General features: G+C 70.7%; 35 protein-coding genes. 23 read left to right on the forward strand and 12 right to left on the reverse strand.

The features are described 5' to 3' along the window. Nucleotides 1-156: 156 nt before the first annotated feature. Complete coding sequence (gene bldD / locus ACIOHC_RS15790) at nucleotides 157-657, reverse strand: transcriptional regulator BldD (RefSeq protein WP_014044812.1); 501 nt, start codon at nucleotides 655-657, stop codon at nucleotides 157-159. A 220-nt stretch (nucleotides 658-877) separates the two neighbouring features. On the opposite strand from bldD, the gene pyrR reads away from it, so the two are divergent. From pyrR to ACIOHC_RS15860, 14 genes are all read left to right on the forward strand, one after another. Continuing rightward, nucleotides 878-1,462 carry a bifunctional pyr operon transcriptional regulator/uracil phosphoribosyltransferase PyrR gene (gene pyrR, locus ACIOHC_RS15795; protein ID WP_351083582.1) on the forward strand — a complete coding sequence of 195 codons (585 nt, stop codon included), beginning with the start codon at nucleotides 878-880 and terminating at the stop codon, nucleotides 1,460-1,462. A 93-nt stretch (nucleotides 1,463-1,555) separates the two neighbouring features. Continuing rightward, nucleotides 1,556-2,551: an aspartate carbamoyltransferase catalytic subunit gene (locus tag ACIOHC_RS15800; protein WP_351083580.1), complete on the forward strand. Its 996-nt coding sequence runs from the start codon at nucleotides 1,556-1,558 to the stop codon at nucleotides 2,549-2,551. A 2-nt stretch (nucleotides 2,552-2,553) separates the two neighbouring features. Then, a complete protein-coding gene (locus ACIOHC_RS15805) occupies nucleotides 2,554-3,840 on the forward strand; it encodes a dihydroorotase (protein WP_351083578.1) in 1,287 nt (428 codons plus the stop codon). Continuing rightward, the gene (locus ACIOHC_RS15810) at nucleotides 3,837-4,418 is read left to right on the forward strand and encodes a hypothetical protein (RefSeq protein ID WP_351083576.1); all 582 of its coding nucleotides are present in this window, start codon (nucleotides 3,837-3,839) and stop codon (nucleotides 4,416-4,418) included. The genes ACIOHC_RS15805 and ACIOHC_RS15810 overlap by 4 nt, the downstream gene beginning before the upstream one ends. Beyond that, nucleotides 4,415-5,581 carry a glutamine-hydrolyzing carbamoyl-phosphate synthase small subunit gene (gene carA, locus ACIOHC_RS15815; protein WP_351083574.1) on the forward strand — a complete coding sequence of 389 codons (1,167 nt, stop codon included), beginning with the start codon at nucleotides 4,415-4,417 and terminating at the stop codon, nucleotides 5,579-5,581. The genes ACIOHC_RS15810 and carA overlap by 4 nt, the downstream gene beginning before the upstream one ends. Next, complete coding sequence (gene carB / locus ACIOHC_RS15820) at nucleotides 5,574-8,882, forward strand: carbamoyl-phosphate synthase large subunit (RefSeq protein WP_351083572.1); 3,309 nt, start codon at nucleotides 5,574-5,576, stop codon at nucleotides 8,880-8,882. The genes carA and carB overlap by 8 nt, the downstream gene beginning before the upstream one ends. Nucleotides 8,883-8,944: 62 nt before the next feature. Then, nucleotides 8,945-10,054 (forward strand): quinone-dependent dihydroorotate dehydrogenase, encoded by a 1,110-nt coding sequence (locus tag ACIOHC_RS15825; protein ID WP_351083570.1) that lies wholly within the window; start codon nucleotides 8,945-8,947, stop codon nucleotides 10,052-10,054. Next, the gene (gene pyrF / locus ACIOHC_RS15830) at nucleotides 10,051-10,890 is read left to right on the forward strand and encodes an orotidine-5'-phosphate decarboxylase (protein WP_351083568.1); all 840 of its coding nucleotides are present in this window, start codon (nucleotides 10,051-10,053) and stop codon (nucleotides 10,888-10,890) included. Before ACIOHC_RS15825 ends, pyrF begins: the two co-directional genes overlap by 4 nt. A 245-nt stretch (nucleotides 10,891-11,135) precedes the next feature. Next, entirely contained in the window at nucleotides 11,136-11,459 is a 324-nt protein-coding gene (locus ACIOHC_RS15835) for an integration host factor (protein WP_099197641.1), read from the forward strand. A gap of 38 nt (nucleotides 11,460-11,497) precedes the next feature. After that, nucleotides 11,498-12,115 carry a guanylate kinase gene (gene gmk / locus ACIOHC_RS15840; RefSeq protein ID WP_351083567.1) on the forward strand — a complete coding sequence of 206 codons (618 nt, stop codon included), beginning with the start codon at nucleotides 11,498-11,500 and terminating at the stop codon, nucleotides 12,113-12,115. An 80-nt stretch (nucleotides 12,116-12,195) separates the two neighbouring features. Next, nucleotides 12,196-12,468, forward strand: a complete 273-nt coding sequence (gene rpoZ, locus ACIOHC_RS15845) for a DNA-directed RNA polymerase subunit omega (RefSeq protein WP_003970369.1) — start codon at nucleotides 12,196-12,198, stop codon at nucleotides 12,466-12,468. 132 nt (nucleotides 12,469-12,600) lie between these two features. Next, a complete protein-coding gene (coaBC, locus tag ACIOHC_RS15850; protein ID WP_351083564.1) occupies nucleotides 12,601-13,803 on the forward strand; it encodes a bifunctional phosphopantothenoylcysteine decarboxylase/phosphopantothenate--cysteine ligase CoaBC in 1,203 nt (400 codons plus the stop codon). Nucleotides 13,804-14,045: 242 nt separating this feature from the next. Then, nucleotides 14,046-15,269, forward strand: a complete 1,224-nt coding sequence (gene metK / locus ACIOHC_RS15855) for a methionine adenosyltransferase (protein ID WP_351083562.1) — start codon at nucleotides 14,046-14,048, stop codon at nucleotides 15,267-15,269. 126 nt (nucleotides 15,270-15,395) lie between these two features. Further along, nucleotides 15,396-17,540, forward strand: coding sequence for a primosomal protein N' (locus ACIOHC_RS15860; RefSeq protein WP_365693234.1), 2,145 nt, complete (start codon nucleotides 15,396-15,398; stop codon nucleotides 17,538-17,540). Nucleotides 17,541-17,639: 99 nt separating this feature from the next. Here ACIOHC_RS15860 and ACIOHC_RS15865 read toward each other — a convergent pair whose 3' ends face one another. Next, nucleotides 17,640-18,188: a hypothetical protein gene (locus ACIOHC_RS15865; protein ID WP_351083558.1), complete on the reverse strand. Its 549-nt coding sequence runs from the start codon at nucleotides 18,186-18,188 to the stop codon at nucleotides 17,640-17,642. A 230-nt stretch (nucleotides 18,189-18,418) separates the two neighbouring features. Between ACIOHC_RS15865 and fmt the strand changes: the two genes are divergently transcribed. From fmt to ACIOHC_RS15885, 4 genes are all read left to right on the forward strand, one after another. Then, nucleotides 18,419-19,351: a methionyl-tRNA formyltransferase gene (gene fmt / locus ACIOHC_RS15870; RefSeq protein WP_351083557.1), complete on the forward strand. Its 933-nt coding sequence runs from the start codon at nucleotides 18,419-18,421 to the stop codon at nucleotides 19,349-19,351. A 166-nt stretch (nucleotides 19,352-19,517) separates the two neighbouring features. Beyond that, on the forward strand, nucleotides 19,518-20,951 hold the full coding sequence (locus tag ACIOHC_RS15875) for a transcription antitermination factor NusB (RefSeq protein WP_351083555.1): 1,434 nt from the start codon (nucleotides 19,518-19,520) through the stop codon (nucleotides 20,949-20,951). Nucleotides 20,952-21,132: 181 nt separating this feature from the next. Continuing rightward, on the forward strand, nucleotides 21,133-21,816 hold the full coding sequence (rpe, locus tag ACIOHC_RS15880) for a ribulose-phosphate 3-epimerase (protein WP_351083553.1): 684 nt from the start codon (nucleotides 21,133-21,135) through the stop codon (nucleotides 21,814-21,816). A 150-nt stretch (nucleotides 21,817-21,966) separates the two neighbouring features. After that, nucleotides 21,967-22,983, forward strand: coding sequence for a sugar-binding domain-containing protein (locus ACIOHC_RS15885; RefSeq protein ID WP_351083586.1), 1,017 nt, complete (start codon nucleotides 21,967-21,969; stop codon nucleotides 22,981-22,983). A gap of 101 nt (nucleotides 22,984-23,084) precedes the next feature. On the opposite strand, the gene ACIOHC_RS15890 is transcribed toward ACIOHC_RS15885, so the two are convergent. Beyond that, complete coding sequence (locus ACIOHC_RS15890) at nucleotides 23,085-24,107, reverse strand: terpene cyclase (protein ID WP_351083551.1); 1,023 nt, start codon at nucleotides 24,105-24,107, stop codon at nucleotides 23,085-23,087. A 304-nt stretch (nucleotides 24,108-24,411) separates the two neighbouring features. On the opposite strand from ACIOHC_RS15890, the gene ACIOHC_RS15895 reads away from it, so the two are divergent. The 5 genes from ACIOHC_RS15895 (at nucleotide 24,412) to ACIOHC_RS15915 (ending at nucleotide 30,946) form a co-directional block, all read left to right on the forward strand. Beyond that, nucleotides 24,412-25,878 carry a GuaB1 family IMP dehydrogenase-related protein gene (locus ACIOHC_RS15895; RefSeq protein ID WP_351083549.1) on the forward strand — a complete coding sequence of 489 codons (1,467 nt, stop codon included), beginning with the start codon at nucleotides 24,412-24,414 and terminating at the stop codon, nucleotides 25,876-25,878. Between the two features lie 197 nt (nucleotides 25,879-26,075). Then, the gene (locus tag ACIOHC_RS15900; RefSeq protein WP_351083547.1) at nucleotides 26,076-27,533 is read left to right on the forward strand and encodes an aldehyde dehydrogenase family protein; all 1,458 of its coding nucleotides are present in this window, start codon (nucleotides 26,076-26,078) and stop codon (nucleotides 27,531-27,533) included. 111 nt (nucleotides 27,534-27,644) lie between these two features. Continuing rightward, the gene (locus tag ACIOHC_RS15905; RefSeq protein WP_351083545.1) at nucleotides 27,645-28,100 is read left to right on the forward strand and encodes an Lrp/AsnC family transcriptional regulator; all 456 of its coding nucleotides are present in this window, start codon (nucleotides 27,645-27,647) and stop codon (nucleotides 28,098-28,100) included. Nucleotides 28,101-28,391: 291 nt separating this feature from the next. Further along, nucleotides 28,392-29,189 carry a carbon-nitrogen hydrolase family protein gene (locus tag ACIOHC_RS15910; protein ID WP_351083543.1) on the forward strand — a complete coding sequence of 266 codons (798 nt, stop codon included), beginning with the start codon at nucleotides 28,392-28,394 and terminating at the stop codon, nucleotides 29,187-29,189. Between the two features lie 50 nt (nucleotides 29,190-29,239). Then, a complete protein-coding gene (locus ACIOHC_RS15915) occupies nucleotides 29,240-30,946 on the forward strand; it encodes a flavin monoamine oxidase family protein (RefSeq protein ID WP_389636827.1) in 1,707 nt (568 codons plus the stop codon). A gap of 21 nt (nucleotides 30,947-30,967) precedes the next feature. On the opposite strand, the gene ACIOHC_RS15920 is transcribed toward ACIOHC_RS15915, so the two are convergent. From ACIOHC_RS15920 to ACIOHC_RS15960, 9 genes are all read right to left on the reverse strand, one after another. After that, nucleotides 30,968-31,816 (reverse strand): fumarylacetoacetate hydrolase family protein, encoded by an 849-nt coding sequence (locus ACIOHC_RS15920; protein ID WP_351083539.1) that lies wholly within the window; start codon nucleotides 31,814-31,816, stop codon nucleotides 30,968-30,970. A 72-nt stretch (nucleotides 31,817-31,888) separates the two neighbouring features. Then, a complete protein-coding gene (locus ACIOHC_RS15925) occupies nucleotides 31,889-32,911 on the reverse strand; it encodes a hydroxyacid dehydrogenase (protein WP_351083537.1) in 1,023 nt (340 codons plus the stop codon). Then, the gene (locus tag ACIOHC_RS15930) at nucleotides 32,895-33,950 is read right to left on the reverse strand and encodes a dihydrodipicolinate synthase family protein (protein WP_351083535.1); all 1,056 of its coding nucleotides are present in this window, start codon (nucleotides 33,948-33,950) and stop codon (nucleotides 32,895-32,897) included. The genes ACIOHC_RS15925 and ACIOHC_RS15930 overlap by 17 nt, the downstream gene beginning before the upstream one ends. Before the next feature lie 8 nt (nucleotides 33,951-33,958). Beyond that, a complete protein-coding gene (locus ACIOHC_RS15935; protein WP_365693237.1) occupies nucleotides 33,959-34,987 on the reverse strand; it encodes an NAD-dependent epimerase/dehydratase family protein in 1,029 nt (342 codons plus the stop codon). Between the two features lie 6 nt (nucleotides 34,988-34,993). Then, nucleotides 34,994-35,941 (reverse strand): carbohydrate ABC transporter permease, encoded by a 948-nt coding sequence (locus tag ACIOHC_RS15940; RefSeq protein WP_389636828.1) that lies wholly within the window; start codon nucleotides 35,939-35,941, stop codon nucleotides 34,994-34,996. Nucleotides 35,942-35,943: 2 nt separating this feature from the next. Then, nucleotides 35,944-36,849, reverse strand: coding sequence for a carbohydrate ABC transporter permease (locus ACIOHC_RS15945; protein WP_114243467.1), 906 nt, complete (start codon nucleotides 36,847-36,849; stop codon nucleotides 35,944-35,946). A 109-nt stretch (nucleotides 36,850-36,958) separates the two neighbouring features. Then, nucleotides 36,959-38,215 (reverse strand): extracellular solute-binding protein, encoded by a 1,257-nt coding sequence (locus ACIOHC_RS15950; protein ID WP_401842982.1) that lies wholly within the window; start codon nucleotides 38,213-38,215, stop codon nucleotides 36,959-36,961. Nucleotides 38,216-38,426: 211 nt separating this feature from the next. After that, entirely contained in the window at nucleotides 38,427-39,683 is a 1,257-nt protein-coding gene (locus tag ACIOHC_RS15955; protein ID WP_401842984.1) for a Gfo/Idh/MocA family protein, read from the reverse strand. Between the two features lie 95 nt (nucleotides 39,684-39,778). Next, on the reverse strand, nucleotides 39,779-41,397 hold a 1,619-nt coding region (locus ACIOHC_RS15960), incomplete at its 5' end, for a peptidase C14 (RefSeq protein ID WP_401842985.1).

A 41,397-nucleotide genomic window follows, 5' to 3' on the forward strand; every position in this document is an offset into this window, starting at 1 on the left:
GGTCTCGGGCCGCCCCCGGGCGGGCCGGGGCGGCCGGGCCCGGGGGGCGGGACCCGTCGCGTCCGCCCCCCCCCCCGCCCCCCCCCGGGGGGGGGGGGGGGGCCGGGGGGGGGGCCCCCCCCCCCCCCCACGGCGGTACGTTTCTCCAGAGGGCCGTCAGCCCTCTTCGTGGGCGACGGCGCGACGCGCGTCCGCGTCCAGCACGCCCCAGCTGATCAGCTGTTCCGTGAGCACGGACGGCGACTGGTCGTAGATCACGGCCAGCGTGCGCAGATCGTCCTGGCGGATCGAGAGCACCTTGCCGTTGTAGTCACCGCGCTGGCTCTGGATCGTCGCGGCATAGCGCTGCAGCGGTCCGGCCTTCTCCGGCGGGACGTGGGCGAGGCGCTCCAGGTCCAGGACGAGCTTCGGCGGCGGCTCGGCGGCGCCGCCGGGCGTCGTACCGGGCAGGAGCTCCTGCACCGGGACCCCGTAGAAATCCGCGAGCTCCGCGAGGCGCTGCACGGTCACGGCACGGTCGCCGCGCTCGTACGAACCGACCACGACGGCCTTCCAGCGGCCCTGGGACTTCTCCTCCACGCCGTGGAGGGAGAGGCCCTGCTGGGTGCGGATGGCACGGAGTTTGGCCCCGAGCTGCTTTGCGTATTCGCTGGACATAAGGCTCCCCGGACGCTGGAACATTGCGCGGCTCCGCCGCGTGGCTGGTAACTCACTGTGAGGTTACGCAGCGTTACTTGGTGCGTCAAGCCGAATGGTCCGGACCGGCACCTCCCGGGGGTGTGACCTGGGCCCGGCGCAAGCCCTGGTAACGTTGATGACGCAATTTCGACGTCCTTTAAGGTCCGTCCAGTGAGGCGGAGAAGGAGGTCCGTTTCTTATGGACGCACAGCATGAAGCCACCGGCAACGCGGCACGCCCCGTTCTGGAGGCTCCCGACATCGCCCGGGTACTGACCCGGATCGCCCACGAGATCGTCGAACGCGCCAAGGGCGCCGACGACGTGGTGCTCCTCGGCATTCCGACGCGAGGTGTCTTCATCGCCCGCCGGCTGGCCGAAAAACTCCAGGAGATCACCGGCCGGAAGATGCCGGTCGGCTCCCTCGACATCACCATGTACCGCGACGACCTGCGGCTGCGCCCGGCGCGCGCCCTGGCCCGCACCGAGATCCCCGGCGAGGGCATCGAGGGCCGTCTGGTGGTCCTCGTCGACGACGTCCTCTTCTCGGGCCGCACGATCCGCGCCGCGCTCGACGCGCTGGGCGACATCGGCCGTCCCCGCGCGGTGCAGCTCGCGGTCCTCGTCGACCGCGGTCACCGCGAACTTCCGATCCGTGCCGACTACGTCGGCAAGAACCTCCCCACGTCGCTGCGGGAGACGGTCAAGGTCCAGCTCGCCGAGGAGGACGGCCGCGACGCCGTGCTGCTCGGTGTCCAGCAGACCGCCCCGGCGTACGAGCAGTAGCCGCAGCACACCCGTACGGGCGACGTCGAGCCCGTAGGGCGGCTTCCGCACGCCCGCATGCCTGAATCCTCCAGCCCTCCGGAGAACACCCAGATGAAGCGTCACCTCATCTCGGCCGCCGACCTCACCCGCGACGACGCCGTCCTGATCCTCGACACCGCCGAGGAGATGGCACGGGTCGCGGACCGGCCGATCAAGAAGCTCCCGACCCTGCGCGGCCGTACCGTCGTCAACCTCTTCTTCGAGGACTCGACGCGTACCCGCATCTCCTTCGAGGCCGCCGCCAAGCGCCTCTCCGCCGATGTCATCAACTTCTCCGCGAAGGGCTCGTCCGTCTCCAAGGGCGAGTCGCTCAAGGACACCGCGCTGACCCTGGAGGCGATGGGCGCCGACGCCGTCGTCATCCGGCACGGCGCATCCGGCGCCCCGTACCGTCTGGCCACCTCCGGCTGGATCGACGGCGCCGTCGTCAACGCCGGTGACGGCACCCACGAGCACCCCACCCAGGCCCTCCTGGACGCCTTCACCATGCGCCGCCGCCTGGTCGGGGCCGACGCCGGTCTCGGCCGGGACCTCGAAGGCCGCCGGATCACCATCGTCGGCGACATCCTGCACAGCCGGGTGGCCCGCTCCAACGTCCACCTGCTGACCACGCTCGGCGCCCACGTCACTCTGGTGGCCCCGCCGACCCTCGTCCCGGTCGGCGTCGAGCAGTGGCCGTGCGAGGTCAGCTACGGCCTCGACGAGGTGCTGCCGAAGTCCGACGCGGTGATGATGCTCCGTGTGCAGCGCGAACGGATGAACGCCGCGTACTTCCCGACCGAACGCGAGTACTCCCGCCGCTACGGCCTGGACGGCGACCGCATGGCGAAGATGCCCGGGAACGCGATCGTCATGCACCCCGGGCCGATGGTCCGCGGCATGGAGATCACCGCCGAGGTCGCGGACTCCGACCGGTGCACGGCCGTCGAGCAGGTGGCCAACGGCGTCTCGATCCGCATGGCCGTCCTGTACCTGCTGCTGGGCGGCTACGAGTCCGCCGCCCCGGCCCACCCGTCGCCCGCCTCCCGTACCGAGGAGAACAAGTAATCATGAGCAAGATCCTTATCCGCGGCGCGAAGGTCCTCGGCGGCGAGGCCCAGGACGTCCTGATCGACGGCGAGACCATCGCGGCGGTCGGCACCGGACTGGACACCGGCGACGCGACCGTCGTCGAGGCCGCGGGCCAGATCCTGCTGCCCGGCCTCGTCGACCTGCACACCCACCTGCGCGAGCCCGGCCGCGAGGACTCCGAGACCGTCCTCACCGGGACCAAGGCCGCGGCCGTCGGCGGCTTCACCGCCGTGCACGCCATGGCCAACACCTTCCCGGTCGCCGACACCGCCGGTGTCGTCGAGCAGGTCTGGCGGCTCGGCAAGGAGTCCGGCTACTGCGACGTGCAGCCGATCGGGGCCGTCACCGTCGGCCTGGAGGGCAAGAAGCTCGCCGAGCTCGGCGCCATGCACGATTCGGCCGCCGGAGTGAAGGTCTTCTCCGACGACGGCAAGTGCGTCGACGACGCGGTGATCATGCGCCGGGCGCTGGAGTACGTGAAGGCGTTCGACGGCGTGGTCGCCCAGCACGCCCAGGAGCCCCGCCTCACCGAGGGCGCCCAGATGAACGAGGGCGTCGTCTCCGCGGAACTCGGTCTCGGCGGCTGGCCCGCCGTCGCCGAGGAGTCGATCATCGCCCGCGACGTCCTGCTGGCCGCCCACGTCGGGTCCCGGGTGCACATCTGCCACCTGTCGACCGCCGGCTCCGTCGAGATCGTCCGCTGGGCCAAGTCCAAGGGCTGGAACGTCACCGCCGAGGTCACCCCGCACCACCTGCTCCTCACCGACGAGCTCGTACGGTCCTACAACCCGGTCTACAAGGTGAACCCGCCGCTGCGCACCGAGGCCGACGTCATGGCCCTGCGCGAGGCGCTCGCGGACGGCACCATCGACTGCGTCGCCACCGACCACGCCCCGCACCCGCACGAGGACAAGGACTGCGAGTGGGCCGCCGCCGCCATGGGCATGGTGGGGCTGGAGACCGCGCTCTCCGTCGTCCAGCAGACGATGGTCGACACCGGCCTCATCGACTGGGCGGGCGTCGCCGACCGGATGTCGTTCCGCCCGGCCGCGATCGGTCGTCTCGACGGACACGGCCGGCCCGTCTCGGCGGGTGAGCCGGCCAACCTCACCCTGGTCGATCCGGCATACCGTGGTGTCGTGGACCCCGCAGGCTTCGCCTCCCGCAGCCGCAACACTCCGTACGAGGGTCGCGAGCTGCCGGGCCGAGTCACCCACACCTTCCTGCGGGGCCGTGCCACGGTCGTCGACGGGAAGCTCGCGTGACATCACTCACCCCCCTGTACCTCCAGCTGGCCGCCGAGCAGAAGTCGGCCGAAGTGACCGACTGGTCCGCTCGCATCAGCTGGGTCGTCGGACTGCTCGTCCTCATCGCCTTCGTCTACTGGCTGATGCGCCAGGGATGGAAGTGGCGGGGGAGCCTCCAGTCCGATCTGCCGGAACTCGACTCCACCCCCGAGGGGTTCGCGGACGGCGAGCCGCTGCTGACGCTGACCGGCCGGTACCACGCCTCGACGACCGCCGGGCAGTGGCTCGACCGCATCGTCGCCCACGGCCTCGGCACCCGCAGCCGCGTCGAGCTCACCCTGACCGACCAGGGCCTCGACGTCGTACGACCCGGCGCGGCCGACTTCTTCGTACCGGCCGCCGCCCTGCGCGAGGCCCGGCTCGACAAGGGCATCGCCGGCAAGGTCCTGCCCGAGGGCGGCCTGCTGATCATCACCTGGGCGCACGGCGACAAGCTGATCGACTCCGGCTTCCGCTCCGACCGCTCGGCCGAGCACCCGGCCTGGGTCGAGGCCGTCAACCATCTCACCAGCACTACGGAAGGCACCGCACGATGACGATCTCCACCCGGGGAGCCGCCAAAGCTCCCGCCGTACTCGTCCTGGAGGACGGCCGCGCCTTCCGCGGCCGGGCCTACGGGGCCGTGGGGGAGACCTTCGGCGAGGCGGTGTTCTCCACCGGCATGACCGGCTACCAGGAGACGCTGACCGACCCCTCGTACCACCGCCAGGTCGTCGTGATGACCGCCCCGCACGTCGGCAACACCGGTGTGAACGACGAGGACCCCGAGTCCGGACGGATCTGGGTCTCCGGCTACGTCGTCCGCGACCCCGCCCGGGTGCCGTCCAACTGGCGCTCGCGGCGCTCGCTCGACGAGGAGCTGGAGCGTCAGGGAGTCGTCGGCATCAGCGGCATCGACACCCGCGCCCTCACCCGCCACCTGCGCGAGCGCGGCGCCATGCGTGTCGGCATCTTCTCCGGTCCTGCGCTGAACAGCGGCTCCGCCGCGGGCCTGGCCGACGAGGCCACGCTGCTGGCCCGCGTCCAGCAGGCCCCCGAGATGGTGGGCGCCGACCTCTCCGCCGAGGTCGCCACCAAGGAGGCGTACGTCGTCCCCGCGATCGGCACGAAGAAGTTCACCGTCGCCGCGGTCGACCTCGGCATCAAGGGCATGACCCCGCACCGGATGGCCGAACGCGGCATCGAGGTGCACGTGCTGCCCGCCACCGCCACCCTGGAGGACGTGTACGCGGTCCAGCCCGACGGCGTCTTCTTCTCCAACGGCCCCGGCGACCCGGCCACCGCCGACCACCCGGTCGCCGTCATGCAGGGCGTCCTGGAGCGGCGGACGCCGCTCTTCGGCATCTGCTTCGGCAACCAGATCCTGGGCCGTGCCCTCGGCTTCGGCACCTACAAGCTGAAGTACGGCCACCGCGGCATCAACCAGCCGGTGCAGGACCGCACGACCGGCAAGGTCGAGGTCACCGCGCACAACCACGGCTTCGCCGTCGACGCCCCGCTGGACAAGGTGTCGGACACGAAGTTCGGCCGCGCCGAGGTCTCCCACGTCTGTCTGAACGACCAGGTCGTCGAGGGGCTGCAACTCCTCGACCAGCCTGCCTTCAGCGTCCAGTACCACCCCGAAGCAGCCGCGGGCCCGCACGACGCCGCGTACCTCTTCGACCGCTTCGTATCCCTGATGGAGGGCCAGCGTGCCTAAGCGCTCCGATATCCAGTCCGTCCTGGTCATCGGCTCCGGCCCGATCGTCATCGGCCAGGCCGCCGAGTTCGACTACTCCGGCACCCAGGCCTGCCGCGTCCTCAAGGCCGAGGGCCTGCGCGTCATCCTGGTCAACTCCAACCCGGCGACGATCATGACCGACCCGGAGATCGCCGACGCCACGTACGTCGAGCCGATCACCCCCGAGTTCGTCGAGAAGATCATCGCCAAGGAGCGCCCCGACGCGCTGCTCCCCACCCTCGGCGGCCAGACCGCCCTCAACACCGCGATCTCGATGCACGAGAACGGCGTCCTGGACAAGTACGGCGTCGAGCTCATCGGCGCCAACGTCGAGGCCATCAACAAGGGTGAGGACCGCGACCTCTTCAAGGGTGTCGTCGAGGCCGTCAACGCCAAGATCGGCCACGGCGAGTCCGCCCGGTCGGTCATCTGCCACTCCATGGACGACGTCCTGGCGGGCGTCGAGACGCTCGGCGGCTACCCCGTGGTCGTCCGCCCCTCCTTCACCATGGGCGGCGCCGGCTCCGGCTTCGCCCACGACGAGGACGAGCTGCGCCGCATCGCCGGTCAGGGCCTCACGCTCTCCCCGACCACCGAGGTGCTCCTGGAGGAGTCCATCCTCGGCTGGAAGGAGTACGAGTTGGAGCTGATGCGCGACAAGAACGACAACGTCGTGGTCGTCTGCTCCATCGAGAACTTCGACCCGATGGGCGTCCACACGGGTGACTCGATCACCGTCGCCCCGGCGATGACGCTCACCGACCGCGAGTACCAGCGGCTGCGCGACATCGGCATCGCGATCATCCGCGAGGTCGGCGTCGACACCGGCGGCTGCAACATCCAGTTCGCCATCGACCCGACCGACGGCCGGGTCATCGTGATCGAGATGAACCCGCGCGTCTCCCGCTCATCGGCGCTCGCCTCGAAGGCCACCGGCTTCCCGATCGCCAAGATCGCCGCCAAGCTGGCCGTCGGCTACACGCTCGACGAGATCCCGAACGACATCACCGAGAAGACCCCCGCCTCCTTCGAGCCGACCCTCGACTACGTCGTGGTCAAGGCCCCGCGGTTCGCCTTCGAGAAGTTCCCCTCCGCCGACTCCACCCTCACCACCACCATGAAGTCGGTGGGCGAGGCCATGGCGATCGGCCGGAACTTCACCGAGGCCCTCCAGAAGGCGCTTCGCTCCCTGGAGAAGAAGGGCTCGCAGTTCTCCTTCACCGGTGAGCCCGGCGACAAGGCCGAGCTGCTGGCCGAGGCGGTCCGCCCGACCGACGGCCGGATCAACACCGTCATGCGGGCGATCCGGGCCGGTGCCACCCAGGAGGAGGTCTTCGACGCCACGAAGATCGACCCCTGGTTCGTCGACCAACTCTTCCTGATCAAGGAGATCGCCGACGAACTGGCCGCCGCCGACGAACTCGGCGCCGAACTGCTCGCCGAGGCCAAGCGACACGGCTTCTCAGACGCCCAGATCGCCGACATCCGCAGCCTGCGCGAGGACGTCGTACGCGAGGTGCGGCACGCGCTCGGCATCCGCCCGGTCTACAAGACCGTCGACACCTGCGCCGCCGAGTTCGCCGCGAAGACGCCGTACTTCTACTCCAGTTACGACGAGGAGACCGAGGTCGCGGCCCGCACCAAGCCCGCGGTGATCATCCTCGGCTCCGGCCCCAACCGCATCGGCCAGGGCATCGAGTTCGACTACTCCTGCGTCCACGCCTCCTTCGCGCTGAGCGACGCGGGCTACGAGACCGTGATGGTCAACTGCAACCCGGAGACCGTCTCCACCGACTACGACACCTCCGACCGCCTGTACTTCGAGCCGCTGACGCTCGAGGACGTGCTGGAGATCGTGCACGCCGAATCCCTCGCGGGCCCGGTGGCCGGCGTCGTCGTCCAGCTCGGCGGTCAGACCCCGTTGGGTCTGTCGCAGGCGCTCAAGGACAACGGCGTGCCGGTCGTCGGTACGTCCCCGGAGGCGATCCACGCCGCCGAGGACCGCGGCGCCTTCGGCCGCGTCCTGGCCGAGGCCGGACTCCCGGCCCCGAAGCACGGCACCGCCACCACCTTCGACGAGGCCAAGGCCATCGCCGACGAGATCGGCTACCCCGTCCTCGTACGCCCGTCGTACGTGCTCGGCGGCCGGGGCATGGAGATCGTGTACGACGAGACGCGCCTCTCCTCGTACATCGCCGAGTCCACCGAGATCAGCCCCACCCGGCCGGTCCTGGTCGACCGCTTCCTCGACGACGCGATCGAGATCGACGTCGACGCGCTCTACGACGGCACCGAGCTCTACCTCGGCGGCGTCATGGAACACATCGAGGAGGCCGGTATCCACTCCGGCGACTCCGCCTGCGCACTGCCCCCGATCACGCTCGGCGGCTACGACATCAAGCGGCTGCGCGCCTCCACCGAGGGCATCGCCAAGGGCGTCGGTGTACGCGGACTGATCAACATCCAGTTCGCGCTCTCCGGCGACATCCTGTACGTCCTGGAGGCCAACCCGCGCGCCTCCCGGACCGTCCCCTTCACCTCGAAGGCGACCGCGGTCCCGCTCGCCAAGGCCGCCGCCCGGATCTCGCTGGGCGCGACCATCGCCGAGCTGCGCGCGGAGGGCCTGCTCCCGGCGAACGGCGACGGCGGCACCCTGCCGCTCGACGCGCCGATCTCGGTCAAGGAGGCCGTCATGCCGTGGTCGCGCTTCCGCGACATCCACGGCCGCGGCGTCGACACCGTCCTCGGCCCGGAGATGCGTTCCACCGGCGAGGTCATGGGCATCGACTCGGTCTTCGGCACGGCGTACGCCAAGTCGCAGGCCGGTGCCTACGGCCCGCTGCCCACCAAGGGCCGCGCCTTCATCTCGGTCGCCAACCGCGACAAGCGCTCGATGATCTTCCCGGCGCGCGAACTCGTCGCCCACGGCTTCGAGCTGCTCGCCACCTCCGGCACCGCCGAGGTCCTCAAGCGCAACGGCATCAACGCCACCGTCGTGCGCAAGCAGTCGGAGGGCGTGGGCCCGCAGGGCGAGAAGACCATCGTCCAGCTGATCCACGACGGCGAGGTCGACCTGATCGTCAACACGCCGTACGGGACCGGTGGCCGTCTCGACGGCTACGAGATCCGTACCGCTGCCGTGGCACGGTCCGTGCCGTGCCTGACGACGGTCCAGGCGCTCGCCGCCGCCGTGCAGGGCATCGACGCGCTCACCCACGGAGGCGTCGACGTCCGATCGCTCCAGGAACACGCGGAACATCTGACCGCGGCCCGCGACTAGCAGCAGGCAGGGGGACACCGGAAACGGTGTCCCCCTCTTCGTGAGGACACCGAGGACACCCGATGTACAAATTCTTCTTCCGACTGGTCTTCAAGCGGATGGACCCGGAGCGGGCGCACCACCTGGCCTTCCGCTGGATCCGTCTCGCCGCCCGCGTCCCCGTACTGCGCACCTTCGTCGCCGCGGCGCTCGCCCCCCGTCACAAGGAACTGCGCACCGAGGCCCTCGGCCTGCGGATGCACGGCCCCTTCGGCCTCGCCGCCGGCTTCGACAAGAACGCCGTGGCGATCGACGGCATGGCGATGCTCGGCTTCGACCACGTCGAGATCGGCACGGTCACCGGCGAACCGCAGCCCGGCAACCCCAAGAAGCGCCTCTTCCGCCTCCTCGCGGACCGCGCGCTGATCAACCGCATGGGCTTCAACAACGAGGGCTCGGCCGCAGTGGCCGAGCGCCTGGGCGCCCGCAGGCCGGTCTTCAGGACCACGGTCGGCGTCAACATCGGCAAGACGAAGGTCGTGCCGGAGGCCGAAGCGGCCGACGACTACGTGAAGTCCACCGAGCGCCTCGCCGCCCACGCCGACTACCTCGTCGTGAACGTCTCCTCGCCCAACACCCCCGGCCTGCGCAATCTCCAGGCCACCGCGGCGCTCCGGCCACTGCTCGGCGCGGTGCGCGAGGCAGCCGACCGGACCGTCACCGGCCGACGGGTCCCCCTGCTCGTCAAGATCGCCCCGGACCTCGCGGACGAGGACGTCGACGCGGTCGCCGATCTCGCGGTCGAACTGGGGCTGGACGGCATCATCGCCACCAACACCACCATCGCCAGGGACGGACTCGGTCTGAAGTCCTCGCCGTCCCTGCTCGCGGAAGCCGGCGGGCTGTCCGGTGCACCGCTCAAGGCACGGTCCCTGGAGGTCCTGAGCCGTCTGTACACACGGGTGGGTGACCGGATCACCCTGGTGGGTGTCGGGGGCATCGAGAACGCCGAGGACGCCTGGCAGCGCATCCTCGCCGGGGCCACCCTCGTCCAGGGCTACAGCGCCTTCATCTACGAGGGACCGTTCTACGCCAGGGCGATCCACAAGGGCCTGGCCGCGCGCCTGGCCGCCTCCCCGTACGCGACCCTCGCCGAAGCCGTCGGCGCAGAAACCAGGAAGGCCACCGCATGATCCCGGAACCGTTCGGCGCACGCCTGCGCCGCGCCATGGACACCCGCGGGCCGCTCTGCGTCGGCATCGACCCGCACGCCTCGCTCCTCACCGCCTGGGGCCTGAACGACGACGTGACGGGGCTGGAGCGCTTCACGCGCACGGTCGTGGAGGCACTTGCGGACCGGGTCGCCGTGCTCAAGCCGCAGTCCGCGTTCTTCGAGCGGTTCGGCTCGCGCGGCATCGCGGTCCTGGAGAAGGCCGTCGAGGAGGCGCGGGCGGCCGGCGCACTCGTTCTGATGGACGCCAAGCGCGGTGACATCGGCTCCACCATGGGTGCCTACGCGGCGACCTATCTGGACCAGGACTCGCCGCTGTTCTCGGACGCGGTCACCGTCTCGCCGTACCTGGGCTTCGGCTCCCTGCGCCCGGCGCTCGACGCGGCGGTGCTGTCCGGCGCGGGAGTCTTCGTGCTCGCCCTCACCTCCAACCCGGAGGGCGCGGAGGTGCAGCGTGCCACCGCCGCCGACGGCAGGCCGCTGGCCCAGCTGATGCTCGACCACATGGCCGCCGAGAACGAGGGGGCGACGCCGCTCGGCTCCGTCGGCGCGGTGGTCGGAGCCACGCTCGGGGACGCGGGTGTGGATCTCGCCATCAACGGCCCGCTGCTCGCCCCCGGGATCGGTGCGCAGGGCGCGACGCCCGCGGATCTGCCGGGGGTCTTCGGCGACGCGGTGCGCAACGTACTGCCCAGTGTGAGCCGCGGCGTACTGAGCCGGGGGCCGGACGCGGCGGGGTTGCGCGCGGCCGCCGATCGGCTCACGGACGAGGTCCGGACGGCCGTCGCGGGTGGGTGACCGGGCCACGTCCACGGCGTGTTGACTGAATCCTGACCAAAAAACTCGGTTGTTATGCCTGAAATGTCCTGGTCGGCCAAGGCTGACCAGGACTTTTCGTTGGTTCTCGCTGACTCGGGCGGCCTTGGCCGCTAGTCTCCGTCGAGAGCCGACGTACACAAGTTGTCCGTCGCTCACCTGGTGTGGAGCGTCCAGCTTCCTCACCGGTCCGTATCCGACAGATCGACATCCGAGGTGACGTAGGCGTGGCTCTTCCGCCCCTTACCCCTGAACAGCGCGCAGCCGCGCTCGAAAAGGCCGCCGCGGCTCGCCGGGAGCGGGCCGAGGTCAAGAATCGACTCAAGCACTCCGGCGCCTCCCTCCACGAGGTCATCAAGCAGGGCCAGGAGAACGACGTCATCGGAAAGATGAAGGTCTCCGCCCTCCTGGAGTCCCTGCCGGGCGTGGGCAAGGTCCGCGCCAAGCAGATCATGGAGCGGCTCGGCATCTCCGAGAGCCGCCGGGTCCGGGGTCTGGGCTCCAACCAGATCGCATCCCTGGAGCGTGAGTTCGGCAGCAAGGCTGCCTGACGTTCTCGGGCACGCCCGAGAACCTGGATAATCGCCTCATGGCTGCAACATCCCGGGGGACGTCCCCCGTACCCCCGGACGTACGTCCGCGGCTGACCGTGCTCTCCGGCCCCTCGGGGGTCGGCAAGAGCACGGTCGTCGCCCATATGCGCAAGGCCCACCCCGAGGTATGGCTCTCGGTGTCGGCGACGACCCGCAAGCCGCGCCCCGGCGAGCGCAACGGTGTCCACTACTTCTTCGTGGACAACGACGAGTTCGACAAGCTGATCGCCAATGGTGAGCTGCTGGAGTGGGCCGAGTTCGCCGGCAACCGGTACGGCACGCCGCGCCGCGCCGTGCTCGACCGCCTGGAGGCGGGCGAGCCGGTGCTGCTGGAGATCGATCTCCAGGGCGCGCGGCTGGTCCGGCAGTCGATGGCGGACGCCCGGCTCGTCTTCCTGGCCCCGCCGAGCTGGGAGGAACTGGTGCGCCGGCTCACCGGCCGGGGCACCGAGTCCGCCGAGGTGATCGAGCGCCGGCTCGCCGCCGCCCGGATCGAGCTGGCCGCCGAGTCCGAGTTCGATACGACGCTGGTCAACACCTCCGTCGAGGACGTGGCGCGTGAGCTGCTAGCCTTGATGCTGGATTCCTCCGGCCACCGGGCGGGCAGCGACTGACGCAGCCGGCACGGGCGGTATCACGGAGTTCCGCACTGTCAAAGGTTTCTTTGATCTTTACCCCCTTCGGAAGGCAGAGAGTGTCCTCTTCCATCACCACGCCCGAGGGCATCATCAACCCGCCGATTGATGAGCTCCTTGAGGCCACCGACTCGAAGTACAGCCTCGTGATCTACGCCGCCAAGCGCGCGCGCCAGATCAACGCGTACTACTCGCAGCTCGGCGAAGGTCTCCTGGAGTACGTCGGTCCGCTCGTCGACACCCACGTGCACGAGAAGCCGCTCTCGATCGCGCTCCGCGAGATCAACGCGGGCCTGCTCACCTCCGAGGCCATCGAGGGCCCCGCGCAGTAAGCAGGAGTACCACCTTCACCACAGGCCCGGCGGCCGCGACCGCCGGGCCTGTGGTGTGTCCGGGGCGACAGCAACGGACCGGGGGCGGTGAGGCAGCATGGGGGTGTTCGTATCCGAGTGCGGGGAGACGCAGTGGACAAGCCGAAGGTCGTTCTTGGGGTCAGCGGGGGCATCGCCGCGTACAAGGCGTGCGAACTGCTGCGCCGGCTGACCGAGTCCGGCCACGACGTGAGGGTCGTCCCGACCGAGTCGGCGCTGCACTTCGTGGGGGCGGCCACCTGGTCGGCGCTCTCCGGCCACCCGGTCGCCACGGAGGTCTGGAACGACGTCCACGAGGTGCCGCACGTCAGGACCGGCCAGAGTGCCGACCTGGTCGTCGTCGCCCCCGCCACCGCCGACATGCTCGCCAAGGCCGCCCACGGTCTCGCCGACGACCTGCTCACCAACACGCTCCTCACCGCTCGCTGTCCGGTCGTCTTCGCGCCCGCCATGCACACCGAGATGTGGGAACACCCGGCCACCCGAGAGAACGTGGCCACGCTGCGCCGCCGCGGCGCCGTCGTCATCGAGCCCGCCGTCGGCCGGCTCACCGGTGTCGACACCGGCAAGGGCAGGCTCCCCGACCCCGGGGAGATCTTCGAGGTCTGCCGCCGGGTGCTCACGCGCGGCCCCGCCGAACCCGATCTGACGGGCCGGCACGTCGTGATCAGCGCGGGCGGTACGCGAGAGCCCCTCGACCCGGTGCGTTACCTCGGCAACCGCTCCTCCGGCAAGCAGGGCTACGCACTGGCCCGCACCGCGGTCGCCCGCGGTGCCCGGGTCACGCTGATCGAGGCCAACACCGGCCTGCCCGATCCGGCCGGTGCCGACGTCCGGCACGCCGGGACCGCCGTACAGCTGCGCGAAGCCGTGCTGAAGGCCGCCGCGGACGCCGATGTGGTCGTGATGGCGGCGGCGGTCGCCGACTTCCGGCCCGCCGAGTACGCGCCGGGGAAGATCAAGAAGAAGGACGGCCAGGAGCCCGCGCCCATCACGCTCGTCCGGAACCCCGACATCCTCGCCGAGGTCGCCGGTGCGCGCGCCCGGCCGGACCAGATCGTCGTCGGTTTCGCCGCCGAGACCGACAACGTCCTCGCCAACGGCCGTGAGAAGCTCCGCCGCAAGGGCTGCGACCTCCTCGTCGTCAACGAGGTCGGTGAGCGCAGGACCTTCGGCTCCGAGGAGAACGAAGCGGTGGTGCTGGCGGCCGACGGCGGCGAGACCCCGGTGCCGTACGGCCCCAAGGAGGCGTTGGCCGACACGGTCTGGGATCTCGTGTCGTCACGGTGGGCGTGAATTTCTCGTTTCGCGCCTTCGAACGGGCCGAGTCCCTTGAAATATGGGGGTAAATGGCTTTCTCGGCAGGCGATTTTCGTACAGTCGCCGACCGTGCCAGAGGTCACAGAACTCCCAAAGGGCGAGACACGCTGTCCGCCGAACGAAAGCGACAGATAAACTGGTCCCGGACCGTGTCGGGCGCAGCTCCCGGCGGTCCGCCAAATGATCAGCCAGCAGCCGCTGCAACCCCAGGGAGCGATGTGTCCCGCCGTCTCTTCACCTCGGAGTCCGTCACCGAGGGTCACCCCGACAAGATCGCTGACCAGATCAGCGACACCATTCTCGACGCACTCCTCCGTGAGGACCCCCGGTCCCGCGTCGCGGTCGAGACCTTGATCACCACCGGTCTGGTGCACGTTGCGGGTGAGGTCACGACCAAGGCCTACGCCGACATTCCGACCCTCGTGCGCAACAAGGTTCTCGAAATCGGCTACGACTCCTCCAAGAAGGGCTTCGACGGCGCCTCCTGCGGTGTCTCGGTGTCCATCGGCGCGCAGTCGCCCGACATCGCGCAGGGCGTCGACACCGCGTACGAGAAGCGGGTCGAGGGTTCCGCCGCGGGCGAGGAAGACGACGAACTCGACAAGCAGGGCGCCGGTGACCAGGGCCTGATGTTCGGGTACGCCTGCGACGAGACGCCCGAGCTCATGCCGCTTCCGATCTACCTCGCGCACCGGCTCTCGCGCCGGCTCTCCGAAGTCCGCAAGAACGGGACCATCCCGTACCTGCGCCCGGACGGCAAGACGCAGGTCACCATCGAGTACGACGGCGACAAGGCCGTCCGTCTCGACACCGTCGTCGTCTCCTCGCAGCACGCCAGCGACATCGATCTCGATTCGCTGCTCGCGCCCGACATCCGTGAGTTCGTCGTCGAGCACGTGCTCGCGCAGCTCATCGAGGACGGCATCAAGCTGGACACCGAGGGATACCGGCTGCTGGTCAACCCGACCGGCCGTTTCGAGATCGGCGGCCCGATGGGCGACGCCGGTCTGACCGGCCGCAAGATCATCATCGATACCTACGGCGGCATGGCGCGCCACGGCGGTGGCGCCTTCTCGGGCAAGGACCCGTCCAAGGTCGACCGCTCGGCCGCGTACGCCATGCGCTGGGTCGCCAAGAACGTCGTCGCCGCGGGTCTCGCCGCCCGTTGCGAGGTCCAGGTCGCGTACGCCATCGGCAAGGCCGAGCCCGTCGGTCTGTTCGTCGAGACGTTCGGCACCGCCGCGATCGAGACCGAGAAGATCGAGCACGCCATCGGCGAGGTCTTCGACCTCCGTCCGGCCGCGATCATCCGCGACCTCGACCTGCTCCGTCCGATCTACGCCCAGACCGCGGCGTACGGCCACTTCGGCCGCGAGCTGCCCGACTTCACGTGGGAGCGCACGGACCGCGTGGACGCGCTGCGCACGGCGGCCGGGCTGTAGGTCCGCCGCCTTCCCTCCCGCGCCGGGGCCCGGACGCCGCACAGGGTGTCCGGGCCCCGGCGCGTGCGGCCGCCGGTGGGTACGACGCCCGCGCCACTGTCAGTGGTGTCTGGTAGGAATTTGGCTGTGAGCAGCGACAACGAGCGATCCGAGGACCCCGGGCACGGGGCCCCGGAGCAGCTTGCGCTGATTCGGGAGACGGTACGGCAGGCCAAGGTGCCGCGAGCCAAGCCGCGGACCTGGCGCGGCGCCGCGCTCGCCAAGGAGCTGCCCGTCGCCCGGGTGCTGGTCAACAAGGGCGCGCTCCATCTCGACCAGTACTTCGACTACGCCGTGCCCGAGGAGCTGGACGCCGACGCGCAGCCCGGAGTGCGGGTGCGGGTGCGATTCGGGGCCGGGGCGCGCCATGTCCGCGGCGGCCGGCGCGAGGGGGGCGGGCTGATCGACGGCTTCCTCGTCGAGCGGCTCGCCGAATCGGACTACACGGGAGCCCTCGCCGCGCTCGCATACGTCGTTTCGCCGGAACCGGTGCTGGGACCGGAGCTGCTCACCCTCGCACGGGCCGTTGCCGACCGCTACGCGGGCAGCCTCGCCGACGTGCTGCAACTGGCTGTGCCGCCCAGGAACGGCAGGGCCGAGTCCAAGCCCTCGCCCGCCCCCCTGCCACCGCCGCCCGCGCCCTCGGCGGGGAGCTGGGAGCGGTACGCGCAGGGGCCGGCGTTCCTGCGCGCGCTGGCCGACGGCGGTGCGCCCCGGGCGGTATGGACCGCGCTGCCCGGACCGCACTGGCCCGAGGAGATCGCCAGGGCCATGGCCGCGACGCTCGCCTCCGGGCGCGGCGCACTCGTCGTCGTGCCGGACGGCCGGGCCGCCGGGCGGGTGGATGCCGCGCTCACCGGACTGCTCGGCAAGGGGCAGCACGCACTGCTGACCGCCGACTCCGGACCGGAGAAGCGTTACCGGGAGTGGCTCGCCGTGCGGCGAGGCTCCGTGCGGGCCGTCGTCGGGACGAGGGCCGCGATGTTCGCGCCCGTCACCGATCTCGGCCTGGTCGCCGTCTGGGACGACGGGGACTCCAGCCACAGCGACGATCACGCACCCTTCCCGCACGTCCGCGAGGTGCTCGAACTACGTGCGGCGCACGGCCGGTGCGCATTCCTGCTCGGCGGCACGAGCTGCACCGTGGAGGCCGCCCAGCTGGTGGAGAGCGGCTGGGCGCTGCCGCTGCGCGCGGACCGGGAGCAGCTGCGGATCGCGGCGCCGCTGGTGAGGACGGTCGGCGACGGGGAGCTGGCGCGGGACGGGGCCGCGCGGGCGGCCCGTCTGCCCAGCCTGGCCTGGCAGACGGTACGGGACGGACTGCGCAGCGGTCCTGTCCTGATCCAGGTTCCGCGCCGCGGATACGCGCCGCGGCTGGCCTGTGAGCGCTGCCGGGAACCCGCTCGGTGCCGGCACTGCGCCGGACCGCTGGAGGCGCCGGACCAGCGGGATCTCGACTGCGCCTGGTGCGGGCGGCCCGAGACCGCCTGGCACTGTGTCGCCTGCGGGTCCGGTCGGCTGCGGGCCCGGATCGTCGGCGCCCGCCGGACCGCCGAGGAGTTGGGCCGCGCGTTCCCCGCCGTGCCGGTACGGACGTCGGGCCGGGACCACATCCTGGACTCGGTGCCGGAGGCGCCGGCGCTGGTGGTCAGCACGCCGGGCGCCGAACCCGTCGCCGAGGGCGGCTACGCGGCGGCGCTGCTGCTGGACGGCTGGGCGATGGTCGGGCGCCCCGATCTGAGGGCGGGCGAGGAGGCGCTGCGCCGCTGGACGGCCGCGGCCTCGCTGGTACGGGGACAGCCGGAGGGCGGCACGGTGGTGATCGTCGCCGAGCCGACGCTGCGGCCGGTGCAGGCCCTGGTGCGCTGGGACCCGGTCGGGCACGCCCGCCGCGAGCTGGCGGAGCGCGCCGAGCTCGGCTTTCCGCCGGTCTCCCGGATGGCCGCGGTGACGGGCTCGCCGGACGTGCTCGCCGCGTTTCTCACGACCGCGGAACTGCCGCCGGAGACCGAGGTGCTCGGCCCGGTCCCGGTGCCCGGAGCCGAATACGGCGGACCCCGCCGATCCGGCGACGCACCGCCGGGGGAGTCCTGGGAGCGGGCGCTGCTCAGGGTGCCTCCGGGGAGTGGGGCGGCGCTCGCGGCCGCGTTGAAGGCGGCGCAGGCTGCGCGGTTGTCCCGGGGCGGTGGTGAACAGGTCCGGATCAGGGTGGATCCGCCGGAGATCGGGTGACGGCGAGATGCTGCCGGGCGCGGATCGGCCGGAGGGGCCGGGCGTGGAGACGCGGCTGCCCCGCCGTGCGTCGGGCGCGGCGGGGCAGGAGTGGGGTGGTCAGCCGTTGCGTGGGCCGGGGAAGACCCCGGGGCGCAGGTCCTCGCGCAGTGACGGACGGTCCACCGACGGCTGCGGGGGCATGGTGCGTGCGGCGGGTACGACGGGCAGGCCGGCCGCGTTGGTGGGGCCCGGCGTGGCGGGCAGGGGGCGCGGCACCGCGGTCTCCGCGACGGCCTCCGCCGCCCCCGGCTGACGGGCGTTGCGGCGTGCGCCGTAGCGGCGGTGCACCGCCTGCTTGGTGACTCCGAGCGCGGAGCCCACCGCGTCCCAGGAGAAGCCCAGGGAGCGGTCGAAATCCACCGCCGCGGTGACCAGGGTCTCTACGCTGTCGCGCAGTTCCTGCGCCAGCCTGACAGTGGGGGCCGGGGCCCTGCCGTAGACGACGAAGCCCGTGGACGGGCCGGAGCGGCGCGGACGGTAGACGTTGCCCAGTTGGGCGGTGAGCGTGCGCAGCGCGTCCACCTGCCGCCGGACCCGCTCGATGTCCCGCACCAACAGGTGCAGGCTGGCCCGCGCTTGAGCGTCGTGGGTTGCGTGGTCGGCCATGAAGAAGCCTCTCGAACCGGCATTGAAAGGGATCGGGCCGCTCCGTGGCGGCTCGCTTCGGTCAATCTCTCTTGACCAACGCGGCAGCCGGGGATCTGGTCACGCTGGAGGGGCGCGTGCGCATGTCCAAGGGGCGCGCAGTGGTGCGTACGCCCCCCGGTCGCCCGGCCCATAGACTTGTGCGTTGCTCGTCACCCGTACGTTCCGGCCTGAGAGGCAGTCAGCCACCCATGAAGCTCGTCTTCGCAGGCACCCCCGAGGTAGCCGTACCCGCCCTGGACGCACTGATCGCCTCCGACCGGCACGAGGTCGCCGCCGTCGTCACCCGGCCCGACGCCCCCGCCGGGCGAGGCCGCCGACTGGTCGCCAGCCCCGTCGCCGAGCGCGCCGAGGAGGCAGGGATCGAGGTGCTCAAGCCCGCCCGGCCGCGCGACGAGGACTTCCTGGCGCGACTGCGGGAGATCGCCCCGGACTGCTGTCCCGTCGTCGCCTACGGGGCACTGCTGCCCAAGGCCACGCTCGACGTACCCGCTCACGGCTGGGTCAACCTCCACTTCTCCCTGCTGCCCGCCTGGCGCGGCGCGGCCCCCGTGCAGCACTCGATCATGGCCGGGGACGAGGTGACCGGTGCGTCGACCTTCCTGATCGAGGAGGGGCTCGACTCCGGCCCGGTGTACGGCGTCCTCACCGAAGAGGTACGGCCCACCGACACCAGCGGTGATCTGCTCACCCGGCTGGCGTTCGCCGGTGCCGGGCTGCTCGTCGCGACGATGGACGGGATCCAGGACGGCACGCTGCACGCCGTGCCGCAGCCCGTCGAGGGAGTCACCCTCGCACCGAAGATCACCGTCGAGGACGCTCAGGTGCAGTGGTCCGCCCCCGCCCTGCGGGTCGACCGCGTGGTGCGCGGCTGCACGCCCGCTCCCGGTGCGTGGACATTGTTCCGGGGGGAACGGCTGAAGCTGATCCAGGCGGTGCCGGTGCTGGACCGCGCGGATCTGGCGCCCGGAGAGCTGTCCGCCGCCAAGAACAACGTGTATGTGGGCACCGGGTCGCACGCCGTCGAGCTGCTCTGGGTGCAGCCGCAGGGCAAGAAGCCGATGCGGGCCGCCGACTGGGCCCGCGGGGTGAGGATCGTCCACGGCGAGCTGCTGGGGAGCTAGTGCCCCTCCGGGCGGACAGCGCCGGTCGCGGCACTGGTGCTGTGGCCGAGGAGGCCCGCCGGGACTCGCGAGCCGGTGGACCCTTTTGGCCACGGCACCGGGGAGCCGGGGCGGCGACGTAGGCTGGGAGGGTTCGCCCTCTCATCATCAGCGGAGCACCTTTCACGTGAACGACCAGCAGCGTCGCCGTCCCGCCAAGCCCCATCGCCGCCCCAAGAAGGACCCCGTCCGGTTCCTGGCCTTCGAAGCGCTCAGGGCCGTCGACGAACGTGACGCGTACGCCAACCTCGTACTGCCTCCGCTCCTGAAGAAGGCCCGCGCCGAGGGCGACTTCGACAACCGGGACGCGGCGCTGGCGACCGAGCTGGTCTACGGGACGCTGCGTCGGCAGGGGACGTACGACGCGATCGTCGCGGCCTGCATCGACCGGCCGCTGCGCGAGGTCGACCCGCCGGTCCTCGATGTGCTCAACATGGGGGTGCATCAGCTGCTCGGCACCCGTATCCCCACCCATGCCGCGGTCTCCGCCAGCGTGGAACTGGCCCGGGTGGTGCTCGGCGAAGGCCGGGCCAAGTTCGTCAACGCCGTCCTGCGCAAGGTCTCCGCGGACGACTTCGACGGCTGGGTCGCGCGCGTCGCCCCGGCGTACGACGAGGACCCCGAGGACCACCTCGCCGTCGTGCACTCGCATCCGCGGTGGGTCGTGTCCGCCCTCTGGGACGCGCTGGGCGGCGGTCGTGCCGGGATCGAGGACCTTCTCGAAGCGGACAACGAAAGGCCGGAGGTCACCCTGGTGGCCCGTCCCGGCCGTGCCGGCACCGACGAGCTGCTCAGCGCTCTCGGCGACGGGAACGGCCTGCCGGGCCGCTGGTCCCCCTACGCGGTACGGATGGCGGAGGGCGGTGAGCCCGGTGCCCTGACGGCCGTGCGGGAGGGCCGCGCCGGGGTCCAGGACGAGGGCAGCCAGCTGGTGGCCACCGCCCTCGCCGCCGCGCCGGTGGAGGGCAGCGACACCCGGTGGCTCGACGGGTGTGCCGGGCCCGGGGGGAAGGCAGCCCTTCTCGGCGCGCTCGCCGCCGAACGCGGCGCCGCCCTGCTCGCAGCCGAGAAGCAGCCGCACCGGGCCCGCCTCGTCGAGCGCGCGCTGGCCGGCAACCCCGGCCCGTACCAGGTGATCACCGCCGACGGCACCCGCCCGCCGTGGCAGCCGGGCACCTTCGACCGCATCCTGATGGATGTGCCGTGTTCGGGCCTCGGTGCGCTGCGCCGCCGTCCGGAGGCGCGGTGGCGTCGGCGCCCGGAGGATCTGGAGAGCTTCGCCCCGCTCCAGCGCGGCCTGCTGCGCGAGGCGATGAAGGCGGTACGGGTCGGCGGCGTCGTCGGTTACGCGACCTGTTCGCCGCATCTCGCGGAGACCCGGGTCGTCGTCGAGGACGTGCTCAAGGGGCGCGGCGGGCAGCCGGTCGAGGCGGAGTGGATCGACGCCCGCCCGCTGATGCCCGGAGTTCCCGCGCTCGGCGACGGTCCCGATGTCCAGCTCTGGCCGCACCTGCACGGAACGGACGCGATGTACCTGGCCCTGCTGCGGCGTACCGCCTGAATCGGACAGGGGACGGGGCGGGCCCGTCTGCGGGGCCCACCGCCCCCGAAGGGCGCTTCACGGGCTGAAAAGCCCGGATCGCCCGGCCGGACGGCCCGGATTTCACGAACTGTAATGATCCCGTGAGGCTTTGGCCCTCACCAGGGCGGGGAAGTGCCGCGGAACATGGCAGGCTTGGCACATGGCCCAGATCAATCCCAGCATCTTGTCCGCCGACTTCGCCCGCCTCGCCGAGGAGGCGAAGGCGGTCGAAGGTGCCGACTGGCTCCATGTCGACGTGATGGACAACCACTTCGTGCCCAATCTGACCCTCGGCGTACCGATCGTGGAATCGCTCAGCCGGGCCACGGACACCCCGCTGGACTGCCACCTGATGATCGAGGACCCGGACCGCTGGGCGCCTCAGTACGTCGAGGCGGGCGCCGGTTCCGTCACCTTCCACGTGGAGGCCGCCGCCGCCCCGGTACGGCTGGCGCGGGAGATCCGGGCCAAGGGCGCCCGCGCCTCCATGGCGCTCAAGCCCGCCACACCCATCGAGCCGTACGAGGACCTGCTTCCCGAGCTCGACATGCTGCTGATCATGACGGTGGAGCCGGGCTTCGGCGGCCAGGCGTTCCTGGACATCATGCTGCCGAAGATCCGCCGCACCCGTGAGCTGATCTCCAAGCACGGCCTCGAACTGTGGCTCCAGGTGGACGGTGGCGTCTCCGCGTCCACCATCGAGCGTTGCGCGGAGGCCGGCGCGGACGTGTTCGTCGCCGGCTCGGCGGTGTACGGGGCCGAGGACCCCGCCGAAGCGGTGCGCGCCCTGCGGGCCAAGGCCGACGGGGCCACCTCCTCGGCGGCCTGGGCGTGCCGTCACTGACGTCGGGACCGGCCCCGGCCCGAATGCGGGTCGGTCCGGCCAAGGGCAGATGAACGTGGTCCGACGGGACCGATCAGGGATCGCCGGATCTGACAGGATGAACGGCGTATCGAGAGTGTGAACAGCAGTGAGGAGATCGCGGTGTCTGCAATGTCGGCGGGACGGTCCGCCCTGCGGATGGGGCCCGCGGAGCTGGTGCAGGCGGCGGCCATGGCCCGCCGCTTCTACCTCGAAGGAAAGTCGAAGATCCAGATCGCCGAGGAGTTCGGCGTCAGCCGCTTCAAGGTGGCCCGGGTCCTGGAGACGGCTCTGGAACGCGACCTCGTACGGATCGAGATCCGCGTTCCCGCCGAGCTGGACGCCGAGCGGTCCGACGCTCTCCGGGCCCGCTACGGGCTGCGTCACGCGGTCGTCGTCGAATCTCCCGCGGAGGAGCAGGACGACGCTCCCGACCCGGAGAATCTGGGGGAGGTCGCGGCCGATCTCCTCGGCGAACTGGTGAACGAGGGCGATGTGCTCGGCCTCGCCTGGGGCCGGTCCACCATCCACATGGCGGCGGCGCTCGACCGGCTGCCCCCGTGCACGGTCGTGCAGCTCACCGGGGTGTACGACGCGGGGACGGCGGAGCGCGGCTCGGTCGAGGCGGTCCGGCGGGCCGCCCAGGTGGCGGGCGGCGAGGCCCACCCGATCTATGCGCCGATGCTGCTGCCCGACCCGGCCACGGCCGCCGCGCTGCGTCACCAGACCGGCATCGCCCGCGCCTTCGAGTACTTCGACAAGGTGACGGTCGCCGCGGTCTCCATCGGTTCCTGGGAGCCGGGCATCTCCACCGTCCACGACATGCTCACGGACGAGGAGCGGGCGCACTACGCCTCGCTCGGCGCCGCCGCGGAGATGTCCGCGCACCTCTTCGACAAGGAGGGGCGGCGGGTCGGCCGGGACCTGGGGGAGCGGTGCATCACGGTCGAGGCCGACCGGCTTCGCCGGATCCCGGAGGTGGTCGCGATCGCGGGCGGCCAGCGCAAGGCCGCGGCGATCGGGGCGGTGCTGCGGTCCGGTCTGGTCACCAGTCTGGTGACGGACACGGCGGCGGCCGACTACCTGCTGACCGAGTCGGCGGCGCCGCGGCGGCCCGCCCTGGAGCGCGCGGACCCGGACGGGGAGTGACCGGGCGGGCGGCGGCGGCCCGCACCGGGGCCGCCCGCCGACCGTCGCGGGGACCGGCCCGGACGGTCGGTGAGCTGTCCGGGCGGGGATCCTGCCCGGGGTCAGTCCCGGGCCGTGCCCAGGACCGTCGACTCCAGGTACTGCTCCGGCGCCGTGTACTGGCTCACATCGGCCGGGTTGTAGCGGGGCGTCTGCCGCGACCAGTCCAGATTGCCGCGCATCCAGCTCCGCATCCCGTCCAGGTACGGCGTGAGCATCCAGGAAAGCTGCGGGTACGCGGTCAGCAGCTCGGCCTCGGCGGTGAGGAACCGCTCGGTCTCCGTGGCGATCTCCGCGCAGACGTGTTCGAGCGCCTGCTGCTTGCCGTATCCCCGGTGGTGACGGACCAGATGGACGAGGTTGTGGATCTCGCCGAGCACCTGTTCCTTCTCGTACGAGTACACGTCGTTGGCCCAGCACACGACATTGCATGACGCTTCGAGCGCGGTGATGAACCGGGAGTCGTTGTGGATCGACTCGGGAGCCTCGATCCCGGCCACGATCTCTATCAGGTCCATGCAGACATGTATCGCGCCGGTGTGGCGGCGCTTGGCGATGTAGGTCTCCTCGGACGGCACCACGTCCGCCGCCCGGTTCCCGGCCTCCCAGGTGGTGGTCGTGGTCAGGTATGTGGTCAGGTGCCAGCCGAACCGGGTGCGCCAGTGCGCGGCCGCGGTCGGGATCGTCCGTTCCCACAGATCGACCAGGGCCACCACGGCGGCGGGAAGCTCCTCGTCCGGCGGGGTGCCCGTACCCTTGCCCTCGATCACGGAACACATCACCGCGACCACATCACGTACCCGCTCGGGACTGCGGCCGAGATGTCCGTCGTCGAGCTGGTCGTCGACGAGAAACAGCCACACGAACCAGTCGGCGACGAGGTCGAGATTCTTGCTGTCGGCGGTCGGGTAGACCATGCCGACGAACGCGCCGAAGTCCGCCTGCTCGAAGCGCTTCATGGCTGAATCACGGTGCACCAGACCGGTGTTGCGGATCCAGCTGTCGAGGTGGACTCGGGTGTGCCCGACGTGCGGATTCGTCCGCTGGGGGAACGGGCAGTAGATGTCCGGCAGTTCGCTCTCCACGGGTGGGTCGTGATCCTCTCCGGTCGTACGGGTGACGGAAGTTGTGACCTCTCCGCCTGTTCCTCCGGGGCGCAGTGGTGACCCACGGGACCTGCGGGTTTGAAGCTACCCGACCCTTTGTCGCCAGGTCCAGGGAAGATGATCGCGAATGATTCGCATGCCGTTCGGGTAGGGTCCGTGAGCAAGGCAGGTTCCACTTGCCCGGGACTCCCGCGGTTCCCTTGGAGGAACATACGAGCGCGGGGGTCGTTTGCTGTGTCTTCGTGGAAGCGACCTGCTCCGTTTCGTATGAAAAAATGAACTTATGCGTTTTCTTGAGCCCGGCACCGGTCGCTATACGGAGTCCCCCTCGGTCCCGTACGACCTCACATACGACGATGTCTTCATGGTTCCGGGCCGTTCGGCGGTCGGTTCTCGCCAGGGTGTCGATCTCTCCTCGCCCGACGGCACCGGCACCACCATTCCGCTCGTCGTCGCGAACATGACGGCCATCGCGGGCCGCCGGATGGCCGAAACCGTCGCCCGTCGCGGCGGGCTCGTCGTCATCCCCCAGGACATCCCGATCGAGGTCGTCACGGATGTCGTCTCCTGGGTGAAGGCGCGCCATCTGGTGCTGGACACGCCGATCGTGCTGACCCCGGGCCAGACGGTCGCCGACGCGCTGTCCCTGCTGCCCAAGCGCGCGCACGGCGCGGGCGTCGTCGTCGACGAGGACCGGCGCCCCGTCGGTGTCGTCACCGACCACGACCTGACCGGCGTCGACCGCTTCACCCAGCTCTCCGAGGTCATGTCCAGGGACCTGGTGCTGCTCGACGCGGACATCGACCCGCGCGACGCGTTCAACAAGCTCGACGGCGCCCACCGCAAGCTCGCCCCCGCGGTCGACGCGGACGGCCGGCTCGTCGGCATCCTCACCCGTAAGGCCGCACTGCGCGCCACTCTGTACACCCCCGCCACCGACGCCGACGGCACGCTGCGGATCGCCGCGGCCGTGGGGATCAACGGCGATGTCGCGGGCAAGGCCAAGCAGCTGCTCGACGCGGGTGTCGACACGCTCGTCGTGGACACCGCCCACGGCCACCAGGAGTCCATGATCAACGCGGTCAGGGCCGTCCGGGCGCTCGACCCGCAGGTGCCGATCGTCGCGGGGAACATCGTCGCCGCCGAGGGTGTGCGCGACCTCATCGAGGCCGGCGCGGACATCATCAAGGTGGGTGTCGGCCCCGGCGCCATGTGCACCACCCGGATGATGACCGGCGTGGGCCGTCCGCAGTTCTCCGCCGTCCTGGAGTGTGCCGCCGAGGCGAAGAAGTACGGCAAGCACGTCTGGGCCGACGGCGGCGTCCGTCACCCGCGCGATGTCGCGATGGCGCTCGCCGCGGGCGCGTCCAACGTGATGATCGGCTCCTGGTTCGCCGGTACGTACGAGTCGCCGGGCGACCTCCAGCAGTCCGCCGACGGCCGCTTCTACAAGGAGTCCTTCGGCATGGCCTCCGCGCGTGCGGTGAAGAACCGCACGTCGGACGAGTCGGCGTACGACCGCGCCCGCAAGGCGCTCTTCGAGGAGGGCATCTCCACCTCGCGGATGTTCCTCGACCCGGCCCGGCCCGGCGTCGAGGACCTGATCGACTCGATCATCGCGGGCGTCCGCTCCTCCTGCACCTACGCCGGGGCGGCCTCCCTGGAGGAGTTCGCCGAGAAGGCCGTCGTCGGGGTGCAGAGCGCCGCCGGTTACGCCGAGGGCAAGCCGCTGCACGCCAGCTGGAGCTGATCCCGCCCTCCCGCACCACCGTTGCCCCTCACGGCCGTTCGCGCCGTGGGGGGCGACGTCGTTCCCGGGTGTCCTCGCGGACACCGGAGATGTCCGATTCCAGCCCGCGGATCCCGTGGTGATCCGCTTCAACCCCATTGAAATGTAAGTAATATGAAGCGCAATCAGCTGTCCGCCTCTCTGCGGTAAGGGATCTCATGTCCTTCTTCACTGAACTGGCCCACCAGTACATCGATGGAGAGTGGAGGCCGGGCAAGGGATCCTGGGACATCATCGATTTCAATCCGTACAACGGGGAGAAGCTCGCCTCGATCACGGTCGCCACGGCCGAGGAGGTGGACCAGGCGTACCGGTCCGCCGAGGCCGCCCAGCGGGCATGGGGCGACACCAACCCGTACGCCCGCCGACAGGTGCTGGAGCGGGCGCTGCGCGTCGTCGAGGAGCGCGAGTCGGAGATCGGCGACGCGATCGTCGCGGAACTCGGCGGCACCCGGCTGAAGGCCGCCTTCGAGCTGCATCTCGTCAAGGAGTTCCTCCGGGAGTCGATCCAGCTCGCGCTGCGGCCCGCCGGGCAGATCCTGCCCTCGCCGACCGAGGGCAAGGAGAACCGTGTCTACCGGGTGCCCGTCGGTGTCGTGGGTGTCATCAGCCCCTTCAACTTCCCGTTCCTGCTGTCGCTGAAGTCGGTCGCCCCCGCGCTGGCGCTCGGCAACGCCGTGGTGCTCAAGCCGCACCAGAACACCCCGGTCTGCGGCGGCACGCTGGTGGCCAAGGTGTTCGAGGAGGCGGGGCTGCCGGCCGGGCTCCTGAACGTGGTGGTCACCGACATCGCCGAGATCGGTGACGCGCTGCTGGAACACCCCGTGCCGCAGGTCATCTCCTTCACCGGCTCGGACAAGGTGGGACGGCACGTCGCCACGGTGTGCGCGGCGCACCTCAAGCGTGCCGTGCTCGAACTCGGCGGCAACAGCGCGCTCATCGTCCTCGACGACGCCGATCTGGACTACGCCGTGGACGCGGCCGTCTTCAGCCGTTACGTGCACCAGGGCCAGGTCTGCATGGCCGCGAACCGCATCCTGGTCGACCGGGCGGTGGAGAAGGAGTTCACCGAGAAGTTCGTCGCCAAGGTCGCGTCGCTGCCGGTCGGTGACCCGGCCGACCCGCGGACCGTGATCGGCCCGCTGATCAACTCCTCGCAGGCCGAGGCCATTTCCTCGCTCGTCGACCAGACGGTGGAGGCCGGGGCGACGGCCCTGCTGCACGGCCGGGCGGACGGCAATCTGGTGAGCCCGTCCGTCCTCACCGGTCTGGCCGCCGATTCCCCCGTCCTGTCCCAGGAGATCTTCGGGCCGGTCGCGCTCCTCGTGCCGTTCGACGGAGAGGACGAGGCGGTCCGGATCGCCAACGACACCCCGTACGGTCTGAGCGGGGCGGTGCACACGGGTGACATCGAGCGCGGTGTACGGATCGGCAGGCGCATCCACACCGGCATGATCCACATCAACGACGGCACGGTCCACGACGAGCCCATCGTCCCGTTCGGCGGCGAGAAGAGCTCCGGCCTGGGCCGGCTGAACGGCGAGTCGATGGTCGAGGCCTTCACCACCCAGAAGTGGATCTCGGTCCAGCACGGCCGCTCGCAGTTCCCGTTCTGACCGGTCACCGGATGCGGTGAGCGCGCCCGGCGGGGCGGGGCCGTGGTCTACTTCGGGGGCGGCCCACGCCGCCCCCGAAGTAGACCACCGCAGAGAAGTGAACCGCCCGAAGTGCGCCTGAACGACCTCGACGAACGCATCGTCCACGCCCTCGCCGAAGACGCCCGGCGCTCCTACGCGGACATCGGCGCGATCATCGGCCTGTCCGCGCCCGCCGTGAAACGCCGCGTGGACCGCCTGCGCGCCGAGGGCGCCATCACCGGCTTCACCGTGCGGGTGGACCCGGCCGCGCTGGGCTGGGAGACCGAGGGTTTCATCGAGATCTACTGCAGCCGCAACACCTCGCCGGAAGCGATCAAGCAGGGACTGGCGCGGTACCCGGAGATCGCTTCGGCCTCCACGGTGACGGGTGAGGCCGACGCGATCGTGCAGGTCTTCGCCGCGGACATGCGCCACTTCGAGCAGGTGCTTGAACGGATCGCCGGAGAGCCGTACGTGGAGCGGACGAAGTCCGTGCTGGTGCTCTCGCCGTTGCTGCGGCGGTATTCGTCGGGGTCGCCGGGATAGGGGCGCGGGGCGTCCCACGGGCGTCCGCCGTCACCGGACGGGCCCGAGGCGCGCCGGGCGGAGGCCGGCTCGTGCGGGGCGACTTGGGCGTGCGGACCGGGACATGCCGGGAATGAGACCTGCGTCACCCACTTGACCTGGGAAGACGTCCTGCGCAACGAATCGCCGCGGCAGGCCGTCGGAGCGCAATGGATCGACGGTGTACGCGCAACAGTCGCGCCTTGTCCGGGCCGAGCGGCGGACCGTACCTTCGATACGTCCCCGCCCAGCCCGCACCGCCCGAGGTCAGCCATGCCGCCGTTGCGCACCGCCCTGCTCCAGAGTTCCGGACGACCCGGCCATGTGGACGAGAACATCGAGGTGCTCGACGAAGCCGCGCGGCGGGCGGCGGACAGCGGGGCCCGCCTGCTGGTCTGTCCCGAACTGTTCCTCACCGGATACGCGATCGGTGCCGACGTCCCCCGGCTGGCCGAGCCGGCCGACGGGCCGTCGGCCCGTGCCGTCGCCGGGATCGCCGCACGGCACGGTCTCGCGGTCCTCTACGGCTACCCGGAGCGCGCGGGCGAGCAGATCTTCAACGCCGCGCAGCTCATCGGACCGGACGGGGCCGCGCTCGCGAACTACCGCAAGACCCATCTCTTCGGCTGCTTCGAGCAGGAGTGGTTCACCCCGGGCGAGCGGACCGTGGTGCAGGCCGAGCTGGACGGCGTTCGCGTCGGGATCATGATCTGCTACGACGTCGAGTTCCCGGAGAACGTCCGCTCGCACGCCCTCGCCGGTACGGATCTGCTGCTGGTGCCCACCGCGCAGATGCACCCCTTCCAGTTCGTCGCCGAATCCGTCGTACCGGTCCGCGCCTTCGAGAGCCAGCTGTACGTGGCGTACGTCAACAGGACCGGACCGGAAGGCGAGTTCGAGTTCGTCGGGCTGAGCTGCCTGGCCGGTCCCGACGGCACCGTCCGCACCCGCGCAGGACGCGGCGAGGAACTGGTCATCGGTGAGGTCGACCCCGAATTCCTACGCGCGTCGCGCGCCGCCAACCCGTACCTGAACGACCGCCGCCCCGGCCTGTACGGCTCCCTCGTCTGAGCCGGCCGCACCGTTCCACCCCTCTTTTCCGTGCAAGGAGTCCGTACCCCATGACGTCCACGGTGCCCAACGCCGTCCAGCACACCGACGCCGCCGAGCCGATCACCATGTTCGGGCCGGACTTCCCGTACGCGTACGACGACTTCCTGGCCCACCCCGCGGGCATCGGGCAGATACCGGCGACCGAGCACGGCACCGAGGTCGCCGTCATCGGCGGCGGGCTGTCCGGCATCGTCGCCGCGTACGAACTGATGAAGATGGGGCTCAAGCCCGTCGTCTACGAAGCGGACCGGATCGGTGGCCGCCTGCGCACCGTCGGGTTCGACGGCTGCGACCCGCGGCTCACCGCCGAGATGGGCGCGATGCGCTTCCCGCCGTCGTCCACCGCGCTCCAGCACTACATCGATCTGGTGGGCCTGGAGACGAAGCCGTTCCCCAACCCGCTCTCCCCGGCCACCCCGTCGACCGTCGTCGACCTCAAGGGCGAGTCGCACTACGCGCGGACCATCGACGATCTGCCGCAGGTCTACCGCGATGTGATGGACGCCTGGAACCGGTGCCTGGAGGAGGGTGCCGACTTCTCCGACATGAACCGCGCGATGCGCGAACGCGATGTGCCGCGGATCCGCGAGATCTGGGCGGAGCTCGTCCGGAAGCTCGACAACCAGACCTTCTACGGGTTCCTCTGCGACTCCGACGCCTTCAAGTCGTTCCGGCACCGGGAGATCTTCGGCCAGGTCGGCTTCGGCACCGGTGGCTGGGACACCGACTTCCCCAACTCCATCCTGGAGATCCTGCGCGTCGTGTACACCGAGGCGGACGATCACCACAGGGGCATCGTCGGCGGCAGCCAGCAGCTCCCGCTGCGGCTCTGGGACCGCGAACCGCGCAAGATCGTCCACTGGCCCCTCGGCACCTCGCTGTCCTCGCTGCACGGCGGAGAACCGCGCCCCGCGGTGACCCGGCTGAACCGCACCGCAGGGAACCGGATCACCGTCACCGACACCACGGGTGACATCCGTACGTACCCGGCCGCGATCTTCACCGGACAGTCCTGGCTGCTGCTCTCGAAGATCGACTGTGACGACGCGCTCTTCCCGATCGATCACTGGACGGCGATGGAGCGCACCCACTACATGGAGTCGTCCAAGCTGTTCGTGCCCGTCGACCGGCCGTTCTGGCTGGACGGAGCCGTCGACGACCGGGGCGCGCCGACCGGGCGGGACACCATGTCGATGACGCTCACCGACCGGATGACCCGCGGCACGTACCTCCTGGACGACGGCCCCGACAGGCCGGCCGTCATCTGCCTCTCGTACACCTGGTGCGACGACAGCCTGAAGTGGCTGCCGCTCTCCCCGAACGAGCGCATGGACGTCATGCTGAAGTCGCTCGGCGAGATCTATCCCGACGTCGACATCAGGAAGCACGTCATCGGCAACCCGGTGACGGTCTCGTGGGAGAACGAGCCCTGGTTCATGGGGGCGTTCAAGGCCAACCTGCCGGGCCACTACCGCTACCAGCGGCGGCTGTTCACCCACTTCATGCAGGACCGGCTGCCCGCCGACCGACGTGGTCTGTTCCTCGCGGGCGACGACATCTCCTGGACGGCCGGATGGGCCGAGGGCGCCGTACAGACCGCGCTCAACGCCGTCTGGGGCGTGATGACCCAGTTCGGCGGCGCGACCGATGCGACGAACCCCGGCCCCGGCGATGTCTTCGACGCCATCGCCCCGGTCGAACTCCCGGAGGACTGAGGCTGGTTTGCGTGCCGTTCGCTACGCGGGCCGGCAGACGCTGCGCTGCCGGCCGAGGCCCGAGATCTCGACCTCCATCACGTCGTCCGGGCCCAGGTAGGGGAACCGGCCCGACAGCGCCACCCCCTGCGGAGTACCGGTGTTGATGATGTCGCCGGGCTCCAGCACCAGGTACTGCGACAGATGGTGCACCAGATGCGCCACGCTGAAGATCATGTCCGCGGTGCTGGAGTCCTGCCGCGGCTCCCCGTTCACAAAGCTGCGCAGCCGCAGCTGCTGCGGGTCACCGACCTCGTCGGCCGTCACCAGCACCGGGCCCAGCGGGTTGAACGTGGCGCAGCTCTTGCCCTTGGACCACTGGCCGCCCGACTCCTCCAGCTGGAAGGCGCGTTCGGAGACGTCGTTGCTGACGGCGTATCCCGCGATGTGCGCGGCGGCGTCGGCTGGGGAGTCCAGGTAGGAGGCGCGGCGGCCGATGACGACGGCCAGCTCCACCTCCCAGTCGGTCTTCTTCGAGCCGCGCGGGATCAGCACGTCGTCGTACGGGCCGACGATCGTGTTCGGCGACTTGTAGAACAGGATCGGCTGCTCGGGCGGCTCGCTGCCCGACTCCGCCGCGTGGGCCGCGTAGTTCTGGCCGATGCAGAGCAGCGCGGAGGGGCGGGCCACCGGGGCGCCGATCCGCTGACCGGTGATGTCGATCCCGGGGAGCGCCGGCTCGGCGGGCACCAGGTTCGGACGGTCGGCGAGCGCGGCGAGGAACGCGCCGTCGATGTCGTCGGTGATGCCGGACAGATCGTGGTGACGGCCCTCGGGGCAGAGGGCGACAGGGCGCTCATGGCCCGGTTCACCGATGCGCATCAGTCGCATGGAGGTGAGTTCTCCTGACAGGTATGGGGGGTCGGGGGGAAGACGGACATGGCCCGCCTCGCGGGACAGCCCTCAGTGCAGACGGACGAGGGCGTCGGCGGTGACGGCGTGGAGCGGGGGGCGTCCGGAGAGCAGCCGCAGCACCTCGTCGACGGCGCTCGTGCCGAGCCGCCGCCGGCACTCCACAGTGCCCGCCGCCTGGTGCGGGGTGAGCAGCACGTTAGGCAGGGAGCGGAAGGGGTGAGCGACGGGCAGCGGCTCGGCGTCGAAGACGTCGATCGCCGCGTCCAGCCGTCCGGTCGACAGCTCGGCGAGGAGCGCGTCCTCGTCGACCAGCCACGACCTGGCGGTGTTCACCAGGCCCGCCCCGTCCGGCATCAGCGCCAGCTGTTCGGCGCCGATCATCCTGCGGGTCTCCTCGGTGACCGGCGCGTGCACGGCCACGATCCTGCTCTGCGAGAGCAGCGTCTCCAGCGGCACGGACCGGACACCGAGCGCCTCGGCCTCGGCGTCGGACAGGAACGGGTCGGTGACGCTCACCCGCGCCCCCATCGCCCGCACCAGGGCGATGTAGGCACGCCCGGTGCGGGAGGCGCCGATCACGCCGATGTCGCTGCCGTGGATCTCATGGCGCGGCGGGGCCTCGCTCGCCGCCGCCCACTCCACCCCGCCGCGCAGGGCGTGGTCGAAGCGCTGGACACGGTGGAGCAGCGAGAGCGTGAACGCCAGAGCCACCTCGGCGACCGGACGAGCCATCTCGTCCCCGGCCTGGGTGACCAGGACGCCCCGCCGGAACACCTCCTCGGTGACATAGGGCGCGACCGCGGAACCGGTGTGCGCCACCAGTTCCAACCGGTCGGCCGACGCGAGGAGTTCGGCGTCCACCTTGGGCGCGCGCCACGAGGTGATCAGTGCGCGGGCGCCGGGCAGCGCCGCGGCCACCGCCGCCCGGTCGGAGTGGTCGTCCAGAACCGTCAGTTCCGCCGCGCGCTCCAGCTCCCGCCAGACCTCGGCGGTGAAGAACTGGGCCCGCAGGCCCGGCGGAACGGCGACGACCACCCGTGAGCGGTCGGCAGGATCAGGAGAGCCAGTCATCGAGGTGCTCCGCAACGAAGGCGTCATCGGTCAGCCAAGGGTAGGCCGCGGCCACCCGGCTGATCTCCTCGGCCTGTCCGGGGGAGAGCGTCTCGGCCGGGTCCAGGCACCGGATGTTCGCCAACAGCCCCTGACGATGCAGCACTTCGTGCACGCCGGCGATGCAGCCGCGGAAGGCGCCGCGCACATCGAAGACCGCGCTGTTGGCATCGGTCAGCTCGGAGCGACGCGTCAGACAGCGCACCATCGCCTCGTGGTCCCCGCGACGTGCCCTGCGGACGTCGTCGAGGAGCGTCACCGCGGAGCTCGTCCACACGGCCCACTGACCGAGCAGGCCGCCCGCGAACCAGCGCGGTGTGCCGCCCGCCGTCTCGTACGGGGTGAGCAGATCACCGATGATGTCGTCGTCGTTGCCGGTGTACAGAGCCACCTCGTCGGCCCGGTCCGCGGCGGCCACCGCCCGTACGACATCGGCCGTGCGGTACCGGTCGAAGGGGGCGATCTTCACCGCGACCGTGTTCGGCAGATCGGTGAACGCGGACCAGAAGCCCGGCGACAGGTACCGCCCGCCGACGGCCTCCTGGAGGTAGAAGCCGATCACCGGCAGCACTTCGCCGACCGCTCTGGCCCGATCCAGCAGACCCTTCTCGTCCGCGCCGGGCACGGCCGGGCTGAGCAGCACCGCGTCGTAGCCGAGCGCGGCGGCGGTCTCGGTCTCGGCGACGGCCTGCGCGGTGTACCCGCAGGCCCCGGCGACCTTGATGAACGGCCGTCCGGCCTCGGTGTCGATCGTCTCGGCGGCCAGCTCCAGGACCGGCCGGAACAGACCGACGTCCGGTTCCCGGATCTCGAACTGTGTGGTGTGGACGGCGACGGCGACCCCGCCCGCGCCGGAGGCGAGGTAGTAGCGGGTCAGCGCGCGCTGCCGCCGCTCGTCGAAGGAGCCGTCGGCGTGCAGGGCCAGCGGGTGGGCGGGGATCACGGCACCGCGGGCCAGCGCGTCCAGGGCCGGAGAGGACAGGAGGGAGGGAGTGGACATGGAGTGGATCAGAACCTTCCGTCACGGACCTGGAACTTGGTGGGCTTGCCGGACAGCGGCAGCCCGCGGCGCAGCCAGTCGGCCTGCCATTCGACGAGGGTGCGCAGGGCGACATCCGGATAGCCGAAGAGGGCGTGGCAGCGGCTCGCGTCGGAGAGCAGCGCGGTGGGTGCCTCCTCGCCCGCGAGGACCGGTTCCCGGCCGAACTCCTCGCCGAACCACCGCGCGACGCGCCGTACGGACGCGGTCTCGGGCCCGGTGAGGTTGATGGTGAACGCCTCGCCGTCGGTGGCGTGCAGCAGGGATCGCAGCGCGACCTCGTTCGCGTACCCCTGCCATACGACGTTGGCGTGACCGGTCGTCACATCGACGGGCTCGCCGCACTGTACGCGGTGCGCGATGTCGGCGAGGACGCCGTAGCGCAGGTCGACCGCGTAGTTGAGACGGATGTTGGCGACCCTGGTGCCGCGGGTGAGGGCCGCGTGGCCGAACATCCGCTCGCGGCCCAGGCACGACATGGCGTACTCGCCGACCGGGCCGACCGGGTCGCTCTCGGTGCAGCCGCCGGAGGCGACCGGCACCAGCGGGTACACGTTGCCGGTGGAGAACGCGGCGATCCGCGCGTCCGGCCAGCGGCGCGCGACCCGGTCCGGCATCGCGGCGTTCACCGCCCAGGCGTGCGAGGGCGCGCCGGCGGAGCCGAACTTGGCGCCGACCATGAAGACGATGTTCCCGGCGTCGGGCAGCTCGGCCAGATCGGCGGCCGGGTCCATCAGGTCGAAGGCGACGGTGGAGACGCCGGCCGCCTCCAGCGCGTCGGCGGCGGACTTGTCGGACCAGCGGGAGACGGCGTACACGGTCACATCGCTGCGGTCAGCGGCGTCCAGTGCGCGGCGGGCCAGCTTGCACAGGCTGGGGCCCATCTTGCCGCCGGCGCCGAGCACGAGCAGATCGCCTTCGAGGCGGCCGAGGTCGGCGACGAGCGCGGGGGAGGGGGTGGCGAGCCGCTCTTCCAGAGCGGCCTCATCGGTGAACATTCGTAGCTATCCCTTGATTCCGGACGCGGTGACGCCCTCGGTGAAGTAGCGCTGGCCCACCATGTACGCGGCGAAGATGGGCACGAACGCGATGACGGAGCCGGAGAGCACCACATTGAGCGGCACGTTCTGCTGCTGGAGCGAGGCGATGCCGACGGTGAGGGTGCGCATGTCGGTGGACTGGCCGATGACCAGCGGCCACAGGAAGTCGTTCCAGTGCCACAGGAAGACGAAGACGCCGAGCGTGGCGAGGATCGGTTTCAGCAGTGGCAGCACGATGCGGTAGAAGATCTGCCACTCGCTGCAGCCGTCCAGCCGGGCCGCCTCGAAGAGTTCGTCCGGCAGCCCCTGGATGAACTGGCGCATCAGGAAGACCGCCTGGGCGTTGGCCAGCGTCGGCACGATCAGACCCCAGTAGGTGTCCACGCCGCCCAGCTTCGCGATCATCGCGAAGGTGGGGATCATCGTGACGTGGTACGGGACCATCACCATCGACAGGAACGACCAGAACATCGTCTCCCGGCCCGGGAAGCGCTTCTTGGCGAAGGCGTACCCGGCGAGCGAGGCGAGCAGCAGCACGCCGACGACCGAGACGACCGAGTAGAGCAGGGTGTTGACCAGCCAGCGCGGCACGTCCTGGGAGTTCATGACGGTGTCGTACGCCTCGCCGGTCAGCGGCCAGGGCAGCAGACTGCCGGGGAACTCGACCGCCGCGGCGGGCTTCAGTGAGAGCACGACCATCGCGTAGAACGGGAAGATCGTGACGATCGCGGCCACGGTCAGCAGGACGGCGCGGCCGATCCGGCCGGCCCGGGTGGGCCGCATGCCGTGCGGGACGGTGTCCTGCTCCGAGAGCTTGCGCAGCTTGCGTTCGGCGCGGCGGGCGGCCCGGTCGGGCGGCTCGGGAGCCGTGTCCGCGGGCGGGGTCTCGGTCTCTACGGGTGCTGCGGTCATGGTCACTGGTCCTTCCCGATCACGAGCCGCTGGATCACCGCGACCACCACGGTCAGCGCGAAGAGTGCGACGCCGATGGCGGACGCGTAGCCCAGGTCGAAGTACTTGAAGCCCGCGTCGTAGAGCTGGAAGACGAGCGTGTAGCTGGCGTTGGCGGGGCCGCCGCCGGTCATCGTGTAGACCGCGTCGAAGACCTGGAACGAGGCCGTCGTCTCGATCACGGCGAGGAAGAAGAGGGCGGGTTTGAGCTGTGGCAGCACGATGTGCCGGAACCGCTGCCAGGGGCCCGCGCCGTCGGTGAGGGCCGCCTCCTCCAGCTCCCGCGGGATGTCCTGCATCCGGGCCAGCAGGATGAGCATCCCGTACCCGAACCGGGACCAGACGCCGACGATCGCGAGCGCGGGCAGCACCAGCACGTCGTCGGAGAGCCAGGAGCCCTCCGACATCCCGAACCAGCCCATCAGGGTGGACCACGGGCCGCCGGTCGAGAAGATCCAGACGAAGACGGTCGCGGCCAGCACCAGCGAGGTGACGACCGGCAGGAAGAACACCGAACGGAAGAACTTGGCGCCGCGGAACGCGCGGCGGGTGATCAGGGCCAGGGACACCGACGCGATCAGCGTGCCGGGCACGGCGAGCACGGTGTACAGGACGGTGACCTTCAACGCCTGCCAGAACAGCGGGTCGTCCCACAGGCGGGTGAAGTTGTCCAGCCCGACGAAGCTGCCGCCGCCGGTCAGGGAGTAGTCGGTGAAGCTCATCAGCACACCGGCGATGCCCGGACCGAACCGGAAGGCCAGGAAGAGCAGGAAGCAGGGCAGGACGAAGAGCAGGCCGATCCGGGCCTCGCGGCGCGCCTGCGGCCCGCTGCGACGGCCCCGGCGGGTGGGTTCCGCGACGACTGCCACGGGGATCTCCTTGCGGTACGGGGGAATTGCGGGGGGCCGGGGGAGCGTGCTCCCCCGGAGGGTGCGGGGCCGGGGTCCGGGTGCGGCCGGACCCCGGCCCCGCGTGTGATCAGCGGCCGAGCATCGCCTGCGCGGCCTTCTGCGCGGCGTTCAGCGCCTCCTGCGGGCTCTTCTTGCCCAGCAGCGCCGCCTGGATCTCCGGTGCGAGCACGCCCTGGACCTCACGGGCCTTGTCCTGGAGCGGACCCACGGTCATGCTCGGCAGCGTCGCGCCGACCGCCGTCTGCAGCGCGTCGTCCGGGTACAGGTCGCCACCGGACTTGCGGGCCGGGAAGTAGCCCGCGGCCTTCTGCAGACCGGCCGCGTTCTTCGACTCGGCGACGAAGTTCAGCCAGGCGCCGGTGTTCTTCTTGTCGGCGCCCTTCAGCATCGACAGGGCGCCCACGGTGCCGTAGCCCACCGAGTCGACGTCCTTCAGCGGCGGCTGGACGACGATGTTCTCCTTGCCCCAGAACGGCTCGACGTCCGACGGGGTGTTCTGCCAGGTACAGGCGATCTTGCCCTTGGCAGTGGGGGTCTGCTCCAGCTTGGGCGTGGTGGTGACCAGGTCCTTGTCGGTGTAGCCGCCGTCGACGAGCTCCTTCAGGTACGTCAGGGCCTTGACGCCCGCCGCGTCGTTGAAGGTGACGGTCTTGCCGTCCTCGGAGAAGACGTCCCCGCCGGCCTGCCACAGCAGCGGGTAGAAGGTCATGTTGAGGGTCTGCTGGGTGTCGCCGTAGTAGGTGGTGGCGTAGTAGCCCTTCTTCTTCAGCTTCGGGGCCAGCGCCTGAAGGTCCGCCCAGCTCGTCGGGTAGTTCTTCTCGCCGATCGCGGCGAACACCCGCTTGTCGCAGATCAGCGGATTGGCGCTGGTCAGGATCGGGGTGGCGAGCGCCTTGCCGTCGATGGCGACGGACTTCAGCGCGAAGTCCGTGTAGTCCGACTTGGCGTCGGACGGCATGTACTCGTCGGCCGGGACGATGCTCCTGGCGTACTTCGGCAACTGGTCCGGGATCAGGTAGACCGCGTCCGGACCCTTGCCGGAGGCGATCGCGGTGGCCAGGGCGGTGTCGCGGTTGGCCCACGGGAAGGTCTCCACCTTCACCTTGACGCCCGAGTGCTTTTTCTCGAACGCCTTGACCAGACCGTCCCAGTAGGCCTTGTTCTTGGCCTCGTCGAAGATGACGGGGTAGGTCCACATGGTGACGGTGTTGTCGTCGCTGCCGCTGCCGGAGCAGCCGGCCAGCACGCCGGCGGCGAGGGCGGTGGCGAGGACGGGGGCGGCGACTGCGCGCACTCTGGAACGGCGGCTGAGGAGACGGGACATGAGGTGGTCCTCCGAGGACGTGAGGGTGGGCTGGGGAAGAGGGCCTGTCGTTCGGATCAGGCCGGATCAGGGAGGGGGGTTTGGTGCGTGCTGCTGCAAGGCGGAGGATTGAGGCAACGCGGAGCGTTGGTGATTGACGACAACGCGGCAGATGTGCGTGCCGGACCCCGCGAGCCCGGCCTGGTCCGAACGACATGCCCTTCAGGGGGTGTCACTTGGCCGGCACCGTCTGGACGGTGCCGGTGTGCCGGGCACGTTCCGCGGCGAACGCCGCGAGATGGCTGCCGAGCGAGGTGGCGGGACCGGAGCGGACGGCACCGGCGTCACCGGTGGCGACGGCGGTGACGAACGCCTCCACGAGCGCGGCGTCCCCGCCGCCGTGCCCGTCGGCCGCGTTCGACCCGGACGCGCCGAGTTCGTGGACAGTGGTCTCGCCGGTCCGGAAGTCCTGCACCGTGACCCGCTCGCCGTCACCGATGAGCCAGCCGTGCGAGCCGAAGATCCGGGTCTGCCGGTGCGTCTGCTCGGTGAACGCCACCATCTGGAAGGTCGCGGTCACTCCGTCCGTCAGTTGCATCGCCAGGACCTGGTGGTCGACCACGTCGTTGTCGCCGCGGTACGCGCAGACGCCGTACGGCCCCTCGCGAAGCGCCTGCACGAGACCGGCCTCGTCGGTCGCCTCGGTGACATGGGTGACCGGCCAGACGGCGCCTTTGTCGCGCAGGGTCGGCATGTACAGCTTCAGTGCGCTGTACGGGCAGCCGGACTCGACCGCACAGTCCAGACAGCGGTCGGCTGACCCGGCCGGAGCGTTCTCGGGCCGGAAGTGCTTCAGCCCGCCGAAGCTCGTGACCTGTTCGATCCGGCCGCCCATGACGTACGTGATCCAGTCCAGGTCGTGGCAGGACTTGGCGAGCAGCATCGGGGAGGAGTCCTTCTCGCTGCGCCACGGCCCGCGTACATAGCTGTGGGCGTAGTGCCACCAGCCGACCGGCTCCAGATGGTCGAGGGAGACCAGCTGACCGAGCACGCAGGAGTCCACGACCTCCTTCACCAGATCGGTGTACGGGGTGTACCGCATGACGTGGCACACGGCGAAGAGGACCCCGGCCCGCTCCACCCCCTCGACGATCCGCCGGGTCTCGTCCTCGGTCGGGGCGAGGGGCTTCTCGGCGAGGATCGCGTATCCGGCCTCGGCCAGGGCCAGTACCGGCTCCACGTGGAAACGGTCCTGGGTGGCGACGACGACGGCGTCGGCGATGCGGTTCTCGACGAGCGGCCGCCAGTCGTCGAACTCGACGGGTGCGCCGGCGGCGGCCCGCGCCGCGGGGCGCGGATCGGCGACGGCGACGAGTTCGGCGCGCTCGGGGTGCGCCTTGATCCACTCGGCGTACGTCAGACCGCGGTTGCCGGCGCCGACGAGCGCGACCCGTACGGGGCGGCCGGTGATCGGGGTATGCGTGGACACGGGAATCCCTGGTGCTCGATGGGTGGGGGTCTTCCGTCTGGATCAGGCCGGACCTCGGGAGCCCGGCCTGATCCGAACGAGAGTCCCCGAGGTGGTCAGAAGCGCAGCGTGGCCGCGGTGTGGGCGACCCGGTCGCCTTCGTCGGGCAGTGCGGTGCGTTCGGTGCCGTCCTCGACGCAGCCGGTGTGCAGCAGATGGCTGGTGGTGCCGCCGAACCCCGCGGGCCGCAGTTCGAGCCGTCCGCCGGTGAAGGTGGAGCCGGTGGCCCGGTAGCGGTTGGGGCCCTCGGTGACCAGCACGTGGGCGGTGCCCTTGGGCGCGGTCGAGTCGAGGCCGGTCAGCTGCCAGTCGACGGTCCGTCCGGAGCCGGTGCGGGCCAGCAGGGCGCCGTCCTTGTTGGTGCCGGTCAGCCGCGTGCCGTCGACGCGCAGTCGCTGGTCCTTGGACGAGGTCAGCTTCAGTCCGGAGTCGCGGAGTTCGCCGCCGAGGACGGTGATGTCGGTGTGCGCGAGCGAGACCGGGGCGGTGTCCTTGGAGCCGGTCAGGGTGCACTGGTCCAGGACGAGCGGCCCGGTGCCGTTGAAGACCGCGCCGTCGACGCCCTTCAGTGTGCTGCGCTGCAGGGTGAGCGGCGCGGTCACATTGGCCTGGGTTATCTCCGCGCCCGCGGCGAACGCGAACGAGGAGTCGGCGATCACATTGGGGCGGGCGGACAGGTCCGATGCCCGGGAGACGATCAGCGGACCGGTGGCGGTGCAGCCGCGCATCTGCACACCGTCGGCGTTGACCCAGAGCATGCCGGAGCCGGAGAGCGACTTCTTGCCGACGACCAGGACGTCTTCCAGCGTCAGATCGGTGATCTTGACCCGGGCGACGAACCAGGAGCAGGCATGTCTGCGTACGGTGATCCGCTTGGCCCTGCCACCCCAGGCGGCACCGGAGTTGGCGAACGTCATCAGGCCGGAGTTGCCGGTGTAGACGAGATCGTGCTCGAACTGGCCGTGCGTCACGAACGGCCCCTCGTCGTCACCGTCGCCGTGGCAGTTGGTGACATAGCAGTAGGCGGAGGCCGTGAAGTCGTTGAGATGGCGGGCGTTGGAGGTGTGACAGTCCTCGACGTGCCCGTACAGACAGTAGATCTGCTGGGTGAGGTAGCCCGCGCCGCCGTACGTGACGGACTTGGGGTTGGTCAGCGAGCACTGCTCGGTGCGGTAGTACGTGCACCAGCGGCGCATCACGACCGGCCAGAAGGTGCCGATCGCCTCGATGCCGGAGACGTCGCAGCGGACCGCGTACTCGTACGCGACCGGGTGCGAGCCGGTCATCTCGTCGTCGCCCCAGCCCTCGAAGACCATGTTGCGGACATGGGCGCGGTCGACGGGTTCGATCCGGGTCCAGGTGAGGGTGCGGCCGGCGGCCAGGTCCCAGCCGATCTGGTAGTTGACCCGGATGTGCGTCGAGTCGACGACGTCGGTGACCTGGACGAGGCGCTGGATCTCCTTCTCGTACTTCCCCGCCAGGGCGTTGATCTCCACGGCCCACCACTGGCCGACGGTGAACTTCGACGAGTCGCCCACCTCGAACAGGTCCGAGAGGTCCGGCATCGCCGCGCTCAGGGTGTGTTCGACGGTGGTGTCGGTGACGGTGCCGCGGAAGGAGAGGACGGCGCCGAAGGGGTTGTCGTGGGTGTTCTTCTCGATGCCTTCGGTGCGTA

The sequence above is a fragment of the Streptomyces sp. NPDC088252 genome, assembly GCF_044740965.1.
Classification (GTDB): Bacteria; Actinomycetota; Actinomycetes; order Streptomycetales; family Streptomycetaceae; genus Streptomyces.

Excerpts from the sequence above, each read along its gene's own strand:
- pyrR (WP_351083582.1), top strand. The coding sequence starts at position 878 with ATGGACGCACAGCATGAAGCCACCGGCAACGCGGCACGCCCCGTTCTG.
- carA (WP_351083574.1), top strand. The coding sequence starts at position 4,415 with ATGACGATCTCCACCCGGGGAGCCGCCAAAGCTCCCGCCGTACTCGTC.
- rpe (WP_351083553.1), top strand. The coding sequence starts at position 21,133 with ATGGCCCAGATCAATCCCAGCATCTTGTCCGCCGACTTCGCCCGCCTC.
- ACIOHC_RS15900 (WP_351083547.1), top strand. The coding sequence starts at position 26,076 with ATGTCCTTCTTCACTGAACTGGCCCACCAGTACATCGATGGAGAGTGG.
- ACIOHC_RS15885 (WP_351083586.1), top strand. The coding sequence starts at position 21,967 with ATGTCGGCGGGACGGTCCGCCCTGCGGATGGGGCCCGCGGAGCTGGTG.
- ACIOHC_RS15805 (WP_351083578.1), top strand. The coding sequence starts at position 2,554 with ATGAGCAAGATCCTTATCCGCGGCGCGAAGGTCCTCGGCGGCGAGGCC.
- ACIOHC_RS15935 (WP_365693237.1), bottom strand. The coding sequence starts at position 34,987 with ATGTTCACCGATGAGGCCGCTCTGGAAGAGCGGCTCGCCACCCCCTCC.
- ACIOHC_RS15920 (WP_351083539.1), bottom strand. The coding sequence starts at position 31,816 with ATGCGACTGATGCGCATCGGTGAACCGGGCCATGAGCGCCCTGTCGCC.
- ACIOHC_RS15895 (WP_351083549.1), top strand. The coding sequence starts at position 24,412 with ATGCGTTTTCTTGAGCCCGGCACCGGTCGCTATACGGAGTCCCCCTCG.
- ACIOHC_RS15930 (WP_351083535.1), bottom strand. The coding sequence starts at position 33,950 with ATGTCCACTCCCTCCCTCCTGTCCTCTCCGGCCCTGGACGCGCTGGCC.
- bldD (WP_014044812.1), bottom strand. The coding sequence starts at position 657 with ATGTCCAGCGAATACGCAAAGCAGCTCGGGGCCAAACTCCGTGCCATC.
- ACIOHC_RS15800 (WP_351083580.1), top strand. The coding sequence starts at position 1,556 with ATGAAGCGTCACCTCATCTCGGCCGCCGACCTCACCCGCGACGACGCC.
- ACIOHC_RS15915 (WP_389636827.1), top strand. The coding sequence starts at position 29,240 with ATGACGTCCACGGTGCCCAACGCCGTCCAGCACACCGACGCCGCCGAG.
- fmt (WP_351083557.1), top strand. The coding sequence starts at position 18,419 with ATGAAGCTCGTCTTCGCAGGCACCCCCGAGGTAGCCGTACCCGCCCTG.
- ACIOHC_RS15940 (WP_389636828.1), bottom strand. The coding sequence starts at position 35,941 with ATGACCGCAGCACCCGTAGAGACCGAGACCCCGCCCGCGGACACGGCT.
- gmk (WP_351083567.1), top strand. The coding sequence starts at position 11,498 with ATGGCTGCAACATCCCGGGGGACGTCCCCCGTACCCCCGGACGTACGT.
- ACIOHC_RS15865 (WP_351083558.1), bottom strand. The coding sequence starts at position 18,188 with ATGGCCGACCACGCAACCCACGACGCTCAAGCGCGGGCCAGCCTGCAC.
- ACIOHC_RS15950 (WP_401842982.1), bottom strand. The coding sequence starts at position 38,215 with ATGTCCCGTCTCCTCAGCCGCCGTTCCAGAGTGCGCGCAGTCGCCGCC.
- pyrF (WP_351083568.1), top strand. The coding sequence starts at position 10,051 with ATGATCCCGGAACCGTTCGGCGCACGCCTGCGCCGCGCCATGGACACC.
- ACIOHC_RS15825 (WP_351083570.1), top strand. The coding sequence starts at position 8,945 with ATGTACAAATTCTTCTTCCGACTGGTCTTCAAGCGGATGGACCCGGAG.
- ACIOHC_RS15910 (WP_351083543.1), top strand. The coding sequence starts at position 28,392 with ATGCCGCCGTTGCGCACCGCCCTGCTCCAGAGTTCCGGACGACCCGGC.
- ACIOHC_RS15925 (WP_351083537.1), bottom strand. The coding sequence starts at position 32,911 with ATGACTGGCTCTCCTGATCCTGCCGACCGCTCACGGGTGGTCGTCGCC.